Source organism: Amylolactobacillus amylotrophicus DSM 20534 (genome assembly GCF_001434555.1).
GTDB lineage: Bacteria > Bacillota > Bacilli > Lactobacillales > Lactobacillaceae > Amylolactobacillus > Amylolactobacillus amylophilus.
Genome location: NZ_AZCV01000002.1, coordinates 80,697 through 138,367 on the forward strand (window position 1 = coordinate 80,697; position 57,671 = coordinate 138,367).

Below are 57,671 nucleotides of genomic sequence, written 5' to 3' on the forward strand. Positions count from 1 at the left end.
CGCGCTTCTTCTAGGGTCATCTGCTGCCAGAAGTCTACCCCTGTTTCCTGCTTGATGGCATCAACCATGTGTAGCCTTCTAAATGGCTTGCCTAAATCAATCTCGTGGTCCGCGTAGGGGAAAATCTCCTGGTCAAAGACGTTCTGGGCCACATACAGGAAAATTCCTTCGGTTTCATCCATCACATCTTTGAAATCAAAGTAAGCAGCATAGGATTCGAGCATGGTGAACTCGGGATTGTGCTTGGTATCGATTCCTTCATTTCTAAAGACACGGCCAATCTCGTACACGCGCTCCATCCCACCGACGATCAACCTCTTCAGGTGCAGTTCTAAGGCGATGCGCAAGTAAAGACTCATGTCGAGCGCATTATGATGGGTAATAAACGGTTTCGCAGCCGCACCACCAGCTTGGGTGTGTAAGACCGGTGTTTCCACTTCCGTGAACCCCACCCCATCAAGATAGCGTCTGATTGCGCTAATAATCTTGCTGCGTAATTGGAATCTTTCAAAGCTATCGTCGTTCGCAATTAAATCTAGGTAGCGTTGCCGATAAATTTGCTCCACATTGCTCAAACCGTGGTATTTATCGGGTAGTGGGCGCAATGCTTTGGTCAAGAAAGTCAGATGAGTAGCCTTCACCGTGAGTTCACCAGTATCGGTCTTCATCACTTCACCCTCGATGCCGAGAAAATCACCCAGGTCAGCTTTTTTGAAAATCTGGTAGTTCTCCTCACCAACCGCATCTTTTCTAACGTAAATTTGAATCCGTCCAGAACGGTCACGGATATCGGCAAAGCCGACTTTTCCCTTGCCACGTTTAGTCATCATTCGCCCAGCAATAGTTGCCGTTGGAATAGACTCCAGGAGGGTATCCTTCTCATCCTGGTCGTATTTCTCGTGCAAGTCACGAGCTAAATCCGTCCGCTCAAATCGTTGCCCAAACGGGTCGATACCCTGCTCCCGCAAGTCAGCCATCTTCTCGCGCCGAACGCGAAGCTGATCATTCATCTCGGGTTCCTTGTTTTGTTGTGCCACTTACATTGCCTCCTGTGTCGTTGCTCGTTGAGCTCTTTGTTGTTCCTGTGCCTCGTATTTTTCAACGAATTGGTCCAAAAGATCGTAGACCTCTTTTTGTGTCCATATCTCATTTATTTTAGCACGAGTACGGGTCGAACGGGGAACACCTTTTAAATAATATGCTGCCTGCCGCCGAAATTCCGGTACAGCAATTTTCTCACCCTTCAACTCAACCAACGCCGTGAGCTGTTCCTTCGCCGTTGCCACCTTTTCCCGCGGTGTCTGTTCTGGCAAAAGCTCACCGGTCTCTAGGTAGTGTTCCATATCCTTAATAATCCACGGATTTCCCAGTGCTGCACGGCCAACCATGACCGCCGTACTACCGACCTCATCGAGCATTCTCTTCGCGTCCTGTGGTGTCACGACGTCGCCGTTACCGATGAATGGAATGGTTAGGGCATCGTTGACCTGTTTCAAAATATTCCAGTCAGCCTTACCGGTATACATCTGTTTTCTAGTACGACCATGCATTGCGAGTGCGCTTGCACCAGCACGCTCAGCAGCGAGTGCGTTTGAAACGGCATAGATGTGCTCTTCATCCCAACCGGTACGCATCTTCACGGTCACGGGCTTATTCACCACATCAACTACGGCCGAGACCATCTCGTAAATTTTATTCGGGTCAAGTAGCCAGCGGGCACCGGCATCCGTCTTAACTACCTTCGGTACAGGACAGCCCATGTTAATATCGATAATATCAGCTTGGGTATTCTGGTCGATAAATTTAGCGGCCTGAACAAGCGTCTCTTTTGACCCGCCGAAGACTTGAATACTCATTGGGTGTTCAACTGGATCGACGTACAACATGTCCAGTGTTTTAGCATTGTTATGTATAATTCCACGATCGGAAATCATCTCACAGACAACCATGCCAGCGCCAAATTCCTTACAGATTACCCGAAAGGCAGAGTTACTAATTCCAGCCATTGGCGCAACTACAACCTGGTTTTTAATCTCTACATCCCTAATTTTCCACATACTGTTCTCCTCAATTCACTCGCACTATTCTAACAGTTTAGAAATATTCCTACAAGCCAGCCTATTTAGCTGAGAGCATTTGCTGTAGTTCGGCTTCACTAAACTCATAATGATTACCACAGAACTTGCAGCTAGCTTCCGCTCCATGATCCTCGTTAACCATTTCCAACAAATCCTTTCGAGCAAGCGTCGCGATTATTTTACCAAACTTTTCTTTGCTGCAATCACATTCAAAAGCAACAGGACTAGTCTCCAAAAGTTTGCAATCATCGCCGAGAATTTGTGCCAATAGCTGTTCTGGTGTTACACCAGCAAGAAATTGTTCTGATAGTGGGCGTAAATTTTTAATCCGTTGCTCCACCGTCGTAATCTGGGCTTCCGTGGCACCGGGCAAAGCCTGAAGAATAAAGCCACCCGCTGCACCAATCGACTCATTCGGATTAACAAACACAGCCAAGCCAACCGAGGAAGGTATCTGTTCAGATTGGGCAAGATAATAGGTTAGGTCCTCGGCAATCTCACCGGAAATTAAGGCAGATTGACCCGTAAAAGGTTCCTTTAATCCTAAATCTTTGGTGACTGCTAACAGTCCCTGACCAACAGCGCGGCCGACGTCAATTTTACCCGCCTTCGTGGTTGGCAAAGCAACATGCGCATTCTGAATATAGCCCTTCACTGTGTAGTCGGCCTTGCCCGTGGCAACAATCCCACCAACCGGTCCGTCTCCTTGAATCCGCACGGTCAATTCTTCATCATCCGTCAGTTCAGCCGCTGCAAGCAAAATCGTACCGGTCAACGTCCGGCCAAGCGCCGCGGAAGAAGCACTCCAGGTATCATGCCGTGAATGTGCATCCTCGACTAAGTTAGTCGTCCTAAGAGCAATCGCCCGGAAATTCTTCGTGCCATCAATCCCTTTAACTAGATAATCTGTCTTCTCGTCCATTTATTCCTCCACAAAAAATAGAGCCAACAGGCTCTATCTTGTTAACAATGATTAATTGTCTTTATTTGCGTCATCTTTGTCAACTGTTTTATCTTCTTCACTTGACTCTGAAAAATCTCCGCCTGTATTTGCTACATTAGTTGGCGCGGTTTGCTCATTGATGGCGTTCGTGTCATCCTCAGCAACTTTAGCATGATCTTTCTTCTCGGCAGCCTTCTTAGCTTCCTCGTAAGTCGATGCTTTTTCGCTTGGATATTCTTCACTGCCATCATCAGGCATGGAACCGGTATTGAACAATGAAAGAATTTGATCTTCATTCAGAGTTTCATACTTCAACAATGCCTCAGCAATTACCTTATGTTGTTCACGATGAGCTTCAATAATCTGTCTTGCTTGTTCGTGTCCTTCGTTAATAATTCGGCGAATTTCACTATCAATTGCAGCGGCGGTGGATTCACTGTAGGCAGGTGACTGACCATAGCCAGCTCCCACAAACGGTTGACCCTCTTGCTCCAATTGAACAGTACCGAGCTTCTCGGTCATCCCATATTGGGTCACCATGCCCCGGGCAATCTGTGTCGCCTGCTCGAAGTCATTTGAAGCACCGGTAGAAATCACGTTGAAGATAATCTCTTCAGCAGTGCGCCCACCCATCAAACCAACGATTTGTTCCATCAATTCCTTCTTAGTTAAGAGGAACTGGTCGTCCTTAGGTAATGTGATGGCATAACCACCTGCTCGTCCACGCGGAACGATAGTTACCTTCCGGACGGTACGGGAGTCGTTCAACACTAAACCGATAATGGCATGTCCAGCTTCGTGGAAGGCCACCATTTCGCGTTCTTTCTTAGAAATAACCCGGTCCTTCTTGGCTGGCCCGGCGATAACTCGGTCCTCCGCCTCATCAATATCCTCGGCATTAATCACATTTTTGTTGCGCCGTGCTGCGACAAGTGCAGCCTCATTCAACACATTCTCTAAATCGGCACCGACGAAACCTGGCGTTTGCCGCGCGATCATCTTCAAATCAACATCATCACCCAAAGGCTTGTTCTTAGAATGCACCTTCAAGATAGCCTCACGGCCCTTAACATCTGGCCGACCAACGAGAATCTTCCGGTCGAAACGGCCCGGACGAAGCAGCGCTGGATCAAGCACGTCAGAACGGTTAGTAGCCGCCATCACGATCACGCCCTCGTTACCGGTAAATCCGTCCATCTCAACCAGCAATTGGTTCAATGTTTGCTCACGTTCATCGTGGCCACCACCCATGCCGGCACCACGTTGACGCCCTACGGCATCGATTTCATCAATGAAGATGATTGCCGGCGCGTTTTTCTTCGCATTCTCAAATAAATCACGTACACGAGACGCACCAACACCGACAAACATCTCGACGAAGTCAGAACCGGAGATTGAGTAGAACGGTACACCAGCCTCACCGGCAACAGCTTTGGCCAGCAAAGTTTTACCAGTACCGGGAGGTCCCTCAAGCAGGACGCCAGCCGGAATCCGTGCGCCTAGAGCTAAGAATCTTCTCGGATCCTTCAAAAACTCGACGACTTCAACCAATTCTTGCTTCTCTTCCTCTGCACCCGCAACGTCCGAGAATCTTACCTTATTCTTCTTCGAATCTTGTGGCTTAGCTTTTGACTTGCCGAAGCTCATTACACCACGGCCGCCTCCACCGCCACCTTGACCACTCTGGCTCATCATCATCCAGAGCATCACAATGAAGAGGACGGTTGGTACAAGCATCACGATGGTTGAGATCCATGCACCTGATTGAGATTCACCCTGACTATTAATCTCGGTGCCACTCTTTTGGGCAAGATCCGAAACCTCTTTAACGGTCGAATCGTTACTCAATATTGTGGTAGTGAATCCAGTTACCTTACCCGATTGGCTGCCACCGAAGAAATCAAAGCTTGTGCTTGCTTTCTTCTTTGGTGTCTGCGCTTTTTTGTAATTACCAGAGACTGTATAAGCACCGTTTGACGGCTGAATATTAAATTCGGCAATCTTCTTTGATTTTAAATCTTTTACAAATTCCGTATATTTGATTGTTTCACTTGAACCGCTCGAATTACCTGAGCCGAGTGCCCAGTTAATACCAGCAAGTAGAATTACAAACACCACAATATAGAACAGACCATTTCCTAACAGTCGATTCTTATTATTTTTCATAGATAACCTCCGGAAATCCTCTTCGAATTACTAAAAAATGATACCACAAATACTAATAATCCACTAATTATTTATTTTTCTTTAGAGTTTTTTAATACCTGATAAATTGCATAGTGACAACTATTTTTTGGAATCACCTGATTGGTGTAGGCACAGTCTATCCATAAATAATCACGTGTCTCTTCATCGGTTAGCCCCCAGAAGTAATTGCGCACACTCGCTGGAATGCCCTGCGGCGCAAAACGCTTTTTGACTAGCTGATGTGCACCGTCACTGAGCCGCACCTTATCGCCAGGCTGCACTTGCCTAATGCCAAAGGTCTTGGTCTCACCGGCATAAAACGTGCCCAGCAGGATATGGTTTGGCAAAGCGGCCTTGTTCTTTGTAACAACGAAGACGTCACCGCCCACAACAAACTGCTTGTCGACTGCAATGTGCTTCGGTAAAGTCTGCAATAGCAGCTCCAACTGAGCGGCATCAACAAGAAAATAATGCTGTCTTGTAACAACCAGTTTAACTTGTTGTTTCAGTTCTAATACTTGACCTCCGTCAATTTTTGCCAGACGGGCCAATCTTTTTGCATCAACCTTCACACTTTTCTGGAGGTAACGGGCAATTAGCTTCTCGTACACGAGTGCCTGTTGGGCAGTTTCAAGGTCAGATAGTGCATCCCTTGGACCGACAAATAGCCCACGATGCCACTTGCCAAGTAGTTCCGGCTGCGGAATCCGTTTGACCAGGCTACTAGCAAGACCATCTAGTTGCGCCACCTGCTCCTGCATGAACAGCGCATTCTGCAAAATCTGCGAATTTTCTCCTTTAAGTAACGGCACCAGGTGGTGTCTAACCCGATTACGCATTGTGAAGTCTCTCTGATTAGTTTCATCCACGATGAAGGGAATCCGATTTACCTGACAGTAATCGAGTAACTCCTTCTTAGAGAAACCCATGAGTGGTCTGACAACGATCCGTTCTTGTTGCCTAACTACCGCCCTCGGACTAGTCATCTCGCGCAAATCACCCGAGCGAATCAACTTCATCAGAATATTCTCTAGCAGATCATCGGCATGATGCGCAGTAGCGATGAAACTGGCATTATACTTACGCATAAGCTCGGTAAAAAAAGAATAGCGAAATTCTCGCGCAGAAGCCTCTAGTCCCTTTGGCGGATGTTCTGCAATCGGCCACTGCTTATTCAAAACAGTAATATCTCTTGCAACGCAGTATTCTCGAAGCAACCGATATTCCGCCGCACTATCGGGCCGCAACTGGTGATCGACGTGCGCCACAATCAGTTTCATGTCATATTGGCGACTAAGCTGATAGAAGCCCGCCAGGAGTGACATTGAGTCTGGACCGGCAGAAACAGCTAAGATCACCGTCTGATTACTAAACGCTAGCTGTTGCTCTTTCAGAATTTTTTTGATTGAATTGCTAATTTTATCCACAAGTTTGTCCACTGATAAAAAAAAGGCCTAACGGCCATTGTTCTGTTCTTCTAACTGCTTAATCGTCTGATTTGCCTCGTCCAGCGTCTGACTTAGTATTGCTTCAAATTCTTCTGGCGCAGTCAAAGAGAAGATGTTAGTTGTATCCACTAACGCAGGATCATCTAAGCGAGATAGCGATAAACCAATTCGGTTGTTTTCATTACTCAATACAACCACGCGAACCTCGTCACCTATTTGATAACGTTCGTGGTCATTTGGCCAGTCGGTAAAGTCACTTCGGTGAACAAGACCAGAGTGGCCACGATCAATGGTCACGAAGATACCTAATGCGGTTATGTTGTTAATCCGCCCATAAAAACGCGAGCCCACACTAATATTAGCTAAATTAGCCACTGCTTTTTGCGCCATGTTACTCGCCATTCTGCGTTGAAAGTTCAAAGTCCCTTGTTGGCAAGTTATAGATTGTCTCACCGGGTTTTGAGTAATAATATTTGTAGCGAATCAGTTTCCCGACGTAAGTCTCATCCTTTAACTGCTTCACTTGGCCCTTTAGGACTTTGTTCGTCTGCTCAGCCTTTTGATATTGAACCTTGCTGGCACTGACCTGAGAATTAATCTTGCTGGTCCGCAGGCTCACCATTGCAATCTGAACAACGAACACCAAGATAAGCACGCTAAAGATGCCGATAATCCGGTTACGTCTTACACGGTGCACCTCACGCTCACGACGGGCCGCCTTCTTCTTTAAAATTTCATACTGTTGAGCCTCAGTTACTTGGTTGAAGATCCGGGGCCCGCTTGGGTTCTGTTGTGTATTCACAATAAACACCCCTTCGTGTCTACTAATTCTGACCCTCTGAATTGCAATATTTCTAGTCAGATACTGTTATTTTGAGTATAGCAAGCGCTACCTCAATTGTCTAGCAGCGATTTAGTCCATCACCTCGTATAAAGTGTTGGCCTCATCCTTCTTCGTCGTGTCCAGGATGTTAATGATCTTCACCTTCACATCCCTCGTGCCATAGTGAATCTCCAGCACATCGTTCACGGCAACGTTCGTCGAAGATTTTGCCACTTTATCATTGACGGTGATGCGCCCTTGATCGGCCATTTCCTTGGCGATTGATCTGCGTTTGATCAGGCGCGATACCTTTAAAAATTTATCGATTCTCATTCTTTACTCCAATCACTTCTTCAGTTTGGTTGAGGAAGGTTTCTAACTCTGCAAAAATCTGGCGTTCTTTATTCTGATCTGTTATTAATAACACTTCTAGCTCACCACGTTCATTTAAGTGAACCTTCACTCTTAGCTTAACATCATTAAGAGCTTTGAAGATGTTCTCTCCTTGCAATTCTTTGCTAATCTTCTGCGTGAAAACCACGTTGATGCCGATTTTGTTCTGCCTAATATTATGTACTTGTGCAAAATCAGCAGCGAGCTTGATGCGGGCGACCAAGAGCAAATGCTCAACGGCACTTGGATAATCACCGAAACGATCGATTAGCTCATCTTCAATTTGCTCTAACTCTTCGTTCGTCGTTACTTGTTTAATCTTCTTGTAGAACTCAATCTTTTGTCTTTGGTCATCGATATAATTATCAGGAATATACGCCTCGAGGTCAAATTCTACCTCTGCATTCGTCTTTTTAGCAGTCTTCTTCCCTTGCCTATTCTTGATCGCCTCATCAAGCATCTGAGCGTATAAATCATAACCCACAGAATCGATGAATCCGTGCTGCTGTTTACCTAAAAGATTCCCAGCGCCCCGAATAGAAAGGTCACGCATCGCGATTTTGAAACCAGAGCCCAGCTCTGTGAAGTCCTTGATCGCCGTCAGCCGCTTCTCTCCCACCTCGGTCAGCACCTTATTCTGCTTGTATAGGAAGTACGCATAGGCAATACGGCTTGATCGTCCAACACGCCCGCGGAGCTGATAAAGCTGTGATAACCCATAATGATCCGCATCCTCGACAATCAAGGTGTTGACGTTTCTCATGTCAACACCGGTCTCAATGATCGTTGTGGTCACAAGCACATCGAAGTCCTGATTCAAGAAGCGATACAGGATATCCTCCAATTGACGCTCGTTCATTCTCCCATGAATATACTCAATCCGCGCCTCTGGCACGAGCTGTTCTAGGTTAAAAACCACATTTTCGATATCATCGATTCTGTTGTGCAGGTAGAATACTTGGCCCTGACGCGCCATCTCCCGTAAGATAGTCTCCCGCACAATGCTTGGAATCTGTTCCGTCACGTATGTTTGAATTGGATACCGGTTACTTGGTGGCGTCTCAATCACCGATAAATCGCGCACACCGACCATCGACATGTGCAAGGTTCTAGGAATTGGGGTCGCGGTCAGCGTCAAGACGTCGACCTGTGCCTTAAGTTCTTTCAGCCGTTCCTTGTGTTTAACGCCGAAGCGCTGCTCCTCATCGACAATCAATAATCCTAAGTCCTTGAATTTAACGTCCTTAGACAGGATTCGGTGGGTCCCGACAACGACGTCAATAAGTCCTCGCTCGAGCTTATAGATAGTCTCCTTCACCTGGGCCTTACTCTGAAAACGCGAAAGAATCGCGATATTAACCGGGAAATCCCTGAAGCGTTCCTGCATCGTCTCATAATGTTGTTGAGCCAAAATAGTTGTTGGCACCAGAAATGCCGTTTGTTTACCATCCTGTGCCGCCTTAAATGCTGCTCTCAGTGCCACTTCCGTTTTACCAAAACCCACATCACCGACTAACAGCCGGTCCATCGGTCTGGGTCGCTCCATATCGGCCTTAATTTCCGCTATACTACGCAACTGGTCCGGCGTCTCTGGGTAGGGGAAACTCTCCTCGAACTGACGCTGCATCTCATTATCCTGCGAGAAGGCAAAGCCCCGCTCGCTCTCCCGCTTAGCATACAAGTCAACCAAATCATCGGCAATATCCTCAATTTTAGTGGCTACACTGCGTTTGGTCTTTGCCCACTCGGAGCCCCCAAGTTTGTTAATCTTTGGGAGCTTCCCCTCACTTGCTGTATACTTTTGCACCAATGCGAGTTGTTCTGCGGGGACGAAAAGTTGATCATGCTTCTGGTAGGTGATCGTGATATAGTCCCGCTTGTTCCCATCAACGGTCAGGGTCTTAATCCCCTCAAAGCGTCCGATACCGTGGTTGACGTGAACGACGAAATCACCGGGCTTTAATTCCGTATAGTTCCGAATTCTTTGCGCATTTTCGAGCGTGGGCATCCGCTTCTGTTTCTTCTGGCGCTGGTTGAACAGCTCTCGTTCCGTCAGGTAAACCAGGTTGACATCCGGCAGGCTGAACCCGTTCATAAACGAACCTACAGCAATCTGTACTTCACCCGGTGTTACCTCGTTCTTCTTTTGTTGCTGGCGGACGTCCACACCAAACTCCACGAGCGTCTGATTAATTGCCAGCGCCCGTTTATTTGAATCTGCCTGCAACACAACAGTCTGTTTTTGCTTTTGGTACTTAGTAATCTCCGCCTTAATCAGTGGCATTTGTGAGAAAAATTGCTCTACCTGACGCGTTTCTAAATTAAGCATCTGATCAAGTTTCAGACTACCCATGCCCTTTTGAAACAACGAAAGGTAAATCTTCGACTGCTTACTTGCTTTCACCACCGCACCGAATTCAAATTGATTCTGTAACCGTGGCGCTAACCGCAAGCCCTTCACCTCATCATCGATGAACGTCTGGTTCTCCGTATCCGACTCCTTGACGTCTTTCAACAAATTGTTCCAGTCATCGAAAATCACCAGGCCATCCTGGCTCAAATAATCAAGGATGCTGGCAGGTCTAGGTAACAGAAACTGGAGCAGTAATTGGGCGTGCTCCGGCAACTGCTTCTCCCTCAACGCTGCAAGTGTTGGAGCATAGTTTTGCAATAATTCATCTAATTCACTGACGTCTAGCTTGCCCTGATTCTGCTTGATAGCACCCTCAATTTGGTCTGCTACTTCGGGCAGTCGTTGCCGATCGTAGACACGGTCAAGTGCTGGCAAAACAGTGAAGTTGTCTAGACTCTGGTCGCTTCTCTGGGTAGCTAAATCAAACTCTTTAATAGAATCTAACTCATCGCCGAAGAACTCCAACCGCAGTGGTTTCTCTCTGTTTAGTGGATAAATATCAAGGATATCACCGCGGATTGCGAACTCGCCCGGCCGGGCCACCAACTTATCTTTCGTGAAACCGGCGTACACAAACCATTCGTTAAGTTGCTGGATATCATATTCCCGCCCCAATTGGAAGTCGATTTTGTTGGTCAGAAAATCCTGTGGCTGACTAAGCTGATATTGCAGTGCCTGTGCCGTAGTCACGACTACACCGCTTCTCTTACTGCCCAGAAAATCTAAGGCGAGGATACGTTCTGCTAACTCATCTGGTGAAGAAAAGGCCCCTTGGGTCGCCAGCAATGGGTCAACCGGGAAGGTGTAACTTTCGTTATCCTGTAGTATTCCAGCTAATTGCTCTGTCAGTTCCTGCGCTCTGGCCTCACTTTCAGCCACGTAGATAATTGGTTGTTTAATTTGGTACAACAACAATTCCAGCACCAAGGAAACAGCATTGGGATTTACGCCTGTCAGTAGTGAACGTCCTTTGGTCGGGACCGCCTCAATAAATTTCTTCAACTCACGATTCTGTAGGACTAAATCTAGCAGCTGCATCTGGTTTCTACCTCGTATTTCATCGTGGCGACTACCACGTCTATTGCCAAAACTAATTATACTTGTTCATCAACTCCTGCACACTCACGCCGGCGATAAAGTCGTCCAGCGCACCCTGCGCAACCGAATATGAGTGCTGCATCAGAGCTGCATCATCCTTTTCAAAGGGCGTTAGTACCCAGTCGATTACCTTCTCCCGCTTTGGGTGTTGAATCCCGATTTTTAAGCGCAAAAAGTCTTGGGTACCAAGGTGAGCAATCACGCTCTTGATACCATTATGGCCACCGGCAGAGCCGCTCTCACGAATACGCAGTTTGGCTAATGGCAAATCCATGTCGTCTTGAATAATCAGGATATCAGCTGGCGCAATCTTGAAGAAGCGCGCGTACTCTCCCACTGCCTGTCCGGATTCATTCATATAAGTTAGGGGCTTTAATAAGATGACGTGCTCGCCGTTAATTCTGGTTTTCACATACAAACCATTAAATTTCTCGTTCAAGAGACTAACATTTTTCGCATCCGCATACTGATCAAGTGTCATGAAGCCGACATTGTGTTTCGTATTCGCATACTTAGCGCCTGGATTCCCCAGGCCAACAATTAATTTCATTACTCTGCACTCCTTTTGTCGTTTGAAAATTATAGCACATTGGCAGCCATTGATTTAAGCCACTACACCCTATTAGTGAAAAATTTAACCAAATTCTTTTTCTATATATGTTATACTTTTACTTGGAAAAAGATTCCAATTATCTATTGAAGGGACGTATATTCATGTCAAGAAACGAAGAACCACAAAAAGTTATGCTCGTCGGTGACGGTGCTGTTGGATCAAGTTTTGCATTTGCAATGGTTCAACAAGGTGTTGCCCAAGAGTTCGGTATCATCGATGTTGCAAAGGACAAGACCAAAGGTGATGCAATCGACTTAGCCGATGCCATTCCTTGGACTGCACCAAAGAACATTTACTCAGCAGAATACTCAGACTGTAAAGATGCTGACGTCGTAGTCATCACAGCTGGTGCACCACAAAAGCCAGGTGAAACTAGACTTGATCTAGTAAACAAGAACCTTAAGATTTTGAGTTCAATCGTTGAACCAATCGTTGAATCAGGTTTCGAAGGAATCTTCGTTGTTGCTGCTAACCCAGTTGACATCCTGACTCATGTAACTTGGAAGCTTTCTGGTTTCCCTAAGGATCGCGTAATCGGTTCTGGTACTTCACTTGATTCTGCTCGTCTTAAAAAGCGGATTGGTGAAATGGAAAATGTTGACCCACGTTCGGTCCACGCATATATGCTTGGCGAACACGGTGACACTGAATTCCCAGCTTGGTCACACGCAAACGTTGGTGGTGTAAAGGTTACTGATTGGATCAAAGCACACCCAGAAGTTGGCGAGAACAAGACTGAAGAAATCCACAAGCAAGTTGCTGATGCTGCATACGAAATTATCAACCTTAAGGGTGCTACTTTCTATGGTATCGGTGCTGCACTTGCAAGAATCGTCAAGGCTATCTTGAACGACGAACATGCTGTGCTACCACTTTCAGTTCATTTGGAAGGCCAATATGGCTTGAACGACATCCATATCGGTACACCTGCAGTTATCGGACGTAAAGGTTTGGAACAAATTATCGAAATGCCATTGAACGAAGAAGAGCAAGCTTCAATGACTGCTTCAGCTAAACAGTTGAAGGAAGTTATGGACAAAGCTCTTGTTGAAACTGGTATCAAGACTCGTCAATAATCTGCCTTTTAGAGAAGTGCCAAACGGCACTTTTTTTTTGCGCTAATTCAACTCCCGGTGTTCCGTGCCCTCTACTCAAAAAATATTTCATACATTAATTTATTTTTAATGTAAAGTATGATATCATCTGAGAGTAAACAACCTAATTGGAGGATAACATGTTAATAAAATCACTCGTTCAAAAAAAGGATTATTTAACGACAGTTTCTGAGAACGTAACTTTAGCTGAGGCGTTAAAAGTTCTGGAAGACTCTGGCTTCCGCTGTATTCCTATCCTGGATGACACAGGAAAGATTTTCCGCGGTAATATCTATAAGATGCATATTTACCGCCATAAGTCACAAGGCGGCGACATGAACATCCCAGTGACCTATCTCCTAAAGAATGCCACGAAGACCATACAGGTTAACTCACCGTTCTTCCAGGTATTCTTCAACATCAAAGACTTACCTTATATTGCTGTACTTGATGATGAGAGCGGCTTCTACGGTATCCTGACGCATGCCCGACTGCTCGATATGCTGTCTGAAGCGTGGAATGTCAAGGTCGGTAGTTACGTGTTGACCACCCTTTCTGGAGACGGGCAAGGCGACCTCTCGAAGATGGCCAAGATTATCTCGAAGTACACGTCCATTGCAGGATGTTTGACCTTGGATGCAAAGCGGGACGAGTTCGTGCGCCGAACGCTCTTCACTTTGCCGGCTGGCGTCTCACGTGAGCTCTTAGATACTGTCGTAACCAAGCTTGAGAAAAAAGGATTCATTGTCTCAGAGATTGAAGACCTCCAATCCGGCCAAGCAATTAGGTCAGACGATCAACCATATGCTTAATCAGTCTTTTTCCAGAATGAAAAATCTGTTCTCCGTAAAGTTGGAGAACAGATTTTTATTTTTTTATTAATAATGACCAAGGGTACCGAGTCGCTGTGCCCTATTAGATGCAACCTGATAGCAGATAATTCCACCAGTAAACCATACGAGGGCATTTACGACACTGAATAGTAGTTGCCACCTATTTGGATAGAACATTGATTGGCTGCGAGTAATGTTCGTCAACCAGACATAAATTGGCGTGATTGGCATGATGTTACCCACAATCTGGGACAAGATGTTTCCATCTGAAAATGGGTACATAATCAGGAATATAAAACCAAACTGAATAATCGTGAATAACTGTGTGACCTTTTTGAACAAAATTGCAAGACTCGCGACGAGTAGGCCAACACCCATTGCTACTATCAATGCCAATACAATTGGCAGAATAATCAGTTCAAATCTAACATGCAAAGAGATGCCCATCACAAGCATTAATAAAGTCATAACAATCAAAATAAAAAGTAGTGAGAAAATTATATTGACAACGCTACGGATCAAGAATAGCTGTGTGGGATTGTATTTTGATAAGTAAAGTTGCTCTAACGTTCCAGCTTCGGATTCATCAACAACACTAAAGCCACTATCACCAATTGAATTGAGAATCAACATCCACAAAATGTAACTGATAACCAGGTCGCTTAAGCGTGTTCCCATCAAAGGAATTCCACTCAGAAAACTGCCACCTTTTACTAAAGCGATGAAACCACCTGCTGCAATGAAAATCTGCGCAATTGCCTCAGTTGGGTATCTTTTGTACGAGAGAAGAATCCGACTAAATTCAGCAACAAAAATACGTCTCATTCAGCCACCCCCTGCTGATTAATCAGCTTCCTAAATAGAACCTCAAGATCTATCGTCTGCTTATTTACAGCGGTAATTGGTGAACTAGCTAATACCTGTAATAAATTCGGTAATTTTTGCGGTGCATTAAGCGCTACTTGATACTCCATTCGGCCAACCTTTTCCACTACACCTGTTTGAGAAATTAAATCTATCAGATTATCTGTAATCTCCTTGCTAAAACTAAGTGAGTAGATATCCTGATCAAAGCTAGAAATAACAGATGGCGCAAGTTGGTCAAAAATAATTTGTCCTTGCCTGATCATAATGATTCTACTGGCAAGGTTTTGAGCGACAGACATTTGATGCGTAGTCAATAATACGCTCATATTTTCCGACTGTACTAGATTGCTAATGACTTCTTGTATTTTATCGCTCGCGTTGACATCCAAGCCAAGTGTTGGTTCATCCAAAAAAAGAATCTTTGGATGATGAAGCAAAGCACAACAAATTGAAACTATTTGTTGCATTCCTCGACTTAGCTCACGTACTGGTATATCTTTCTTATCACCAATACCAAACATATCTAAATAGGAGAGACCGTTTAAAATAGCATCCTTATTGGAAATTCCACGAATACCTCCCCAGTAAATAAAATTTTCCTTCGGTGACATTCGCCAATAGAGATTGCGACTCCCTTCAAGAACAGCTCCAATGTTTTCAAGTAAGTAGTGGTGTCTATTATCAAGCTTTTCGCCAAAAACTTCTATCTCACCTGACGTTGGGATGATCAAATTAAGTATCATCTTAATAGTTGTAGTCTTACCAGCACCGTTAGGACCGAGAAATGCCAACACCTCACCAGGATTCAACTCAAATGAGATATCGTGAACAGCTTCAAAGCCTTGATACATCTTTTTTAAATTAGTCACTTTGAGCATAGCCACCACCACAGTTCAGTTCGTTGTTTAAATCTACTTATAGTCATATTAAGCTTTTAAAAGTAAATGTCAACGAGTTTAGAAAATTAAATTAATTTAAATTCACTGATACAAAAAAACTCCTAGTTTCAGTTTTATAGACGCTAATAGACGTCCATAAAACTGTTCTAAGAGTATTTTACTTTTCATCAACTAATTCTCATAAATACGTGGTAATCGGTCTTGCAAGAGGCAAGCAATCTCGTAATGAATCGTCTCCGCATAATCCGCGACAGCTCGGAGCGAATTTGGTGCAGTAGAATCAGCCGCAATCAGTTCAACTTCAGTTCCCACCGGCATTTCGTATGGTAACCTGACCATGAACTGGTCCATGCAGACCCGACCAACAATCTCACACCACTCATCTAGAACTCTGACTTTGAATCCCTGCATCCGGCGTTGCCAGCCGTCGGCATAGCCAAGCGGCAGTGTTCCAATCCATTCATCCTCTTGCGAATTGTAGGTTGAGCCGTAGCTGACACCCATTCCCGGGTGATTCTGCTTGACGAACACGAGCTCACTCCGCAGACTGAGCGCCGGTTGTAATTCATATGGTAATGGTAAATCCGTCACACCCTTCGTGCTCGAAGGGTTTAGCCCGTACATTCCGATACCAAAGCGAATTAGGTCGCTGTGACATGCTGCATGAAAGAGGCTCGTGGCCGAATTGGCAACGTGGGTATACTTTGGTCTCACTGTTAGTAAATCATGCAGGTGATTGAAACGTTTGACTTGATAGTTGAAGTAAGTTTCATCTGCTGAATCAGCTGATGCGAAATGGGTGTAAATTCCCTCTACTTCAAATAAATCCTGATTCTTTAACAGAAACTCGTTAGCTGCGCTGAACTCATCATCCTCAATGAAGCCAATACGCCCCATTCCGGAGTCAATTGCCAGGTGGATTCGCAACTTCTTATTCACCAAATTAGGTTCATTTGCAGCTAATAAGCCTTGCTTCGCTTCCTGTAACCACGAAAGGCTCCCGACTGTCAGCGAAATGTCGTTCACTAAAGCCTCTAGAGCCAAGCTTGATGCAGTGATTCCGAGCACCAGAATCGGTAGTTTAATATCATGCTTGCGTAACTCCAGAGCCTCATCTAGCACAGCCACACAGAAACCGGTTGCTCCATTGGCTGCTGCAACACGTGCAACGGGGACTGCGCCATGTCCATAACCATTAGCCTTCACCACCGCAAACATTTGCGTTCCCTTGGGTAGATGGTCAACCGTGCTGCGAACATTTGCGGCAATTGCGCCTAAGTTGACGTGCACCGCTGTCTTACGTTTCATTGCTTGTACCAAATTTTCTAATCCTCCAACAATACTATCGTGTATGCTTCAGTTCTACTGTGGGTAATCGTCGTCAAAATTCGGCCATGGAAAATTCTGGCACTGGTAATCGGCTTACCCTGCTGATTATTGATTGTCTGGATGTCTTGAAAGGCCACGCCCTTTCCGATGCCGGTACCTAAAGCCTTCGCAAATGACTCCTTCACCGAGAACCGCCCCGCTAGAAAGCGCACTTGTCCCGTCTCCTCTAGCGTCTCGTATACGGCTAGTTCGGCAGGTGTCAGTACTTTACGAGCAAAGCCATCATTCTGCAGCACATGTTCCTTGAATCTGTCTAATTCAGCTACGTCATTACCAATTCCAATAATCATCTCGTCACCCTCAATATTACTAACAATAGCATACCAAAAAAAGCCCCAAAATGGGCTTTTGAATGTCTACTTCTTTTTAATGACGAATTCATGCCGCGCGCCACCCTTATTGTCTGAGCGACGACGGTCTGAAGAGTTACCGCGACTGTTGTTGTCATTACGACCGCCATTGCGACGATCATTCTGAGTATTAGATTGGCGCCGACGACGGTCGTTACGGTCCCCGCCACGTTTAAAGTTCCGGTTGCCACGGTTACCACCGCCACCATTACCACGTCTGAATGGTAGTGGGCGTTCTGAGGTCAACTTAACCGGCACGCTAGAGCTATCCTTGGCAATTTCCTTCAGGAATGCTGAGACAAGATCAACGGCTTCGTATTGTTCAAGCAACTTCTCGGCCGCATCATTATACTTGTCGAGCTCACCGTCAGTAATCATCTTATCGATTTGGGTTGTAGCAGCGGTCAATTGACCCTTGAAGGCCTCTGAATCTGAAGGTGGACGTAAAGGAGTCATCTTCTTATTGGTTAGACTCTCAATAGTTGAGAGGTAGCCCATTTCGTTTGGTGTAACGAAAGTAACTGACATACCTGAGTTACCGGCCCGCCCAGTCCGACCAATCCGGTGAACGTAACTCTCGGGGTCCTGTGGAATATCAAAGTTATACACATGTGAGACGCCAGAAACGTCCAGACCACGTGCAGCCACATCGGTTGCCACCAGAATATCCAGCTTACCTGCTTTAAATTGCTTCAAGACGGACATTCTCTTCTGTTGGGAGAGATCACCGTGAATACCCTCGGCATTGTAGCCACGTGCTTGTAAACCGCGTGTGACTTCGTCGACACGGCGCTTGGTCCGACCAAAGACAATGGCCAAATCAGGATCTTGCACATCGATTAATCTTGTCATGACATCGAACTTCTCAAATTCTTTGGCCCGCACGAAGTATTGATCGATTAAGTCAGCAGTCAGTTCCTTTGTCTTAATCTTAACGACAACGGGATCCTGCATGAATTTCTCACCAATTCGCTGAATTGGCTTAGGCATCGTAGCCGAGAAGAGTAATGTTTGATGTTCGTTTGGCACGTTCTTTAAAATACTTTCAATGTCTTCGACGAAGCCCATGTCGAGCATTTCATCAGCCTCATCAAGTACCACTGTGTGGACCTCATTTAGCTTAACAGTGCCCCGCTTGATGTGGTCTAATAAACGGCCTGGTGTACCAACCAGGATAGCTGGAACTTGTTTTAATGCACGTATTTGGCGCGAAATATCTGCACCACCATAGACGACCTGAACCTTTGCTTTCTCGTCACGGCCAAGTCTGAATAATTCTTCTTGTGTTTGAATTGCTAACTCTCTGGTTGGGGAGATAACAAGTGCTTGAACGGATCTTGCATTCTTATCAAGCTTTTGCAACATTGGTAGGCCAAATGCCGCTGTCTTACCAGTACCGGTTTGTGCCTGGCCAATCACGTCTTTACCCTCTAAGACCAGTGGAATGGTCTCGGACTGGATTGGAGTTGCTTCCTCAAATCCTGCGCGTTTAATTGCTTTTAAAATGGGCTCGCTTAAGCCTAGTTGGTCAAATTTCAAAAAAATCCTCCTATAATATCGCAGCAAGCACACGATCTAAATTCATGCTGTGGCTGCCCTTTAACAATACAATATCATCCGTATGAATTGTATCTTTCAACTGATTGATCAGCTGTGCTTGCTGATCGATATGGAACAAATGCAATTTCTCTGGCGCAAACTTCTCTTTGAGCTTGGCAGCCAGATTCTCCATTAATGTGCCGTACAGAAAGACTTCGTCTATCTCTGCCGGATTGATATCGGCAGCTAACTGCGCATGAAACGCCGGTCCCCGCTCACCGAGTTCTAGCATATCTGCTAAAACGATGATCCGCTGACCGTTTTTGCGCCGCGGCACAGCAGCAAAAGAGTTAAGAACTGCAGCGGCCGCGGTGGGGTTTGAGTTGTAGATATCATCGAGGATATCCTCACCCGCATCGCCCTTACGCCACTCCATTCGGTTCTCTGTCGCCTTAAACTTCTGTAGCGCACGATTAATGGTTGCCAATTGTACATGATAATGTTCACCGACTAGGATGGCCGCCAATGCGTTAGAGACGTTATGGCCGCCGATTAGCGGGATACTGAATTTATCATCTGAAGCGTTGGTTATAAATGACGCATGATATTTATATGAGTGAATATCGCTACCAACAATGTCGTTGTCTTCATTAAAGCCAAAAGTAAGTTTCTCTTGGCTCAGGGACGCTGCTAAATTTCGCAATAGCGGCTCATCGCCGTTATAGACCAGTAAGCCGTCCTCTTTCAAATGACTGGTAATCTCCATCTTAGCCTGCGCGATTCTGTCGCGGGTTCCAAAGAACTCGATATGTGCCTCACCAATCATCGTGATCACGGCCACATCAGGTTCAACCAGCTCACTCAAAAGCGCTAATTGGCCCGGCCGATCCATGCCCATCTCGACGACGAGCACTTCCGTGTTCATCTTCATCTGCAGAATGGTAAACGGTACGCCAATTTCATTATTGAAATTACCTTGAGTTGCATGAACGTTGAACTCTTGTAGAAGCACAGCGGCGATCATATCTTTAGTAGTGGTCTTGCCGTTACTACCGGTAACAGCCACAACCTTCGGATTCACCTTATTCAGATAGTACTTTGCTAGCAACTGCATGGCGGATAGTGTATCATCAACCTCGAGCACCGGAAACTTCACCTGTGGTAACTCGTGGTCATTCTGCCACAAGGTTGCACAGGCACCACTTGCTCTAGCCGCATCCAGGAAATCATGCCCATCTCGTTCACCAATTAAGGGAACGAATAGCGCATGCTCTGTTATCTGACGACTGTCGAATTGCACTTCCGTGATTTCAACATCTTTATACTTCTCGTTGTTGAACTTCGAACCGATTGCGCGAGCAATCTCTGAAAGCATCATTTTCATTTCAAAACTCCTGCACTAAAAATTGCACATGTACCATTATACTTTTTTTAACAAAGAAATAAAAGCTTTGAAATCGGGCCACTTGTAAAACAGCGCTGTCAAGCGTAAAATATTATCTTATCTGATAAAAAGGGGAGACAACAATGAAACGTTTATCATTTAACATCGGCAACAAGAAATTACCCGTTTGGAAGCAAAACCTGCACGTGCTCTGGTTCGGGAACTTCGTCGCCGGTTTAGGCTTTAGCCTCATCACCCCTTTTATGAGTTTATTCATTGATACATTGGGAAAATTTTCAAGAACTGAACTAAATCTCTGGAGTGGGGTCACTTTCTCCTCCACTTTTTTAATTACTGCTATTGTATCACCAATTTGGGGTAAATTGGCCGATCAGCACGGACGTAAGATCATGATGCTCCGGGCAAGCCTTGGGATGGCCATCATTATCGCCTTGATGAGCTTCGTCACAAATGTCTACCAGCTGATCGCCTTAAGGACCCTCCAGGGTGTCTTCTCCGGCTTCATTTCTAATTCAAATGCGTTGCTAGCCACGAGTGCACCAAAGGAGAAGTCCGGCCAGGCCCTTGGAACCCTAACCACGGGAACTGTGACTGGAACGCTGCTTGGCCCACTGTTTGGTGGCGTGATTGCCGAGGCGTTCGGTTACCGCGTGCCCTTTCTCATCACCGGTTCACTCCTTTTTATCGCCTTTCTCCTCACCGTCTTCTTCGTACACGAGGAGTTTACGCCGGTGGCAAAGAAGGACATGGTCAATGCCAGCTCGCTCTACAAAAACCTCAAGTATCCACACCTGATTATGGGAATGTTCATTACCACACTCATCGTGCAAGCTTCCAATAACTCGGTCAACCCGATTCTAAGCCTGTATGTGCGACAACTGATGAATAACGGTGACGGCGTGGCGCTCGTTAGTGGGATTGTCTCGTCACTACCGGGAATTGCTACCCTCCTTGCGGCCCCACGATTTGGCGCCTGGGGCGACCGTATCGGCACACATAAAATCCTGTTGGGTGGCCTAATATTTGGGGTGATAGTCTTTATCCCCCAAGCATTTGTGACCAATGTTTATCAGCTTGGCTTCCTCAGGCTCCTAGTGGGGATTTCGGATGCCGCCATGTTACCGCAGATTCAAACCCTGCTGGCCAAGTATTCTCCGTATGAGGCCACGGGTCGTATCTTCAGTTATAACCAGTCGTTCCAAGCGGCCGGCAACGTTGTCGGACCAATGCTTGGCTCTGGCGTCTCCGGTATATTCGGCTATAGCGCCGTATTCATCTCGACCAGTCTGCTGGTCGCCGCCAACTTTATCCTTGCATTCTTCAACACCCGCGAGATTCGGGATGAAGATAAATAGACTAATCCAGCAGCCAAAATAAAGAGCCGACCCACAATTGTGGGTCGGCTCTTTTTGAATACCAAACTTAATTAGTTTTCTTTGTTTTCTTCCTTCATGCCATACTTCTTGTTGAAACGGTCGATTCGGCCGTCGGCTTGAGCAAACTTTTGCTTACCAGTATAGAATGGGTGTGAATCTGATGAGATTTCGACACGAATCAATGGGTATGTCTCGCCTTCGAATTCAACAGTTTCGTTAGAAGTCTTAGTTGAACCAGAAACAAACTTGAAGCCTGTTGATGAGTCCATGAAGACTACTTTATGATAATCTGGATGAATATTTTCTTTCATAATTTTTCTCCTTTTGCCCTATTTCGTCTGCCGAAATAGAGATTATATTACGACTGATTTATGATAGCAAATTTAGCTCCCAATTGCAACGGCCTAAATCACATACCCTTTTTGGCCAAGTAGTCGTGATAACCCTCCTGCTCAGCTTCATTCGCATAAATGAAGTGACCAGGCTTAATCTCCACAAACTTCGGCTTATCCGTCTCGTAGTGGTGCATTGCGGGATCATAAACGATCAGTTCCTTCTTCTTGGCTAAGACCGGATCAGGCACAGGGACTGCAGAGAGCAATGCCCTAGTGTACGGATGAAGCGGATTAAGGAATAATTCCTCCGTCTCAGCCACCTCGAGGATTCGGCCCGCTCTGATCACGGCAATGCGGTCAGAAATGAAACGAACAACTGACAAGTCATGGGCGATGAAGAGGTAGGTCAGGTCTTCTTCTCTTTGGAACTTCTTCAGCAAGTTTAAGACTTGCGCACGAATCGAAACGTCTAACGCAGAGATTGGCTCGTCGGCCACAATTAGATCTGGCTCCATCACTAATGCACGGGCAATCCCGATTCTTTGCCTTTGACCACCGGAGAATTCATGTGGGTAACGGTACAGATGCTCAGGCAGTAAACCAACTTCCTCGATCATCTTGGTGACCTTCTCTAACCGGTCCTCCTCGGAGTCGAAGAGGTGAAAGTTGTACAGTCCTTCTGAGATGATGTAATTGATTGTGGCACGTTCGTTTAGCGAGGCCTGCGGATCTTGGAAAATCATCTGGATTCTGCGCGTCACGTCCTTGCGTTCGTTAGCTGACAGCTTCTTGTTGATTTTTTTATTCTCAAAAATAATGTCGCCATTACTTGTTGGGTTAATCCCGAGAATGGCCCGGCCGATCGTCGTCTTACCAGAACCTGATTCACCAACCAGTGAGAATGTTTCTCCTTTGAAAATTTCTAGATTAACATCATCAACGGCCACAAATTTTGATTTGCCATCACCAAAGGTAATTTGTAAATCCTTCAGAGAGAGTAAAACTTCTTTATCTTGGTTCAATGATATCTCCCCCTTCTGTAATCACCTTGTCACCAGAATTTTCACTGTACTCAAGCGCCAGCAGTTTCTCATGCAGATTATTAATAATCTCCGGTTTTTCGATTTTTGGTGCACGTTCGTCAAGCAACCAAGTCTTTGCATAATGCGTATCCGTAACCTTGAACATTGGCGGTTCTTTCTTGAAATCCACGGCCAAGGCCACAGGATTACGCGGTGCAAAAGCATCACCCTCAATATCTTTGTATAGAGATGGTGGGGTGCCGGGGATGGAGAATAATTCTCCACCACGATGGGCCAATTGAGGTAGTGAGGACAGCAGGCTCCATGTATAAGGATGCTTTGGATCGTAGAAGATTTCTTCCGCGGTACCTACCTCAATAATCTCACCAGAATACATTACGGCAATTCGGTCGGCAATTGATGCCACAACACCCAAATCATGCGTGATGAAAATAGTGGTAAATTTGTATTCAGCCTGTAATTCCTTAATCAAATCCAATATTTGTGCTTGGATTGTTACATCAAGTGCCGTCGTCGGCTCATCACAGATCAGAATATCTGGCCGACAAGCAAGAGCGATGGCAATAACAATTCTTTGACGCATACCGCCAGAGTACTCGAAGGGGTACTCATTATAGCGCTTAGCGGCGTCCGGAATCCCGGTCCGAGCCATCAAATCGATGGCAATTTCTTTCGCCTCTTTTTTACTCTTACCTTGATGCTTAATGACAACCTCGGCAATTTGTGAACCGATTGTTTTGATTGGGTCTAGTGATGTCATTGGGTCTTGGAAAATCGTGGTGATTTTGTTACCACGAATTCCCTCCCACTGCTTATCAGTCTTCAAACCACTGAGGATTTGTCCACGGTAGTCAATCGTACCACCAGTAATTCGTCCGTTTGATTCGAGCATACCGGTAAAAGTCTTTGTTAGTACAGACTTACCTGATCCCGATTCACCAACGATTGCTAGTGTTTCTTCTTCTTTTAATTCTAGTGATACATTTCTGATCGCCTTTAACTCACGTCCACGTACGCGAAAGCCAACAGAAAGATTGTCCACTGTTAAAACATTTTCAACCATCCGTTCTCCTCCTACATATGTGTCCTTGGGTCACTAGCGTCAGCCAGATTTTGCCCAACAAGATAAAGTGAAATTGTAATTAATGACAATACTATAACAGGAAGCCAGAAGAGATATGGGTAACTAGACATGTATGGCGAGTAATCAGAGATTAGACGTCCAAGTGAAGGCACGTCTTGACCCAGACCAACACCTAGAAATGACAAGAATACTTCCGTTCCAATAAATGCAGGCAAAAGCGATGAAACATTGGTCACAATGACTGACGTCAGGTACGGCAGAATATTTCTCGTGATCATTCTCCATGTCGACGTACCTAATGTTCTGGAAGCAATATTATACTCTTGATCTCGGCGAATCATTACTTGCACACGGATAAAGTACGCGGTGCCCAACCACGTCGTTAGTGTCATTGCGAGAATCAGGTTCCAAAAACCGGCACCTAAAGTGTATGAAAGTACCATGACGATTAAGAGCATTGGAATGTTTGAGAACACGTTGTAAATTTCCAACATGATGCGATCCATTGCCTTCGAGCTACCCCAAAAGGAACCGATCACAACACCAATTACCGTCGTAATGATAGTTGAGATAACTGAAATAGAAATTGAGGTTTTCGCTCCAGCCCAGATGGCATCAAACAATGACTTACCATCTTGGTCGGTTCCGAACCAATACTTAGCATCTGGCCAGTTATAACGAGCATCCAAATTATTGATATTGTCAACGTTCATCAAATCGTAGCCACTAAACAGCGGTTGAATAAACGACATCAGCAAGATAACAACAATTAAGATAAGCATGGCTACGGTAATCTTATTACTAAAGAAACTCCTAGCCACGGATTTCCAGTATGAATACTTGGGCGTATCAATTACTTCTGAGCTTTTGTCATCGAGTTTTACAAGGGTAAAATCATCAGCGGTAATCTCAGTATTTTCTTTTTCTGACACGATTATTTACCTCCTGAACTTGAGAGTTTAATTCTTGGATCAACGATTGTCATCAAAATATCACCAAATAAGATTGAGAAAATAGAAATTGTAGTGAACACAAAGACCAAGGCGATGACAATAGTATTATTATTTGCGGTAATCGCATCAGGTAACATCTTACCCATACCTGGCATTGCGAAGATTGTCTCGGTCATCGTTGCCCCACCAATCAAACCAATAATTTGACCAGGTATACCTTGTACAATTGGAATTGATGCATTCTTAAAGATATGCTTCTTATAAATTTCACTATCATTCAATCCCTTAGCCTTGGCAAACTTCACATAGTCAGAAGATTGTTGGTCAATCATATAACGTCTAAACCAAACGACCAAACTAGGAACAGACATTAAACCGAGCACAACAATTGGGCCAATCCACGAACCGAGGGCGCTTGCACCAAGTGTTGGGAAAGTTTCTGGTATGCCGAACAAACTATTGACAACAAAGCGGACTGCGTAGATGAAGGCCAATCCGGGAATTGCAATTAGGACCGTCACAATACCTGTTCCTAATTTGTCAATCCATTTACCTTTATAGCGCGCCATCCAAATTGCCATCGGAATGGCCACTACATATTGGATAATCAAGGCAAAGATTCCCGCTTTAAAGGAAGTTCCAATCATTGAAGGATCAGAATATGACTTATCCGTATATGTGTAGTTGTCACCGTAACGATCGGCGGCAACACCGTCCTGTTTATCTTTTGGTTGATACTGTCTTGAATAGATATCATCGGCCGTATTAAATGTTGTACCGTCATCTAACTTCAGTTGCTCACTCTGCGTTTGACCTTGTCTCTGACCAATAACCTCGGTTACTTTACGGCCTGAGAAAGTTGGGTAGGAGACACCAAGATTCAGGTGGAAGAAGTTCTGGTGGATGTAAGGGAAAGAGTCATTGAAGTAAATTTGATACTTGTACTTAGTTCCCGAACCAACCAGCGCCCAGCCAACCATTGGGTCTTTTTCAATCTTCAAGTAACGTTTCATATTCGGATTATTCTTGTCCTGCACATTCCATGGGTGATCAAACTCGAACATGTGGCCATAGAATCTGCCCAGTCGTTCAAGCAATGGCAGGTCTCTAGTAGCATAGAAGTTTTTGCTTTGCTTATACGTTTTTATCTTAAAGCCTGCCTTCTTGGCCCACTGCTGAAGCTTTTGCTTATCACTTTTTGAATTTGCGCTATCAACCTTCACGCCATCTTTTTGTGCGCGAGAAACCAAATGCTTAGTATCAAGATATTCGAGATAGTTCATCTTCGCATAAGCGTTATTTTCGTAATCAGCTAATCTATCAGGTTCTGCCTTGAGTTTGGTAATCATGACATCTTGCTTAAAAATCTTATCGCGGGGGATCATTTGAAAGATTACAACATACGTTAATGTCGTCACCAAGAAAATACTGACCAGAGACCGAATTACACGAAAGAAGATATACTTTTTCATATTTTATATTCCTTTCAAAATGTTAAATATGTGCATCATCAAGAAAAAGGGGCCACTTAAAAAGCTAGCCCCCTAATCTCTATCTATTTAGACTTGCACTATTTTGATTCTTCTTTTTTAGCAATTTCTTCACGTTTCTGCAGCCATGCTTTTCTTGACTTCACGAATTCCTTGTTCGTCACAGGCTTGTCTTGGAGTCTCAGGTTCTTATACGATCCAGAACTGTAACCACCTGAGTAAGCAAATGCACCTTGGTGAGGTACCAACTTAGTTACACTTGGTGAACCACCAGTTGATTGAATTGGTAATTGTAGACCTGCATCGAGTAACCATGCTTCGGCCTTTGCATAGGCTTCGTAACGAGCATTGTTATCGTCAGTGATTGCATTTGCCTTCTTCAATAAGTCGGCATATTCGTCAAGACCAACTGCCTTCTTGGCTGCTGCAGAGATGTCTTGACCTTCACCAGTTGCTTCAAGACCAAGAGTAGTCAATTGTGAACCGTTTGCTGGGTTGTAGATTTCTAGGTATGATGAAGGATCGTCATAGTCAGGACCCCAGCCAGTAGCAGTACTGATATCAAAGTCAGATGCTGAACCAGTAGTTGCATAGTACGTTACATTCTGGTATTCGTCATCGTTAGTTAACTGTAGGTCAACAACAACGTTGTCTTTACCAAGTACGCTCTCAACTGATTTCTTCAGTGACTTAGATTGATTTACAAGTGTTGCTGAAGTCTCAGATTGAGGAAGGTCTAGGTGAACTGGGAAAGCAACGCCATCGGCTTCCAATTCTTCTTTAGCTTTCTTGAATAATTCCTTGGCTTGTTGCTTGTTGTATGTCCCGTCTTGGGCATCAGCAAGGTTTACGTTACTGTATAAATCTGAATTCAATTTCTTCAATTGATTCTCGACTTCAGTACCATAATCATGACCGTTAACGTTAACGAAGCTAGGTACAGTTAATGAGTTTCTGAGAATCTTGTTTGAACCGTCTTTACCAACAGATTGTGCTGCATAGGCATTCTTGTCAATTGACTTTTGAACAGCTAAACGGAAGTTCTTGTTCAGGATTGCCTTCTTAGTATCTTCCTTAGCTTTGTCAGTCTTCTTCGAAGTTAAGTTATAGGCGCCACGGTTCAAGTTGAATGTCATGTTAAATGTCATAGAAGTTTGCATACTGTAGATGATGTTCTTGCCACTGTCTTTCTTGATCTTGTCGTAACCAGGTAGGTTAGGGAAGACACGGGCATTTGAGTATTCACCAGCTTCAAACTTCTTGTAAAGCTCATCTGGGTTCTTACCATCGTAGAATGTGAACTTAACATCCTTGATGTAAACGTGCTTCTTATCCCAGTAATTTGGGTTAGCAGTATATTCAAGAACTGATTTAGCAGTGAAGTTCTTCAGCAAGTATGGACCACTGTAAAGGATGCTATCTGCAGTTGCCTTACCATAATCCTTACCCTTTTGCTTCAAGAACTTCTCGTTAACTGGGAAAAGAATTCCGTAAGTAGTCTTTGAGTTCCAGAATGATTCTGGTTGGTTCAAAGTATACTGAACTGTCTTCTTATCAACAGCCTTAACACCAACGTCATCAAAGTTCTTGGTCTTACCAGAAACGTAGTCATCAAGACCCTTGATACTTCCTTGAACAACATACATCTGCTCTGACTTAGAGTCAGCAGCGTGCTTCAAGCCGGTAACGAAGTCTTGAGCGGTAATCTTGCCGTAGACGTTACCTTCACTGTCTGTCCAGTCTGCATCACGCAATTTGTATGTGTAAGTGAGACCATCGTCACTTACCTTCCATGACTTAGCCAATGAACCAACTAATTCACCATACTTATCGTTTTCGAGCAAGCCATTTTCGAAGTTAATCGTGTGGTCATTGTTCGTTGCACGCATGGTTACATTGTAGTCAAATGAGTCTGGATCAGTTGAATACACGTAAGCATATTTGGTGCTTGCAGTTTTGCTAGAATCTGAACTGCTCTTATCAGAGCTGCTGTTTCCGCAGGCAGCTAGTAAAGCGACAGAAGCAAATGTGACAGCAAGTGCCGCAAATTTCTTATACTTCATATTTTTAAATCCCCCAACTAAATTATTTCTCTCAGAAAACCAACTGTTAGATTTTTGAAATTATTCTTAGTTTAAGGTTAGTTTAAGCTTGTGTCAATACTATTCTTAAAATAAATGGAATTGCGTTCACAATACCGCTCTACCGCGGTATTTTTCGTCCAATATAAAAACAAAAAATCAAAAATCACTAGGATTTTTGCTTTTCTTCTGGTAAAAATTAAATTTTGTTTCTCATATATCTTTGTCTACTGAATTCTAGGCGTCCACAATCTCTACATCAGCGCCTAATTGCCTTAGCTTCAACTCAACTCTGTCATAGCCACGGAGAATGTTATCGGCATTTTCAATCACTGTTTCACCTTCTGCCATAAGGCCAGTAATCATCAAAGCTGCCCCAGCTCTAATCTCATCTGCGGAAACTTTGGCTCCCTTTAGATGACTACTTGGGTGAATCAGAATAATATCATCTTCCACATGAAGATCTGCACCCATTCGCTGTAATTCCGGAATGTGCCGCACACGCTTCGGATAGATGGTGTCAATTATTACACCCTCACCTTGTTTGGCCGAGAGCAGCAATGGTGTAATCGGCTGTTGTAGATCAGTCGCAAAGCCCGGATAAGGCATCGTCTTAATCTGAATCATCTGAAGATCACCTGCCGGATAAACGTAAATCGAATCCTCATTGACCTCCATTCCGACGCCCATTTCCTCAACTTTCGCCAAGAATGAATCCAAATGTTCTTCGATAATGTTACAGACACGGATTCCCTCACCTACACAGGCGGCAAGTGAGATGTATGTCCCTGCCTCAATCCTATCTGGGATAATCGTATGCGCATTTCTAGCTTGCAATACGGGCACACCATCAATCCTGATGGTATCAGTGCCCGCGCCACGAATGCGCGCCCCCATATTATTTAAGAATGTGGACAGATCGATTATTTCCGGCTCCCTGGCAGCATTCTCAATTACCGTCCGACCGGAGGCAGTCACAGCAGCTAAAATTATGTTAATTGTCGCTCCGACTGAGACCATCTCCAGATAAATATTAGCGCCGTGCAGTCCCTCCTCCGGTGCAGTAATGACGATTTCATCATTTTCATTACGCACCTTCGCACCGAGCATTTGAAACCCCTTAATGTGCTGGTCAATGGGACGGGGGCCGATATCATCTCCGCCCGGAAATCCGACAACAGCTCGGCCGAAACGACCGAGTAAAGCCCCCATGAAATAGTAGGAAGCACGTAAGCTTTTGATTTTACCGGCAGGAAGAGGATGCATTTCAATATTCGAGGGATCCACCTTCAGCGTAGTTTCGACAAACTCACTCGTGACGTTCATCTCAGCCAAGAGATCCATCAGGTTATCCACATCCTGAATTCTCGGCACAGAATCAAGCGTGACAGGAGTACGAGAGAGTATTGACGCAGGAATGAGGGCAACGGTGCTATTCTTCGCACCGCCAATCCAAACGTCGCCCTTTAAGGGCTTTCCACCATGGATGATCATTTTTTTCATTGAGGGAAAGATCCTTTTCCAATTAAAAGTTGCATTGACTAGAATGCATATCAATAACATGTTAAAAGAATTGCAGTAAAAACACAAGCTGCAGACACAACTGTAATAAAAAAGGACCGGTCAGGTCCCTCTTATTATTTTGTAAAGTCACTTTCAGGTAGATCACTTGCCGCACCAATAAACGCCTTGAACAAACCTTCTGGACGCATTGGCCGTGAAAGAAATTCTGGGTGATATTGCGCTGCGATAAAGAACTTGTTCGTAGGTAATTCGATAATTTCGACTAACCGGTTATCAGGTGAAGTCCCTGAGAAAACCATGCCCTTCTCTTCAAATTGCGCACGATACTTGTTATTAAACTCGTAGCGGTGACGGTGACGTTCTTGAATGACACTTTGATTGTCATAGGCAGCAGCTGTCTTAGTACCTTGCTTCAACGTTGCAGGATACAAGCCTAAACGGAGAGTACCACCGATATTTTCCATATCCTTTTGGTCAGCCATCAGGTCAATCACGTTGTTCTTCACGTTCTCATCAACTTCGGTTGTGTTGGCATCTTTCAGTCCGACCACGTTTCTAGCAAACTCTACGGAAGCCATTTGCATCCCTAAGCAGACACCGAGAAATGGAATATCATTCTCACGCACATACTTGATCGATTCAATCATGCCTTCAAGTCCACGATCGCCAAAGCCTCCGGGAACGATTAGACCATCCAAATCACCCAATTTTTCTTGCACGTTTTCTGCCGTGATTTCCTCAGCTTTAACCTTCTTAATTTCAATCGCTGAATTGTAAGCATAGCCAGCATGTTTCAGAGCCTCTGTCACAGAAATGTAGGCATCTTGTAACTCGACGTACTTACCTACCAACGTGATTTTGGTTGTGTGTTTTAGGTTATGAACCCGTTCAGTAAGGTTCGTCCAGTCCTTCAGATCGGCAGCTGGGACATCTAAGCCGAGGAAGTCGACCACAACCTGATCCATCTTCTGTTTCTCCAAATTCAACGGTACATCGTACAGATGCTTAGCATCGACGGATTCAATCACGGCATCCAGTGGCACGTCAGTTAATGAAGCAATCTTATCCTTCATGCCCTGCTCAATTGGCTTCTCGGTTCTTAGAACCAACATATTTGGTTGAATACCGATTCCCCGTAATTCTTTCACACTATGTTGTGTTGGCTTGGTTTTCATCTCACCAGCAGCACGCAAGTACGGCACTAGCGTAGTGTGAATATACATCACGTTTTCAGCGCCAACATCTGCCTTCATTTGACGAAGTGCCTCGAGGAATGGCAGTGATTCGATGTCACCAACGGTTCCACCGATCTCTGTCAAAATCACGTCTGAATCGGTCGTCGTTGCAGCACGCATAATTTTCTCTTTAATCATGTTCGTGATGTGTGGAATGACCTGTACTGTTGCGCCATTGTAATCTCCGCGCCGTTCTCTTTGTAAAACTTCGGAGTAAATTTTACCTGTGGTGACGTTAGAATACTTGTTGAGATTCACATCCACAAATCTCTCATAATGACCCAAGTCAAGGTCGGTCTCAGTACCATCATCAGTCACGAAGACCTCACCATGTTGATAAGGGCTCATCGTGCCTGGATCAATATTGATGTAGGGATCGAACTTCTGCATCGTCACCTTAAGGCCACGATTCTTCAATAAACGAGCTAGGGATGCTGAGACAATTCCCTTACCAAGTGATGAAACAACACCGCCAGTAATAAAGATATATTTAGTCATTGTTTACTCCTTTTTGATTAATGGTAATTCTACTAAAGGAAGGCAAATCCCTTAAAACAAAAAAAGTTCCCTAATTACTTAGGGAACTACGCGCCTGTAAGGTGCCCAAAAAGTATAATACAGTCCTAGAACGAAATCGTCAAGGATTTATTCTTCATCTTCGTCATCGGTGTCTGAATCAATCCCCAAATCAGGATCGTCATCATCCTCGCCTAAATCAGCGAGCTGACCTTCGATACCATCAGGTAACTCGTCTTCGTCTTCATCGTCGTCGACATCATCTTTTGCAACTTTCTCGAAGTCGTCATCATCCTCTTCGTCATCGTCATCAACTGTGAGGTCATCGTCTTCTGGATCGTCCGCATCATAGTCAATGATGTCATCATCAACGTCCGCCAAGAATGCATTAACCTTTTTATTCTTCTTGCGTGGTGTTTCTTCTTCATCCTCAGGATGATTAACTTCTTCATCAACGGATTCATATGAGTACCATGACCGCAGTCCCCAAACATTATCCCCTAGGGAAATGAAACTTCCATCGATATTTAAGTCAGTATAAAATTGTGGTAAACGGTCACGAATTTCTTCGTCTTTAGTGTTTAAGAAATTCTGAATTGCATTCACTAGGTCAACGAAGGCCATTCTTTCATGGCGTTCTTCCAAGATAGCATGAGCAACTTCAATTAATGATAGTTCTTCAATTTTTTGATTCTTAAATTCCTCTAATCCCACAAGTGCACATCCCTTCCACAGTCTGTCTCCAATAATACTATTTTATTTGGTAAAAATCAATTCAAAGAAATAGTTTCCCACCAAGTTTACACCAGTGTATAAATCGTACTCAATGACAATCTTTTCCGACTGCACATCGGGCTGGCTTCTTTTGATAGACTTGGTCTGTGTAGCAATCTCCATTGTCTGACCATCGACGACATACTCAGTACTTACCCTTTGGCCAACGGCAAAATGGAGCTTTGAATAGTTGGCCGGGGCGACACCACGTTTTAATTCAACCTTATTCCCCATCGTCTCGATGCGTACCGGAATCGTCCCCGACTCACGGTAGTTAAGGATAAATTTGCCATCTAGTTCCTCCAGTTGCCCGCGCTCCGAAAACTCAAAGCTTTCCGTTTCTGGTCCCTGTGTAATCGTCGTTTTCACTCTCACCTGAACTAATTGCATTTAATTACCTCTCAATTAAGTATTTTCCGACTGGTTTGTTATAATTTAAGCATATGGAAAAGGAGGTCGAACGTGTTATTTGAAGATAGTAAAGACTTCCTGGTGCTCAACCAGTATTTTGCAAAGAACGAGGCGTTAGATGCTATCGCGACCTCTAATGTCTTACTCTACCTGGCTGGGAGGCTCAAACGTCCCATCCTCCAATTCTGGACTCTTAATGATACAGTAATTTTAGGGCATATGGATACAAAACTCAAATCACTTGGTCGCGGACTCGCCGTCATTGAGCAGAATCACTTCAATTATGTAGTGCGCAACGCCGGCGGCCTGGGCGTCGTTAGCGACGCCGGCATCCTAAACGCCTCATTATACTTTCCACAACAAACGGGCGTCTCCATCAACGCTGCCTATGAGGCGACAACGAAACTGACGGCGGGGGCGCTCAGTTCGTTTGATGTTCAGGTAGAGCAGAGAGAAGTCAGTACGTCCTACTGTCCTGGTACCTACGATCTGAGCATTGGCGGGCTCAAGTTCTCCGGCCAAGCGCAGCGGCGTGCAAAGGACAACATCGGCATCATGCTCTATTATAGCGTGGTTGGTAATCAACAAGCACGCGGGCAGATGATGCACGACTTCTATGAACAAGCAAATAGACCTGCACACCCCAAGCTGATTTTTCCAAGCGTCGATCCTAACGCGATGACTAATCTAGCGGACTGCATTTCGTTAGCAAATCAAACAGCAAACGAACAGCTCAAGCAACTGATTTTGGCCCAGCTTTTACGCCAAGGCAACAAATACTCAGAGGTCACGCTGGAATCAATCATCGATAATCAATTCATTTACGACTTCGAGCAGAATCTGGCTGACTTAGCCAAACGAATGGAGGCTCTTCCACATGCATAATACGGCATACAACTTGGTCAAATTACCAAAAGAAAAGGTTTTTCGTGATCCAGTCCACAACTATATTCACGTTCAGTATCAGGTGATTCTTGACCTGATTGATACACACGAGTTCCAGCGACTGCGCCGCATCAAGCAGCTCGGAACGACCAGTTATACTTTCCACGGTGCAGAGCATTCTCGCTTTGAGCACTGCCTGGGCGTATATGAAATTACGCGCAAAATTTGCGATAAATTCGATCGTAATTTCAAAAAACAAACGCCAGGTGATGGTCTTTGGGACGAATCAGAACGCATCGTTGCCCTCTGTGCAGCCCTGTTGCACGACGTAGGTCATGGACCCTATTCCCACACTTTTGAGCGGCTCTTTAACACAAACCACGAGGCCATTACTCAGCAGATTATTACGGATGAGACCACAGAGATTAACCGGGTGCTCCGCACTGTCGCCCCAGACTTTCCTTTGAAGGTAGCCAGCGTGATTGGCAAAACTTACCCGAATCCCCAGGTCGTCCAGATGATTTCTAGTCAAGCAGATGCCGACCGCATGGATTATCTGTTGCGTGACGCGTACTTTACCGGTACACAATACGGTAGTTTCGATCTCACCAGAATTCTCCGCGTCATTCGCCCTTACGCAGGTGGCATCGCGTTTGACCGTGGCGGCATGCACGCAGTCGAAGACTACATCGTTTCCCGCTTTCAGATGTACCAGCAGATTTATTTCCATCCGGTGTCCCGCTCAATGGAAGTCATATTGGACCACCTCTTGAAGCGCGCCCAAGATATCTACCATGATGGTCAACTTGAGGTAGTCGATCAACTCGCCCCATTTCTGGCACACAACTGGACCTTAGCCGACTACCTGAGCCTCGATGACGGTGTGTTAAACACCAACTTCGGTATCTGGCGGCACCATCCGGACCCAATCCTCAGCGATCTTGCGACCCGGTTCCTCGACCGCCGCCCGTTCAAGTCGGTTGAATTCAACGACGAGACCGTCACATTACTACCTAAAATGCGGGAATTAATTAGTCAGGTAGGCTTCGACCCGGAATACTACACCGCCATCAACGATAGTTTCGACCTACCATATGACTCATACGACCCCCACGCAGAAAATCCGAAGACGCAGATTGAGATCATGCAGGATGATGGCACGCTGGTTGAGTTATCAGAGTTTAGCCCGTTAGTTCGCTCAATCATGGGTGAACAAAGTGGTGATGCTCGTTTCTTCTTCCCAAAGACGATGCTTGTTAAACAACACCAGACCCAGATTTTCGAACCAATTTACCAAGAGTTTCAACAACATATCAAGAATAATCAACTAATTAAGTTGGCCAACGACTAACAGACAGACACAAGAAGAAAGGTAGGAACAGAACAATCAAAATGATACATGAATTTAAAGAGTTTATTAATCGAGGCAATGTGCTGGATATGGCCGTCGGTGTGCTGATTGGTGGTGCACTTTCAACGCTGGTTAAATCCCTCACCAGCAATCTTTTGAACCCACTAATCAGTATTTTCTTAGGATCAATCGACCTCTCCGCCATCAAATTTCGCATCGGCAGTGCGTTATTCACAGTTGGTAACTTTCTGAACGACGTGATTAGCTTCATCATTATCGCGTTCATCGTATTCTTAATCGTGAAGTTCTTCAATCACTTCAGGAAAGAAAAGAAGGATGCTGGCAGCATCTCACCAACTGAGCAGTACCTGAAGGAGATTCGGGATTTGTTGCAACAAAGTAAGACCGATACACCAGAAAAATAAGCATTCATTGCTCCAGACAAAAAAACCAGTTCTGCACGTCGTTTCACGAGACCCGATGTGTCGAACTGGTTTTTATTATTTATTAGTTAGATTCCGTATTGGCAAGGGTCTGTTGGTAGAATTCCTCTATCTTCTTACCCATCTGTTTCAGGCGCTTACGGCGCACCCAACCGAGAATGAAGCCAGTCAATTTGTTGTTCAAATCAACGGTAGCACTACTTCCACTAACGTGCTCCACGTAAGATAGCTCTGACTTCTTCTCACCCAGGGGCTTGATTCGATAACTAACCTTATGCGCATTCTTACCAGAGTGCATCTCATATGCGTAGAGTTCGTCATCCTTGAAGTCGGTCACCTCGAGCTTACCATACTGCCCGTTAGCAAATTTCTTGTCGAACGAGAAATCTTTTAATTGTGAACGCGAAAGTACAGTACCTGTCTGCTGCTTAATATCCTCAATCACCGATTCTGTAATTTTGTTAAAAAAGTACTTTGCAGGTACATTTGCTACAACTTTAGCCCTCATCAATCAACTCTCCTATTCTAATTCTGCGCCATTTGTCGAAATGACGTGTTGGAACCAAGCGAAGGAATCCTTCTTGTAACGATCTAAGGTTCCTTCACCTTTGTCATTCTTGTCTACATAGATTAAACCATACCGCTTATCCATTTGACCAGTACTTGCGGAAACAATGTCAATTACTCCCCATGGAGTATAGCCCATCAGCTTGATATCATCACGCAAGACACCATCACGCATGGCCGTAATGTGGTCGCGCAGATAGTCGACACGATAGTCATCGTGCACAGTCCCATCCTCGAATTTATCGATGGCACCCAAACCATTTTCCACAATAAATTGGGGAATCTGGTAACGATCCTGAATCCAGTTCATCGAGTAGCGGAGTCCAAGTGGATCAACCTGCCAACCCCATTCCGAAGCTTCCAGGAACGGATTCTGAATTAAGTATTCGCTCTCACGGTAACTGAAATCAGCATCCTCTTGGTCCTTAGCCTTGACGGTGAATGACATGTAGTAGCTCCAACCAACATAATCAACTTTGCCGGTCTTTAGAGCTTCTAAATCTTCTGCCGTGATATCTAGGTTAAAGTCCTTATTTTCGAAATAACGAGCTAGCCATGCAGGATATTCACCACGAACATGCACATCACTGAAGTAGTAACGGGTCTGCATTGCCCGCTCCGCCTTCATGATATCAGTTGGCTTAGAGGTTGCCGGATAGATTGGGCACATCGCTATCATGCAACCAACTTGCATTGCAGGGTTAATTTCATGCGCAATTTTGACAGCTAGGGCACTGGCGACGAGTTCGTAGTGCGCAGCTTGGTACATCGTCTTCTCAGCATCCTCCCCGGGCTTCACAGTAATACCCGAGTTAGTGAACAGTGTGAAGGGCCGATCGTAGTTAGTCTGGTTGTTAATCTCATTAAAGGTCATCCAATACTTAACCTTATTCTTGTACCGGTTAAAGACAGCAGTGGCGAAATTGACGAAGAAGTCAATCACCTTACGGTTCCGCCAGCCACCATACTCAGTTACCAGATGATATGGCATCTCGAAGTGCGAGAGAGTAACCACGGGTTCAATCCCGTATTTGAGGCACTCATCGAACAGATCATCATAGAATTTCAAACCCGCCTCATTTGGCTCTGCTTCATCGCCATTAGGAAAGATTCTCGTCCAAGCAATGGAGGTTCTAAAACACTTCAAGCCTAATTCTGCAAACAACTTGATGTCTGCTTGATAACGGTGATAGAAGTCAATTGCCTCGTGGTTTGGATAAACTTTCCCAGGGAGTACACCCTCCGTAATTTCACGTTCCGCAGTACTTGAACCTTGAGTCATCACATCGGCTACACTAGCTCCCTTGCCGCCCTCTTGCCAGCCACTTTCTTACTAATTGAGAAAAAGATCTAGAATTTTTAAGGGAGTGTCAAAAATATTGTGTAAACGCAAATTTATGAATATATTGATTTTCTGAGGATATTTTCTGCTATTCTCGTTGTGATGACTCACTCATTAGCGCCGTTTGCCGTTCAAAATATTTTCTACGCCAGGTTACTCAATAGGTTTGCTAGCGTTGCTGTTCCAATCTTTTTTATTCTCAGTGGTTATTCAGTAATTTACACAGTCAAGAGACATCCTAATATCAGTTTCCTTGATATAGTAAAACATGACCTAAAAAGACTTTTTCTACCTTATATCACTTGGAGCCTACTATACTTTGCTTATCTCGTATTGAGTCATTCAGCTCGAGATTATAATATCAGGTACTTAATTACCCATATATTATATGGTAATATGTGGTACCATACCTATTTTTTGTTGATTATGATAATTCAATACCCAATTAGCATAATGTTTTACAAATTAATGCAAAAGTATAGTAAATTAATTTTCATGGTTCTCCTTATTTCACCAATCATCGTAAGCCTTGTTACAGGCATAATTCCTATTAACTTTATCAACCGTATATTGTGGTTAAGCCCATTACAATGGGGAATTTACTTTTATATTGGTATCTGGTTACATGAACATAATTATCTTGAACATCTAAGCACACCTATTGTTTTAACCAGCTACATAATACTTGCAATTACATTAACTGTTGCACTATTCATTGAACGATTACAGACCAATCAATTTGTAATATACCTTGAATACTATGATCCTTTACTTATGACTCTGGCCACATTGATTATCTTTTATAAACTAGGTACTTGGATCATAAAGATACTTCCACAGTTACATTCTCCAGTAAAATTTCTATCAAGCCTAACATATACTCTGTATCTTTCTCATCCAGTGATTCTAATTATTTTTAACAGAATACATTTCGAGCCGTTTAATGCACGCGGTACATTCACATTATTCGTTTATTTTCCAATTGTACTTATTTCCGCAGTTGTTTTAGCAACTATACTTAACAAGTCGGAATCCGTACTGCTAAATTTTCAAACCAAATATGCAACAGCAAAAAAGCATTGAATGATAGTCCAAAAGGACTAACTTCAATGCTTTTTGAATCAACTCTTTTATCTGCTCTTAAATCTTGTTTCAAACAATGGACTAACAGGTTTATTCTCATAAATCCGTTTGATGGCATCCCCGATTAATTGACCAACCGATACGACGGTCATCTTATCAATCCGTTTTTCTTCTGGAATGTTAATTGAATCAGTAATAATTAACTTCTTAATTGCGGAATTCTCAATTCGTTCGATGGCCGGGCCAGACAGAACCGGATGCGTACAACTTGCATAGACTTCTGTTGCACCCTCATCAATCAGCGCTTGTGCGGCTAAAGTAATTGTCCCCGCCGTGTCAATCATGTCATCAATCAGGATGGCACGCTTACCTTTGACACTACCGATAATATTCATGACCTCGGCCACATTTGCCTTAGGCCTTCTCTTATCAACAATCGCAATTGGGGCCTTCAAGAACTCAGCCAACTTACGTGCTCTCGTCACACCACCGTGATCAGGTGAAACAACCACAGCATCCCCTTCTAAGTGATTAGATAAGAAGTAATCAGCCAAAAGTGGGGCACCCATCAGATGATCAACCGGAATATCGAAGAAACCTTGAATTTGTGCTGCATGCAGATCAAGTGCAAGCACACGGGTTGCCCCAGCACGGCTAATCATATTCGCAACTAACTTCGCTGTAATTGGCTCTCTGGCACGAGATTTTCTGTCCTGTCTAGCGTAGCCATAATATGGGATCACCAAGTTGATTGTTTTAGCCGACGCGCGTTTCAATGCATCAATCATGATTAACATTTCCATCAGGTTGTCGTTTACAGGTGCGCTAGTAGACTGGACGATGAAGACATCGGCCCCTCTAATCGACTCGTCAATATTGATCTGAATCTCGCCGTCACTAAATTTCTTGACACTCGATTTCCCAAGCTCAACACCAACTTCTTGGGCAATTTTTTTGGCCAAAGGTTCATTTGAGTTCAGTGAAAAAATCTTCAAATTTGGATCTGCGTATTGTGTCATCTTTTCCTCCGCAATAAATACTTTTACCAAAGTAGTATTCTATCAAAAAAAAGGTCCGAAATAAACGCTCTCTAATCTTTTACTAATTCCAATTTTTATCATGTCCTAATGGTAAACGCTTCCAGAAATCAAGCTTGTTCTCTTGCCTACTGCGAGCAATCGCCATCGCGTGACGTGGCACGTCCTTCGTAATCGTTGAACCGGCTGCCACAAACGAATTCGGCTCCATCACTACGGGTGAAATAATATTTGAGTTACTACCGATGAAGGACTTATCCCCAATTGTCGAATGGAATTTCTGCACACCGTCATAATTGACGAAGACCACGCCACAACCGACGTTGACGTCCTTACCAATCGTGGCATCCCCCACGTAAGTCAGATGGCCAACCTTAGAACGCTCGCCAATCACTGCCTTTTTCACTTCAACGAAGTTCCCAATATGAGCACCAGACTTAATTTCTGATTCAGGTCTGAGGTGTGAGTTTGGTCCAATATCGGTGTGATCGTGCATGATGGATTCCTCAATGGTTGATGAAGTTACGACCACGTGATTACCAATCGTCGAATCAACAATTCGTGACCCGCTTTGGATCTGGCAATCTGAGCCAATCACAGTACGTCCTTTTAACACAACGCCACCCTCAATCACTGTATCGCTGCCAATTTGGACCGTACTATCAATGTACGTATTAGCTGGATCGACGAACGTCACACCGTTCATCATGTGTGCCCGATTAATTCGGGCCTGCATCAGTTGGTTGGCCCGCGCCAGTGCTACTCTGTCGTTGACTCCCATCGTTTCGTCGAAGTCAGCGGTTTGATATGCACCGATGCTCTCACCTTGGCCACGCAGAATTTCCATCACATCGGTCAAGTAGTACTCGCCCTGAGCATTATCATTCGTTACTTGGTGGAGGGCTTTGAAGAGTGCCTGATTATCGAATACGAACACGCCTGTGTTAATTTCCTGCACTGCCTGTTCTTGCTCGTCGGCATCTTTTTGCTCGACAATCTTCAATACATTACCGGCAGCATCACGGATGACACGTCCGTAACCGGTAGGGTCTGGCGCAACGGCAGTCAGTACGGTTGCCTTAGCATCAGACGCATCGTGAGCGGCAAATAATTGTTCAAACGTTGCTGCCGTCAGCAGTGGTGTATCACCATTGATGACTAGCGTGCTTCCCTGTTCCTGTTCAAGTAGCGCGCTTGCTTGTAAAACCGCGTGGCCAGTTCCTAGTTGTTCGGCCTGGCGAGCAAATGAAACTCGTTCGCCGAGCTTTTCTTCTACAGCCGCCGCCCCGTGACCAACAATGGCCACAATTTGCTTTGGCTCAACTGCTTCTGCCTGGTCGACTACGTGTTCAACCATGCTCTTCCCACATACTTCGTGGAGTACCTTATATAACTTTGATTTCATGCGAGTGCCTTTACCGGCCGCGAGAATGATGACATAACGATTATTCATGTGTACGATCCTTTTTAACCGCTATTGTGCGGGTTTTAGAAATTTTTTCATAGATTAAACGTGGATTCCTGAAGAAAAGGCTGACAAACAGGTGCAGGAGGTAGACGGCAACGATGGCCACCGAAACCCCCACAACTAAGAGCGTTTGGGGCAAATCCTTCTCACTAACTGTGCCCGTGTATGCCAGCCAATCCGCCGTCCAGAAGAAGATGAACGGAATAATGATTAACCATAACTGGGTCTGGCGCCAATTTCGTTTGAAATAATACCTGAGATAAACGCCAAAGGGGAGCGTCAAAAGTAGGTTAAACGCAGTCTGGATAAACGAAGCCGAGATCAAAGCGCCCTTATACGTCCCCGGATCCGTCAACACAAATGGTGAATATTTCATAAATTACCGCACAAATTCAAACGGGTGTAGATTCATGGTTAGCGTTGTCAGCGCCGCCACACTGGATTGACTCGGCAGTGGTAAGATTACCATGAAATAAACAGTCAATAGATAGAAGATAAAGGAATAAATCACTACTGCCCGCCAAGGAATGAACGACTAGTTTTTGCGGTACTGCACGGAGAAGATTGGGAGGAACAGCAAAAGTGCTACAAACGGGAAGGCAATTAAAGCTGACTTAACGACTGGCAGGTAGGTGCTCACCTAGAACACCTCCCAGTCCGTCTTCATTAAGAAATTGCCTGGATGGACCTTAATCATCTTCTGTTCCACGTTCACTTCCTCAATATCGATGAGTGACAGGTAATCTTTGATCACCTTCTGCTCAGTAGAACGAGTCTCACAAAGTACGGCCATACCAGCCACCTCACAGTCAAATTCCTTAACTAACTCAGTCATCCCGGTTAAAGTTCCGCCGCCCTTCATGAAGTCATCCACGATGAGCACGCGTGAATTTGGTTGCAGGCTTCTCTTTGCCAGTTCCATTTTCTCAATTCTCTTGGACGAGCTAGCTACATAATTAACACTAATAGTAGAACCTTCTGTAATCTTCGCCTTTCGTCTGACAATCACGAACGGCACGTTCAAAAATTCGCTCACGGCCGCAGCAAGGGGGATTCCCTTGGTCTCGACGGTCATTACCGCGTCAATCTCTTCAAAGGCAAAACTAGTAGCAATTAATTCACCAATCTGCCTTAAAGTCTGGGGATTGCCCAGGATATCAGACAGGTAAACAAAGCCGCCAGGAAGTATCCGGTGGCTATCATCAATTTTTTTGCTTAAATTAACTAAAACATTATTGGCAATCTTGCGGCCCACGAAAGGAATGTAGCGTACACCACCACTAGCACCAGCAACAGTTTCAAGGATTCCGTTCTTGTGCTTAGCGAGCGTGTGCTTCACGATTGCGAGATCCTCACTTATTGAGGATTTTGCAACATCGTATCGTTCGGCAAAAAAAGGTAGAGCAATCAATGTGTGCGGCCGAGCCATGAGATAGCTTGTCATATCGACCAATCTTTCAGAGCGTTTCAAGCGACTTCCTCCATTCGAATATTCATGTTTAAGAATACCGCAAAAAAAAGAAAATCACTAGTATTTTACGAAAAAATACTAGTGATTGTTCGTGATTTATTCAATTAAATTACTTCCTCGAACTCGAGTTGGATGGTCTTGGTCAAAAGATCCGTGTAGCTGTAGCTTACGCGTTCGAAGTTGTTCTCGTCTTGATCTAGTTCAACAACGAAAACCGCAGGGAAAGTCTTTCGTAGTGTTCCTTTACGCCGGGTCACTTTCTTTCTTCCCGCTTGGGCGACGACAGTCAAGCTCTGACCAAGATGGTCGTCAAGTTGGTGCTTAATCGATGCTATTGTTATAGGCATTTGCTTCACACTCCTTGTGAAACAATTATAACAGGTTTTCCACCGCAATGCAAATTATCCACAGGGAGTACTATCATTGCCTGTGGATATATTTTACTCATTATTTGGTCAAAATTTAACCAAAAATTATTTTGCGTCTACCAATTCTGTCAACTTCAAGTAGTCAGCTATACTTAACTGTTCTGCCCGCCGATTCTCAGCAATAGCGGCAGCTCGCAATAATTCGTGTAAATCATCAATCGTCTGCAGCTCCTGACCAACCAGATGTTTCAAATTGTTATAAATGGTTTTGCGTCTTTGAGCAAAACTCACCTTAACGATTTTGTTAAACAAATCCTTGTTCGGTAGCCTAATTGGCTGTGCCTTACGCACAATTTGCACCACAGCCGAATCAACTTTTGGTGCGGGAGTAAAGGAACTTGGCGGTACATTCAGTGCGATGTGCGATTCCATGTCCAGCTGGACTGCGATCGACAGCGGGCCGAAGTCCTTCTTCCCCGGCTGCGCCTCGATGCGGTCAGCTACTTCTTTTTGCATCATGACTGTGAGTGATTCCAGCGGAATTCCACTCTCCAGAAAGCGGAAAATAATGGGTGTTGTGATGTAGTAGGGCAGGTTAGCCACAACCTTGACCGGCTTAGTCGGATCGAAATAGCCCTCAAAGTCCTTATTAAAATCCGTTTGCAGAACATCTTGATGCAGAATTTTGATTTGAGCGTCTGCGGGTAACTCATTCGTTAGCACTTCAATCAACTTACCGTCGATCTCATAGGCCAGCAACTTTGCACCCTGCGCGAGAATTTGCTCCGTCAAGGCGCCAATTCCCGGGCCGACCTCAATTACCTGGTCCCCGGGCGCGATTTCAGCCGTGGTCACAATACTGTTAATCACAGCCGGATTGGTCAGAAAGTTCTGACCTAAACTTTTCTTGGCCTGCAAGTGATAGTGATGCAGAATCTCGCTCGTTCTGATTGGATCAGCAATCGGTAGTCTCTTCATCGTCTCTCCCATTTCTCTAGTACAGTCAGCAATTCAGCCTTAGTAATTCCAAAAGTCACCAGTCGCCGCTCAAATTGTTTCGCGTTCGCATAACCAATTTCCAACTGTTGACCCACAAAATCACGCTTCTGACGGGCAGTTGCACCCACAATTAGCCCTAGATCGAGTAGTAGATTGTGGTTAATTTGCTCTGTCGCCGCTAATTCACTTGTCGTCTGCTCGTGTAGATTGTTTAGCGCATGCGCCAAAGTCACCCCACTGGCGTGTTCTACTCCAAGACTACCGTGGCTCTTGCTGGGCACTGCATCGGCCCGCTTCAGGAAAGCCTGTTTAGCGGTAGGTACGACCGCTGTTACCTTGCGGCGAATTCGCTCACCATTGAAATCGGGATCCGTCAAGATCACCACAGGGCGTGTCTCCGCCACCTTCTTGATTTGAAGCAAAGTCTCCGCAGAGATCTCTGAACCATTGGTTTCAATCGTCTCTATGCCAGGGAAAAACAGTTTGAGCCGCTTCGTGTCGTCACGTCCCTCGACAATGACTACTTCAGCGAATTTATCTGAGTTAGTTTTCTTTGATTCCATACAGCTCCATCGTATTCCGATATGTCGCAGCAGCGACTTCTTCCACGCTCAATCCCTTTAAGGTAGCTATCTGCTCCACCACATAACGCGTATATGCTGGCTCGTTCTGCTTACCCCGGTAAGGTGTAGGAGTGAGGTAAGGCGCGTCGGTCTCGACCAAGACGCGATCTAGCGGTACAACGCGCGCAGACTCATGCACCTCATGAGCGTTCTTGAATGTTACCACACCACTGAAAGAGACCTGTAATCCGAGATTCAAGAACTTTTCAAGCCACACTTTGTCGCCGTTAAAGTTATGAATCACGCCACCGTATTCCAACGCTTGACTATCCTTTAAGATGTCGTACGTGTCACTCATTGCATCCCTTGTATGAATATTTACGGGTAATTTCAGCTCATGCGCCAGCTCTATTTGTGCTTGAAAAACCGCACGTTGGGTTGGCCTAGGCGAATCATCCCAGTGGTAGTCCAGACCAATCTCACCCAGCGCCACCACTTTCTCTCGTTGCAGCTGACTCACCAGAATATCTTGTTCAGTTTCATCAAATAATTTACTATCATCCGGATGAAAACCCACGATGGCGTACATGTTGGCGAATTGCTCGCTCAGGCGAATCGCACGTTCGTTTAACTCGCGGTTAGATCCCACATTGGCAATCTTTACTACACCAAGCTCTTGTGCATGATCAACGTAATCCTGTTCATGTGTCCGAAAAGGCACGTCATTTAGGTGCGTGTGTGCATCGAAAATTTTCATTAGCCTAATAACGCCCCGTTTGCGTGTTCTGGTCCCACAATTGCCAATTTGACCGTCTCACCCATCTCGCTGGATAAAAGCATACCTTGGCTAAGCTGTCCAAGCATCTTTCTCGGCTTCAGATTCGTAATTGCCACTATCTTCTGGCCGACTAATTCCTGTTCCGCTGGATAATACTGCTGCATCCCGGAAAGGATCTGGCGCGGCGTACCCTCGCCGAAATCGAGTGTAAACTTTAATAACTTATTAGATTTAGGAACCTTTTGGACGGCTAGAACTTCACCAACTTGAAGCTTCAACTTGTCGAAATCATCAATGGTGACGAACTCCGTTTCTTCTATGGCCGCCGTGGTGTTTTGGCCCGCACTGTCCTTCTTCTCAGACCGACTCTCCTTTTTTGGTTTTGCCTTAGCCATCTGATCCTTGATGTACTGGACTTCAATCTCGTTATCGAGTCGGGGGAAAATTGGGGTTGGCGTCTCGGAGACTTTATTACCCCAGTCGTAGCCACCAAAAGCACGCTTAGTCATGGTCGAATTATCGATGTCCAACCCAAGTTGCTGGAACATTTCCACTGGAGCTTTCGTCATGATGGGCTTAATCAGGAGCGCAATTAACCGTAAACTCTCTGCCAAGTTGGTCATCACGGCCTGGAGACGGGTGGCCTTGGCCTCGTCCTTTGCTAAGATCCATGGAGTCGTCTCGTCGATGTATTTATTTGCACGACTGATAAACTGCCACACGGCATCTAATGCCTTTGAGAAGTAGAATTTATTCATATTCTCGCTGTAGGACTTGATCGTGTCAGCTGCCATCTGCTTGAGTGCGGTGTCAAACTCATCGAAGTCGCCCTGAACGGGCGCGACCACACCGTCATGGTACTTGTTAATCATCGAAACTGTTCTGTTCAATAAATTACCAAGATCGTTTGCCAAGTCGAAGTTCACCCGTTCAACAAAGTCCTCCGGAGTGAAAATCCCGTCGTTACCAAATGGAATGGCGCGCATCAAGTAATAACGCAGCGAGTCTAGTCCATAACGTTCAACAATCATCTCTGGGTATACAGCGTTGCCCTTAGACTTCGACATCTTACCGTTCTTCATCAATATCCAACCGTGACCGAACACTTGCTTAGGCAGTGGTAAATCAAGCGCCATCAGCATAATTGGCCAGTAAATTGTGTGGAAACGGATAATTTCCTTACCCACCAATTGGACATCTGCAGGCCAGAATTTCTTGAAAAGGGCGTCGTCTGGACCGCCGTATCCGAGTGCCGTAATATAGTTTGAAAGAGCGTCAATCCAGACATAGACTTTGTGCTTCGGATCACTTGGCACAGGAATTCCCCAGTCGACAGTCGTCCGCGTCACTGAAAGATCTTCTAGTCCTGGCTTAATGAAGTTATTGATCATCTCATTCTTACGCGATTCAGGCTGGATGAATTCAGGGTGATCTTCATAGTATTGCAGGAGGCGATCAGCATACTTACTCATCTTGAAGAAGTAGCTCGGCTCCTTAACTAGCTCGACCTCATGGCCGCTTGGCGCCTTACCGCCTGTGACATTTCCTGCCTCATCTCGGTACACTTCTGCTAGTTGCGACTCGGTGAAGAATTCCTCGTCCGATACCGAGTACCAACCAGAGTACTCACCCAGGTAGATGTCCCCCTTGGCCAGTAGTTTTTCAAAAATCTGCTGCACAGCCTTAACATGATCGGCATCTGTTGTGCGAATGAATTTATCGTAGCTGATGTCGAGCATTCGCCAAAGATCCTTATAGCTCGCCGCCATTTGATCCACATAGTCCTGCGGTTTTAGGCCTTCCTTCTCGGCGGTCTCCTCAATCTTTAGGCCATGCTCATCAGTTCCGGTTAGGAAGAATGTGTCATACCCAAGCTGTCTTTTATAGCGCGCCAGAACATCGGCAGCAACCGTCGTATAGGCGTTACCAATCGTCAATTTACCAGACGGATAGTAGATAGGGGTCGTAATATAAAAAGTTTTGTCAGTCATTAATATTTGCCTCTCAATAAAAATCTAATCTAGTATATCATAGCATTTAACGTCTTCAATTTGACCAGCATTTTAAGAAAAATATTGTACTATTGCGTGCTGATTAAGCGTAAAATTAAAGGTATAGTAGCATCCGCTTTCAAAGGAGGTAGCAATGGAAATTAGCACACCATTAGAGAATGGCTATTTACCACCAGAGTATAGCAAGCAGGCTTCGGCCGAGAATTTATTGGCGCAAACACCGGTGCTCTCCCCACCCCTATCTATCAGTGGGGTACCACAAACAGCCAAAAGTCTGGCACTCATTATGCTGGATCATGACGCCATCCCCGTGAGTGGCTTCACTTGGATTCACTGGGTGACTTTAATCACCGACCCTCAGCAAATTGAGTTAACGGCTGGCGTAAGCCAAGAGAATCCACCCTACCTAATTCAAGGCAAGAACAGTAACGCTGGCGGATTAGTCAACATGCAGAACAAGGCGGTCACGGAGCGTTACACGGGACCGCAACCGCCAAATGTGGACCATGAGTACCAATTCGAATTGGTTGCTCTAGACAACGTGCCGACCGTAAAGCCGGGATTTTGGCTCAACGAACTTTACCACCAGATGCATGGACACGAGTTAGCCCACAGTACGTTCAAGTTTCTTGGCAAGAAATAACAGCCTGTCGGATAACAGAAACGACAGAAAAGCATAAGCGAAAAGAGGAAATGAATATGCGTTATACAGAATTAGGTACGAGTAATTTAAGAGTTTCGGAGATTGCACTGGGATTGATGCGAATCTCGAACAAGACAACTGAAGAAGTAGTCGAACTACTAGAAACAGCCGTAGACCTGGGCATTAACTTCTTCGATCTGGCAGACATTTATGCTGGCGGGGTCTCAGAGCAGAAATTTGGTGAGGCGCTGAAAGCTTCTAGCATCGACCGCGACAAGATTCTTGTTCAGACCAAGACCGGGATTGTCCAAAGAACTGATGGTCAAAATGGAATGTTTGACTTCTCTAAGGAACATATCCTGAAGACAGTTGATGAATCATTGCAAAGAATGCAACTTGATTATGTGGACACACTATTATTACACAGGCCGGATGCGCTAATGGAGCCCGCAGAGATTGCGGAGACATTTAATCAGCTCCGTCAAGAAGGCAAGGTACGGTATTTCGGTATCAGCAACATGAATCGGTATCAGACCGAATACCTGCAAAGCTTTCTTAATACCTATTTGGTCACTAACCAACTCCAATTTGGCTTAGGTCACACAGGCATGGTCGACTTTGGCCTCTTCACCAACATGGACGTCCCAGAGGGTCACGATCACGACTCAGGCCTGTACCCTTACATCCAACAAACTGGGATGACACTTCAGGCATGGTCACCATACCAGTTCGGCAACTTCTCGGGTGTCTTCATCGACAATCCGAAGTTTCCGGAACTGAATGCCGAGATGGAAAAAGTCGCCCAGAATCACGGCGTAACGAAGAACGCGGTCGCCAGCGCATGGATCCTTCGGTTACCTGCCAGCACTCAGGTTATTGCGGGAACAACGAAGCCGAGCCGGTTGAAAGAAATCGCCGCAGGAACGGATTTCGAATTGAGCAAAGGTGAATGGTACAACCTCTACCAGGCAAGCGGACATAAATTACCATAGACAATCAAAATCTGATAACTAAAAAAGTCAAGTATATTAGGCTTTATCTACAATTTTAGTTTGTTTCAGCACAAAAAATATGTACACTCAAATAATCCTTGGGGCTTGTCAAAAAAAATACAAGATGCTAGGCTTAAAAGTGATTAATGACAACGTTTTGTGGAAATGTCATAATCGTATCTTTGATTGATTAAAACCAAATGGTGTATTGTGGACAAGAGGCGGTCCATTGCACCAATCGAGATCTTCTTCATTCCTTTGGATGTTGAAGATCTTTTTTTATTTAAGTACCAGTGGTGTAATATGGAACAATAATTTAAATGAAAGAGGTATATGAGATGATTTTAGAAGAATTTGACCCTAATCGACAGGCTATCATTAATCCACAAGACTTATACAAACCGATTGAAGGATTTCCCAAAGTAGTCATATCGTGCTTTTCAAGAGTAACTTTTGCGCGCCTACTTGAGAATTACGAACATGACGAAATTACAAGAACATCTATGGCTAACTTTGAAGTCATTGTCTATGGGATTACTATTGGAGACCAACAGATTGCTGTCTTTAATGCGCCAGTTGGGGCTGCTTCCTGTGTGGGAATTATAGAGGATTTGATTCAATTTGGGATGGAAAAACTCGTTCTCTTTGGGACTTGTGGGGTTTTGAACCAAGATATTGAGGCGACCTCCATCATCATTCCAACATCCGCCCTTCGAGACGAGGGGACTAGTTATCACTATCTTCCAGCAAGTAATGAAGTGGAAGTGAACAAGGGAATCCTTCCTCTCTTCCAATCTTTTCTGGATAGTCACAAGATTTCGTATCAAAAAGGAAAAGTTTGGACGACCGATGCTCCCTATCGGGAAACCATCGGCAAGATGAAGCGTCGAAAGGAATCAGGGGCTATCTGCGTCGATATGGAGTGCTCTGCCGTGGCGGCATTAGCAGCCTTTAGGGGCTTTGAACTCTGCCATTTCTTCTACGCGGCGGACCACCTCTCGGAAGAAAAATGGGATATCAGAACCTTATCTAGTCATTCGGACTTAGATAGTAAGGACCGAATCGCAGACTTGGCAATCCAATTTGCACTCTTTTGGGAAAAGGCTGACTAAATAAACCAAACTTTAATGTATTGATACCAATCGCCTCTAATAATATTAATACTTAATGTTATTATGCAGTTAAATCAACTATTTATATGAAACTTTTAGTGTTATCAAAATCAAATTGAGATTTATCTTCAGTTACCAAAAAGTTACTAAAATTTGAAAAATGAGTCTATTTTGAAAGATTCAAAAGTCCTAAAACCCTATTAAATCAAGGTTATAAGATTTAAAAAATGTATTCATAGAACTCAAAATCCAGAGCGGCTTGTGATACCGATCCCACAATGTGTTCAGCGCAATCCGCAGGACGTCGGGGTCAGTTGCCCAGCCCCAATCGTTAGTCTTCAAATACGGATTCTTAACGCCGGACATGAAGTTGCCACCGCTCTTCCCGGTTTCATAGTGCGTTGTGACAACGTTTGAAGCGTAGCAAGAGAAACTCAGGAAGTCAGCAGAATAATTCTTAAGTAGCTCATAATCCTCTGGTGTATCGTCGAGCTTGATCCCTTCACGTTCATAAAGCTTCAGGCGGTAATCAGGATACCGGCCGCCCGTCTGGACATCCGTGTAGAATAGGCTTCTCTGTGCTGATGTCATGGCCAAAAGTTGGTCTTTAGGATCGGGCGTAGAGTTGTGAATAGGCCAACATCTGACCGACCTTGTTTGCCGGATCGATTTCGTGAGCCAACTTAACATCCTTTGCACTCGCAACAAACTGGTTGTGCGCAGCCTGTGCCTTGTTCTGAGGTGTGCCATCAATCAAACCGCCACCCATGTAGGGTGCAAATTCCATGATGTTAATTTCGTTGAATGTTAACCAATATTTCACCTTGTCCTGATAGCGTGTAAAAACCGTTTTACAATAATTGATGTAGAAATCAATCAACTTCCGGCTCGCCCAGCCATTATAGTTAATCGCTAGCGCCAACGGGGTTTCATAGTGCGATAGGGTAACGAGTGGTTCGATACCATACTTGTGGCATTCGTCAAAGACACGGTCATAGAACTGCAATCCCGCCTCATTTGGCTACTGGTCATCACCATTAGTAAAAATTCTGGACCAGTTAATACTCAGGCGGAAAACCTTGAAGCCCATCTCGCCCATCAGCTTGATATCTTCCTCATAGTCGTGGTAGAAATCGGCTCTTCGTCAACTGTTGTTGGTGAATCCATATTTCGAGTTCTAATCACTTCGTGATTAGGGCTCTTTTTGTTTTGATTTTGAAAACGTATAGTACTCGAGTTCTAAACCTCCAGAAGCTGCGATAGCCAAAACTGGCTCGTTTGATCGCCTTGATTTTATTATTAGAACCTTCCAAAGGACCATTTGAATAGTGTGTGGTAAAGGTGTTACGAATCTCATCATGATGGCTTTCAAGTGTTTTAATCGTGTTCTTCATTTCTTCAGAATACGTTTTGTTATTCCAAAATGCCGCATTGTAGTTATGCCAATCTTGATGTTGGACAGCTGACCGGACGCTGTTTAAGACTTGATAAGTTTGTTCTAGTTCTGAATCCAACGATAACAGCTGATGGACAACATCGGTGGCAGCCATCCAGTAAGGAAAATTAGTCCACTTTTTGAATTGTTCAAAGTTAAGCTGTTCAGTTGGTACTAACAACAGCTTCCAGTAGCGCTTAAGGGCGTGAAATTCGCGAGAAGACGGGGTAAACTTCTTCATCACCTTGATTCTGGTTTTGTTAAACGCCCGATTTAGGGCGTTGATAATATGAAACTTGTCCATGACCACCATGGCATTGGGGAACACGGTCTGCACAAGCTTGGGGTAGGTATAATTCATATCAGTCACAATAATTTTGACGTTTTCTCGGTCAGCTTGATCGAAGCGGTAAAAATACTTCTCTAGTTTATTGATGGTTCGATAAGGGAGTAAGTCGATTAATTCATGGGTTTCGCCATTCATGAACTCAAAGCTCATGGCACCAGTAGCGCTCTTGGTACTCTTCACCTCATCCATTAAGATGATCTCTGGTAAATAGTGCCAATTGGTTTGAAAGTCTCGTTCAGCGCGCATTAACTGGCGGCCCACAAATGAATCTGATGCCGATACTTCATTGGCAATGTGCTTCAAAGAGACCGGTTCACCGAGCTTCTCTAGGCATTCTTTGCGGCTGGTGTTTGAAATTGTACAGTGTTTCGGAACTGCCACTGTTTGTGCAAGAAAGTTGCCGTGACATTCTTTACAGTGGAAATAGCGGCGCTTTAAGGCTAAGATGACGGTGTTGCTCAGAACCTTCGAGAATCTGATAGTGGTATTGCGCCAGCCGTAGTTAATAATCTTTTGATCATTGATAATCCCGCACTTGGGACAAGCCTTCGGCGTGTAATCCAAGTGGCCAGTTAAGCGAATAACCCCGTCTTCTCCAGTTTCACCGTCAGTAATTTTTAGGTTCTCGTCAGCTATTCCTAATAATAATTTTGTAGTATCATGACACATAGGGCATTTCCTTCTTTCTGAAAAATCTTCGTGGTGGTTGACTTGGATGAACGGACAGGAAATGTCCGCTTTTTTATTCTAGCCATAAATAAAAAATCTGTCATCAGTAATAGATGAAAATCTATTACCAACAACAGATATTGTAGAACCTAGAAATCCGTGCCCTCATGGCTTGGGTAATACTCTCCGTCAAGTACGGCAGGCACTGTTCCCTCGGGCACAACCCGTGTTCCCTTACCAAACATCAAGAAGTCACTGCTTCCAGTTTCGCCTGTGGTTGGATTATTCCAGGTAATAGCACGTGGCCGGTCGACAGCCCCACCTTTCATCACGTCGGCAGTACTCAGTCCCTTACCATCTACGTCATAGGCACCCTCGTATTGGTTGGCAGCAGTTGCGCCACCCCATAAAAATTCTTTCTTAAATGCCATAATATTTCCTTTTTCCAAATCAAGTTACTTTTACTATAAAACGAAAGCGTTTTCTGCAATAAGTACAAAATAAAAAAGCTGACGCATCAGCTTTTTTCTAGCACATTATTGCGTGAATCCTATTGATTGTTCTTGACCACAATCTTGTCACGCTCACGTAGTTGTTTCATCGTCGTCAGGTACGATGGGATGAGGACCATGAGCGAGCCAAACCAGGCCAAGGGATTGGCTAAACAGGCTCCAAGGAATTCGAAGTTAGCCACCAGAACCAGGCCAGCAAACGCCCGCATCATTAGCTCGAATACACCAGCAATCGTTGGAATCATGCTTTTACCAAGTCCCTGCAGGGTATACCTGAGAACGAACAAGGTGGACAACAGCCAATACATGCTGCTAACAACGTAGAAGTATTGCTGGGCTAGAGTAGTAACCGCCGGTTGGTCGTTGCCGACAAAGAAGTTCACTAGTGGCCGGCCAAAGATGATAATTAAGCCACCCAGAACAATACTAATCCCAATGGATAAGAGTAAAATTTGTTTCACGCCCTTGATGATGCGCCCGTACTTTCTGGCGCCAAAGTTTTGTGCCACAAACGTCGCCATGGCAATGCCAAACGACATTACTGGCAGGGTTGCAACCTGATCGATTTTACCAGCAGCGGTGTAAGCTGCGATTGATTGTGGTCCCAGTGTATTCAACATTAACTGCAGAATGACACTACCAATGGCAATAATTGACGACTGGAACCCCATCGGCAGACCCAACCGCAGGTGGTCGATAAAATCTTGCTTAGAAATCTTGAAGTCTTCGCGCCGTAATTGGAGATATGGGACAGACTTTCTGATATACAGGATACATAGAATCATCGAAATTCCCTGCGATGAAACAGTCGCAATCCCGGCAGCCACAGTGCCAATATGCAGAACCGCAATTAGGACAATATCAATTGCCACGTTAATCACGACGGCTACGACTAGAAAAATCAATGGTGTGCGACTGTCGCCGAGTGCCATAAGGACATTAGCGAGCAAGTTATACCCGATGGCTACTGAGAAGCCAGCAAAGATTACAATCAGGAAGTCGTATGCCTGATCAATAATCTCTGGTGGTGTCTGCATCAATTGTAGAATCTCACGACAGAACACAACGCTCAGAGTCGTCATCACAATGGAAATTGCCAGGCTGATTACGATGCTCGTCGCAAAGCTTTTCCGGACACCCTTATAATCACGAGCGCCAAAGAGCTGTGCGGTCTTGATTGAGAGACCACTAGTGGCACCTTGTGCAAAGCCGATGATCAGAAATGTCAGGCTATTCGTCGAACCAACGGCTGCCAATGCGTTCACGCCGAGGAAGCGGCCGACTATTAGTGTGTCGGATAAAGTATAGAATTGCTGAAATAGGTTTCCAATTAGGAGTGGAATTGAGAAAATTGCAATAATTTTTAATGGGTTGCCGCGGGTTAAGTCTTTCATTAATGTTCTCCAGAAAAGTAAATTAATGACTATTTTAGTCTTTTTACTTGGTCAGTAAAAGTTCAAATCGGTTAATCCACGAATTATTAACGAAGATTGATCAAAATGCGTAGCAATTTGAGGCAAGCTAGTTGAGATGAGTGGATTGATTGGTGGAACACAGTTACAAGTTGTGACACCAATCGGTTAGTCCACGGATTATCAACGAAGATTGACCAAAATGCGTAGCAATTTGAGGCAAGCTAGTTGAGATGAGTGGATTGATTGGTGGAACACAGTTACAAGTTGTGACACAGCACGGTCAGCTTCTGAGTACTAGTTGATATATCTGATAGCTACAAAGTAGCTGTTAGATATGAGACTAGACGCAAGAAGTTGTGCTGTGGAACACAGTTACAAGTTGTGATAATCAACGTTCAACTCTTGAGTACTAGTAAAGCCTGACAAAGATTCACGGAGTGAAGCTAGGAAGGAAAGCTAGACGGAGAGAGTTGTTGATTGGAACACAGTTACAAGTTGTGATAATCAACGTTCAACTCTTGAGTACTAGTAAAGCCTGACAAAGATTCACGGAGTGAAGCTAGGAAGGAAAGCTAGACGGAGAGAGTTGTTGATTGGAACACAGTTACAGGTTGTGGCACAGCACGACTTGCAACAATCCACTAAATTGACGCTCCACCGCCACCGGATGAACCGCCTCCGCCCGAGAATCCTCCGCCACCACCGAAGCCGCCACCGCCCCAGTGATCATTATCATCATTTGAACCACCTGAGCCCAAGAAAATCAGCCACCATGGAATAGAAGACCCGTCAACACCACCCGGGCCCTTGGGGCCGCCTTTGCCGCCTCTTCCCCTGTACGAAGCGAAAAGCACGATGCCTGTAAACACAAGCAAACCGATGACAACTCCGATAGACTCCCCACTATTATCCGCTTCTTGAACTCGTTCAAGCTCCTCATCAGAAAGTGAGTTCTTATCTAGCTTGTAGCCGTACTCTTTGTCAATCAACGTCACAACAGCATTAAAGGTTTGCTGCAAGCCTTTATTCACCTTCGCCTTATCTGACGACTTTAGTAAATCAGCGTTATTACGCAAAATCGCACCAGCCTGCGAGTCAGTTACGGCTCCTTCTAAGCCATAACCAACCTCAATCCTGACGTTTCTCTCACCGTCATTTACCGCGTAGAGAATCAGCAGGCCGTTATCAGAAGATTTCTGACCAATATTCCACTTATCGAACAGCTCACTAGCATACTCGTCGATTGATTCCCCATCAGTCGACTTCACCACCGCCATAATTACCTGTGGCTTTTTGCCGGTATTCTCATAGGATTCGTTCTTGTTGAACACCAGCTGCTTGGTCTCATCATTCAGCAATAAAACTTGGTCGTAATAATATGTGCTGGGACTCGCCGGTAATTTCGCCGCCTCAACGGAATGCGAAAAGAAGCCACCCACAAATAGAGTAGCTCCTACAAATAGCAGTAATGCCAATATTTTACTTTTAATTAAACCAGTCTGCTTCATCAGCGTCTGCTACTTCCCACTTACTAAATTAATTGCCAAAGTCAACCGTTGGTGTCTTCTCGGCAGCATCAACCGCCTCAAAGTAAGGTTTCTTCCCCAGCCCCATCATGTTAGCGAAAATGTTCTTCGGGAAAGACACAACAGAACGATTATATGACTGCACTGCGAGGTTATATCTTCTTCTCTCGGTCGTAATCCGATTCTCCGTTCCTTCTAACTGAGTCATCAAGGTCTGCACGTTCTCATTTGAAGTCAAGCTCGGATAATTTTCTTGAATCACGTTCACCAACGTACCGACGGATTGGTCAAGATTGCCATTAGCTTCCATCTTCTCCTTATCCGTTGAGGCACTTCCGTAAGCCTTTCTGGCCTCCGCAATATCACCGAAAATCTTCTGTTCCTGCTTCATGCTACCCTTGACCGAATTAACCAGGTTCGGTACCAGGTCGTAGCGCCGTTGCATCTGGTTCTCGACCTGACCCCACTGCGCCTCTACGTCTTGGTTCTGCTTGGCCAGACCATTGTACATGCCGACGAAAATCGCAATGAGAATTACGACAACTCCACCGACAATCCACCAAGGATTGATTTTTGTTCTCTTCTTAGTTTCCATGAATGCACCTCTTCAATTGTTACTTAAATTTTATCATATCTGTTGAGGGATTACTGGTTTTCAGGATTTTTAACGAATTCTTTAGCTCTGGTAAATCATGCTTCGTAGACAGTTGCCCCAAGCGTATTTTTAAAGTGGTCAAGGGCCCACTCGTGACCTACCTGATTGAAGCTCGCCACACCATTTTGCGGGATGGCAATCTGATAACCCAGGTTATAGGCATCGAAAGCGGTATGGAGCACGCAGATGTCTGTCACCACGCCGACCAAGGTTAGCTCGGTAATCTTTCTTTCACGTAAACGTATATCCAAATCCGTCCCAGAAAAAGCGGAGTAGTGGCGTTTATCCATCCAGTAGATTGCATCCCGATTCTCGTCATAGAAGTTCTGTAGCGAACCATATAGCTGACGCCCGCTAGTCCCTACCAGATTATGCGGTGGGAACAACTTCATCTCGGGGTGATATGTATCCTTGACATCGTGCATGTCAACCGCCATCACCACAAAGTCCCCGTTAGCGACAAATTGTTGATTCAGCTCAACAATCTTTTGTTCAAGTGCCTGAGCGGGTTTGCCAGCGGTCAATTTACCATCATCCGCCACAAAATCATAGGTATAATCGATGTTAATCAATGCCTTCATTATTGTTCTCCTCTTGTGAGTTCTTGCAGTAATTCTCTCAGATAAGTGGGGTCCAGCGCAACCTTTTCGACCGGCAATTTCACATGTTCAATTAATTCAAGTGCCAAGGGGTTCGCGTGGTAATCATAGACGTAATTAATCTTCCGCACACCAGCCTGGATGAGCGCCTTCGTGCAATTGTAGCACGGGAAGTGAGTTACATAGATCTCAGCATCTTTTGC

The 57,671-nt window shown here is 44.8% G+C and carries 54 protein-coding genes and 2 pseudogenes (1 of these 56 only partly in view); 10 read left to right on the top strand and 46 right to left on the bottom strand.

Annotated features, from left to right (window positions below):
• The 10 genes from FC62_RS07960 to pth form a co-directional block, all read right to left on the bottom strand.
• The coding region (locus FC62_RS07960; protein WP_083477851.1) for a lysine--tRNA ligase at positions 1 to 1,010 on the bottom strand (1,010 nt) is incomplete at its 3' end.
• A gap of 27 nt (positions 1,011 to 1,037) precedes the next feature.
• A complete protein-coding gene (gene dusB / locus FC62_RS03300) occupies positions 1,038 to 2,057 on the bottom strand; it encodes a tRNA dihydrouridine synthase DusB (RefSeq protein ID WP_054745324.1) in 1,020 nt (339 codons plus the stop codon).
• A 61-nt stretch (positions 2,058 to 2,118) separates the two neighbouring features.
• Positions 2,119 to 3,000 (bottom strand): Hsp33 family molecular chaperone HslO, encoded by an 882-nt coding sequence (gene hslO / locus FC62_RS03305; RefSeq protein ID WP_054745323.1) that lies wholly within the window; start codon positions 2,998 to 3,000, stop codon positions 2,119 to 2,121.
• A 51-nt stretch (positions 3,001 to 3,051) separates the two neighbouring features.
• A complete protein-coding gene (ftsH, locus tag FC62_RS03310) occupies positions 3,052 to 5,187 on the bottom strand; it encodes an ATP-dependent zinc metalloprotease FtsH (protein WP_056946635.1) in 2,136 nt (711 codons plus the stop codon).
• Between the two features lie 71 nt (positions 5,188 to 5,258).
• A complete protein-coding gene (tilS, locus tag FC62_RS03315; protein ID WP_056946638.1) occupies positions 5,259 to 6,635 on the bottom strand; it encodes a tRNA lysidine(34) synthetase TilS in 1,377 nt (458 codons plus the stop codon).
• 27 nt (positions 6,636 to 6,662) lie between these two features.
• Positions 6,663 to 7,046, bottom strand: a complete 384-nt coding sequence (locus FC62_RS03320; protein WP_054745319.1) for a S1 RNA-binding domain-containing protein — start codon at positions 7,044 to 7,046, stop codon at positions 6,663 to 6,665.
• A gap of 1 nt (position 7,047) precedes the next feature.
• On the bottom strand, positions 7,048 to 7,458 hold the full coding sequence (locus tag FC62_RS03325; RefSeq protein WP_054745318.1) for an FtsB family cell division protein: 411 nt from the start codon (positions 7,456 to 7,458) through the stop codon (positions 7,048 to 7,050).
• 111 nt (positions 7,459 to 7,569) lie between these two features.
• Positions 7,570 to 7,812: an RNA-binding S4 domain-containing protein gene (locus FC62_RS03330; protein WP_054745317.1), complete on the bottom strand. Its 243-nt coding sequence runs from the start codon at positions 7,810 to 7,812 to the stop codon at positions 7,570 to 7,572.
• Positions 7,799 to 11,323, bottom strand: coding sequence for a transcription-repair coupling factor (gene mfd, locus FC62_RS03335; RefSeq protein WP_056946642.1), 3,525 nt, complete (start codon positions 11,321 to 11,323; stop codon positions 7,799 to 7,801). The genes FC62_RS03330 and mfd overlap by 14 nt, the downstream gene beginning before the upstream one ends.
• Before the next feature lie 52 nt (positions 11,324 to 11,375).
• Positions 11,376 to 11,933 (bottom strand): aminoacyl-tRNA hydrolase, encoded by a 558-nt coding sequence (gene pth / locus FC62_RS03340; RefSeq protein WP_054746337.1) that lies wholly within the window; start codon positions 11,931 to 11,933, stop codon positions 11,376 to 11,378.
• Between the two features lie 164 nt (positions 11,934 to 12,097).
• On the opposite strand from pth, the gene FC62_RS03345 reads away from it, so the two are divergent.
• Both FC62_RS03345 and cbpA read left to right on the top strand, forming a co-directional pair.
• Entirely contained in the window at positions 12,098 to 13,072 is a 975-nt protein-coding gene (locus FC62_RS03345; protein WP_054746336.1) for an L-lactate dehydrogenase, read from the top strand.
• 158 nt (positions 13,073 to 13,230) lie between these two features.
• A complete protein-coding gene (gene cbpA, locus FC62_RS03350) occupies positions 13,231 to 13,902 on the top strand; it encodes a cyclic di-AMP binding protein CbpA (RefSeq protein ID WP_056946645.1) in 672 nt (223 codons plus the stop codon).
• Between the two features lie 66 nt (positions 13,903 to 13,968).
• Here the strand turns inward: cbpA and FC62_RS03355 are convergent, their stop codons facing one another.
• The 6 genes from FC62_RS03355 to FC62_RS03380 all read right to left on the bottom strand — a co-directional run bounded on the left by FC62_RS03355 (position 13,969) and on the right by FC62_RS03380 (position 20,351).
• The gene (locus FC62_RS03355; RefSeq protein ID WP_054746335.1) at positions 13,969 to 14,748 is read right to left on the bottom strand and encodes an ABC transporter permease; all 780 of its coding nucleotides are present in this window, start codon (positions 14,746 to 14,748) and stop codon (positions 13,969 to 13,971) included.
• Positions 14,745 to 15,668, bottom strand: a complete 924-nt coding sequence (locus FC62_RS03360; RefSeq protein ID WP_056946648.1) for an ABC transporter ATP-binding protein — start codon at positions 15,666 to 15,668, stop codon at positions 14,745 to 14,747. The genes FC62_RS03355 and FC62_RS03360 overlap by 4 nt, the downstream gene beginning before the upstream one ends.
• 192 nt (positions 15,669 to 15,860) lie before the next feature.
• Positions 15,861 to 17,009 carry an alanine racemase gene (gene alr / locus FC62_RS03365; RefSeq protein WP_054746332.1) on the bottom strand — a complete coding sequence of 383 codons (1,149 nt, stop codon included), beginning with the start codon at positions 17,007 to 17,009 and terminating at the stop codon, positions 15,861 to 15,863.
• A 5-nt stretch (positions 17,010 to 17,014) separates the two neighbouring features.
• Positions 17,015 to 17,368: a holo-ACP synthase gene (gene acpS, locus FC62_RS03370; protein WP_054746341.1), complete on the bottom strand. Its 354-nt coding sequence runs from the start codon at positions 17,366 to 17,368 to the stop codon at positions 17,015 to 17,017.
• Positions 17,369 to 17,434: 66 nt separating this feature from the next.
• Complete coding sequence (cshA, locus tag FC62_RS03375; protein WP_056946651.1) at positions 17,435 to 18,967, bottom strand: degradosome RNA helicase CshA; 1,533 nt, start codon at positions 18,965 to 18,967, stop codon at positions 17,435 to 17,437.
• Positions 18,968 to 18,977: 10 nt separating this feature from the next.
• Positions 18,978 to 20,351, bottom strand: a complete 1,374-nt coding sequence (locus tag FC62_RS03380) for a UDP-N-acetylmuramoyl-tripeptide--D-alanyl-D-alanine ligase (protein WP_054746331.1) — start codon at positions 20,349 to 20,351, stop codon at positions 18,978 to 18,980.
• Positions 20,352 to 20,494: 143 nt separating this feature from the next.
• On the opposite strand from FC62_RS03380, the gene FC62_RS03385 reads away from it, so the two are divergent.
• Entirely contained in the window at positions 20,495 to 21,727 is a 1,233-nt protein-coding gene (locus FC62_RS03385) for a multidrug efflux MFS transporter (RefSeq protein WP_056946654.1), read from the top strand.
• 71 nt (positions 21,728 to 21,798) lie between these two features.
• Here the strand turns inward: FC62_RS03385 and FC62_RS03390 are convergent, their stop codons facing one another.
• The 10 genes from FC62_RS03390 to FC62_RS03435 form a co-directional block, all read right to left on the bottom strand.
• Positions 21,799 to 22,059 (bottom strand): type B 50S ribosomal protein L31, encoded by a 261-nt coding sequence (locus FC62_RS03390; protein ID WP_054746330.1) that lies wholly within the window; start codon positions 22,057 to 22,059, stop codon positions 21,799 to 21,801.
• Between the two features lie 98 nt (positions 22,060 to 22,157).
• The gene (locus tag FC62_RS03395; RefSeq protein ID WP_056946657.1) at positions 22,158 to 23,105 is read right to left on the bottom strand and encodes an ATP-binding cassette domain-containing protein; all 948 of its coding nucleotides are present in this window, start codon (positions 23,103 to 23,105) and stop codon (positions 22,158 to 22,160) included.
• Complete coding sequence (locus tag FC62_RS03400; RefSeq protein ID WP_056946659.1) at positions 23,092 to 24,189, bottom strand: ABC transporter ATP-binding protein; 1,098 nt, start codon at positions 24,187 to 24,189, stop codon at positions 23,092 to 23,094. The genes FC62_RS03395 and FC62_RS03400 overlap by 14 nt, the downstream gene beginning before the upstream one ends.
• A gap of 11 nt (positions 24,190 to 24,200) precedes the next feature.
• Positions 24,201 to 25,142 (bottom strand): oligopeptide ABC transporter permease OppC, encoded by a 942-nt coding sequence (gene oppC, locus FC62_RS03405; RefSeq protein WP_054746329.1) that lies wholly within the window; start codon positions 25,140 to 25,142, stop codon positions 24,201 to 24,203.
• A gap of 2 nt (positions 25,143 to 25,144) precedes the next feature.
• The gene (locus tag FC62_RS03410; protein WP_056946662.1) at positions 25,145 to 26,635 is read right to left on the bottom strand and encodes an ABC transporter permease; all 1,491 of its coding nucleotides are present in this window, start codon (positions 26,633 to 26,635) and stop codon (positions 25,145 to 25,147) included.
• A gap of 98 nt (positions 26,636 to 26,733) precedes the next feature.
• The gene (locus FC62_RS03415) at positions 26,734 to 28,716 is read right to left on the bottom strand and encodes a peptide ABC transporter substrate-binding protein (RefSeq protein ID WP_056946664.1); all 1,983 of its coding nucleotides are present in this window, start codon (positions 28,714 to 28,716) and stop codon (positions 26,734 to 26,736) included.
• Between the two features lie 255 nt (positions 28,717 to 28,971).
• Entirely contained in the window at positions 28,972 to 30,237 is a 1,266-nt protein-coding gene (locus FC62_RS03420; protein ID WP_056946667.1) for a UDP-N-acetylglucosamine 1-carboxyvinyltransferase, read from the bottom strand.
• 134 nt (positions 30,238 to 30,371) lie between these two features.
• Entirely contained in the window at positions 30,372 to 31,991 is a 1,620-nt protein-coding gene (locus FC62_RS03425; RefSeq protein ID WP_056946670.1) for a CTP synthase, read from the bottom strand.
• Positions 31,992 to 32,138: 147 nt separating this feature from the next.
• Positions 32,139 to 32,723 carry a DNA-directed RNA polymerase subunit delta gene (rpoE, locus tag FC62_RS03430; protein WP_056946673.1) on the bottom strand — a complete coding sequence of 195 codons (585 nt, stop codon included), beginning with the start codon at positions 32,721 to 32,723 and terminating at the stop codon, positions 32,139 to 32,141.
• 42 nt (positions 32,724 to 32,765) lie between these two features.
• A complete protein-coding gene (locus FC62_RS03435) occupies positions 32,766 to 33,173 on the bottom strand; it encodes a YwiB family protein (protein ID WP_054746325.1) in 408 nt (135 codons plus the stop codon).
• A 72-nt stretch (positions 33,174 to 33,245) separates the two neighbouring features.
• On the opposite strand from FC62_RS03435, the gene FC62_RS03440 reads away from it, so the two are divergent.
• From FC62_RS03440 to mscL, 3 genes are read left to right on the top strand one after another with little or no spacing between them, the layout of a single operon-like run.
• The gene (locus tag FC62_RS03440; protein WP_082611577.1) at positions 33,246 to 34,079 is read left to right on the top strand and encodes a lipoyl protein ligase domain-containing protein; all 834 of its coding nucleotides are present in this window, start codon (positions 33,246 to 33,248) and stop codon (positions 34,077 to 34,079) included.
• A complete protein-coding gene (locus tag FC62_RS03445; RefSeq protein ID WP_056946676.1) occupies positions 34,072 to 35,430 on the top strand; it encodes an HD domain-containing protein in 1,359 nt (452 codons plus the stop codon). The genes FC62_RS03440 and FC62_RS03445 overlap by 8 nt, the downstream gene beginning before the upstream one ends.
• A gap of 41 nt (positions 35,431 to 35,471) precedes the next feature.
• Positions 35,472 to 35,855 (top strand): large conductance mechanosensitive channel protein MscL, encoded by a 384-nt coding sequence (gene mscL / locus FC62_RS03450; protein ID WP_054746324.1) that lies wholly within the window; start codon positions 35,472 to 35,474, stop codon positions 35,853 to 35,855.
• Between the two features lie 82 nt (positions 35,856 to 35,937).
• Here the strand turns inward: mscL and FC62_RS03455 are convergent, their stop codons facing one another.
• On the bottom strand, positions 35,938 to 36,381 hold the full coding sequence (locus tag FC62_RS03455; RefSeq protein WP_056946679.1) for a DUF3284 domain-containing protein: 444 nt from the start codon (positions 36,379 to 36,381) through the stop codon (positions 35,938 to 35,940).
• Between the two features lie 12 nt (positions 36,382 to 36,393).
• Positions 36,394 to 37,770: pseudogene (locus FC62_RS03460) on the bottom strand (6-phospho-beta-glucosidase); the annotation flags it as partial.
• A 75-nt stretch (positions 37,771 to 37,845) separates the two neighbouring features.
• On the opposite strand from FC62_RS03460, the gene FC62_RS08505 reads away from it, so the two are divergent.
• Complete coding sequence (locus tag FC62_RS08505) at positions 37,846 to 38,865, top strand: acyltransferase (protein WP_418189841.1); 1,020 nt, start codon at positions 37,846 to 37,848, stop codon at positions 38,863 to 38,865.
• Between the two features lie 47 nt (positions 38,866 to 38,912).
• Here FC62_RS08505 and FC62_RS03470 read toward each other — a convergent pair whose 3' ends face one another.
• The 10 genes from FC62_RS03470 to metG all read right to left on the bottom strand — a co-directional run bounded on the left by FC62_RS03470 (position 38,913) and on the right by metG (position 47,540).
• On the bottom strand, positions 38,913 to 39,884 hold the full coding sequence (locus FC62_RS03470; RefSeq protein ID WP_056946685.1) for a ribose-phosphate diphosphokinase: 972 nt from the start codon (positions 39,882 to 39,884) through the stop codon (positions 38,913 to 38,915).
• 82 nt (positions 39,885 to 39,966) lie between these two features.
• Positions 39,967 to 41,355 carry a bifunctional UDP-N-acetylglucosamine diphosphorylase/glucosamine-1-phosphate N-acetyltransferase GlmU gene (glmU, locus tag FC62_RS03475; RefSeq protein ID WP_054746322.1) on the bottom strand — a complete coding sequence of 463 codons (1,389 nt, stop codon included), beginning with the start codon at positions 41,353 to 41,355 and terminating at the stop codon, positions 39,967 to 39,969.
• Positions 41,348 to 41,746, bottom strand: a complete 399-nt coding sequence (locus FC62_RS03480) for a hypothetical protein (protein WP_056946688.1) — start codon at positions 41,744 to 41,746, stop codon at positions 41,348 to 41,350. The genes glmU and FC62_RS03480 overlap by 8 nt, the downstream gene beginning before the upstream one ends.
• Positions 41,747 to 41,749: 3 nt before the next feature.
• Positions 41,750 to 41,881 (bottom strand): hypothetical protein, encoded by a 132-nt coding sequence (locus FC62_RS08445; RefSeq protein ID WP_269082614.1) that lies wholly within the window; start codon positions 41,879 to 41,881, stop codon positions 41,750 to 41,752.
• Positions 41,882 to 42,010: 129 nt separating this feature from the next.
• The gene (purR, locus tag FC62_RS03485; RefSeq protein WP_056946691.1) at positions 42,011 to 42,841 is read right to left on the bottom strand and encodes a pur operon repressor; all 831 of its coding nucleotides are present in this window, start codon (positions 42,839 to 42,841) and stop codon (positions 42,011 to 42,013) included.
• A gap of 104 nt (positions 42,842 to 42,945) precedes the next feature.
• Positions 42,946 to 43,188 carry a Veg family protein gene (locus FC62_RS03490; protein ID WP_054746320.1) on the bottom strand — a complete coding sequence of 81 codons (243 nt, stop codon included), beginning with the start codon at positions 43,186 to 43,188 and terminating at the stop codon, positions 42,946 to 42,948.
• Between the two features lie 126 nt (positions 43,189 to 43,314).
• Positions 43,315 to 44,187 (bottom strand): 16S rRNA (adenine(1518)-N(6)/adenine(1519)-N(6))-dimethyltransferase RsmA, encoded by an 873-nt coding sequence (rsmA, locus tag FC62_RS03495; RefSeq protein ID WP_054746319.1) that lies wholly within the window; start codon positions 44,185 to 44,187, stop codon positions 43,315 to 43,317.
• Entirely contained in the window at positions 44,184 to 44,771 is a 588-nt protein-coding gene (rnmV, locus tag FC62_RS03500) for a ribonuclease M5 (RefSeq protein WP_056946694.1), read from the bottom strand. Before rnmV ends, rsmA begins: the two co-directional genes overlap by 4 nt.
• Positions 44,752 to 45,528, bottom strand: coding sequence for a TatD family hydrolase (locus FC62_RS03505; RefSeq protein WP_056946697.1), 777 nt, complete (start codon positions 45,526 to 45,528; stop codon positions 44,752 to 44,754). The genes rnmV and FC62_RS03505 overlap by 20 nt, the downstream gene beginning before the upstream one ends.
• Positions 45,528 to 47,540, bottom strand: coding sequence for a methionine--tRNA ligase (gene metG, locus FC62_RS03510; protein ID WP_056946700.1), 2,013 nt, complete (start codon positions 47,538 to 47,540; stop codon positions 45,528 to 45,530). Before metG ends, FC62_RS03505 begins: the two co-directional genes overlap by 1 nt.
• A 154-nt stretch (positions 47,541 to 47,694) precedes the next feature.
• Between metG and FC62_RS03515 the strand changes: the two genes are divergently transcribed.
• From FC62_RS03515 to FC62_RS03525, 3 genes are all read left to right on the top strand, one after another.
• Complete coding sequence (locus FC62_RS03515; RefSeq protein ID WP_054746317.1) at positions 47,695 to 48,204, top strand: YbhB/YbcL family Raf kinase inhibitor-like protein; 510 nt, start codon at positions 47,695 to 47,697, stop codon at positions 48,202 to 48,204.
• 56 nt (positions 48,205 to 48,260) lie between these two features.
• Positions 48,261 to 49,196, top strand: a complete 936-nt coding sequence (locus FC62_RS03520) for an aldo/keto reductase (protein WP_054746316.1) — start codon at positions 48,261 to 48,263, stop codon at positions 49,194 to 49,196.
• Positions 49,197 to 49,534: 338 nt separating this feature from the next.
• On the top strand, positions 49,535 to 50,308 hold the full coding sequence (locus FC62_RS03525; protein ID WP_054746315.1) for a nucleoside phosphorylase: 774 nt from the start codon (positions 49,535 to 49,537) through the stop codon (positions 50,306 to 50,308).
• A 237-nt stretch (positions 50,309 to 50,545) separates the two neighbouring features.
• Here FC62_RS03525 and FC62_RS03530 read toward each other — a convergent pair.
• The 8 genes and pseudogenes from FC62_RS03530 to FC62_RS03565 all read right to left on the bottom strand — a co-directional run.
• Positions 50,546 to 51,443, bottom strand: a pseudogene (locus FC62_RS03530) (glycoside hydrolase family 1 protein); the annotation flags it as partial.
• A gap of 46 nt (positions 51,444 to 51,489) precedes the next feature.
• Positions 51,490 to 52,761, bottom strand: coding sequence for an ISL3 family transposase (locus FC62_RS03535; RefSeq protein ID WP_054746314.1), 1,272 nt, complete (start codon positions 52,759 to 52,761; stop codon positions 51,490 to 51,492).
• Positions 52,762 to 52,910: 149 nt separating this feature from the next.
• Complete coding sequence (locus FC62_RS08470; protein WP_056946703.1) at positions 52,911 to 53,192, bottom strand: family 1 glycosylhydrolase; 282 nt, start codon at positions 53,190 to 53,192, stop codon at positions 52,911 to 52,913.
• A gap of 119 nt (positions 53,193 to 53,311) precedes the next feature.
• Entirely contained in the window at positions 53,312 to 54,667 is a 1,356-nt protein-coding gene (locus FC62_RS03545; protein ID WP_054746312.1) for an MATE family efflux transporter, read from the bottom strand.
• A 662-nt stretch (positions 54,668 to 55,329) separates the two neighbouring features.
• Positions 55,330 to 56,196: a TPM domain-containing protein gene (locus tag FC62_RS08450; RefSeq protein WP_056946705.1), complete on the bottom strand. Its 867-nt coding sequence runs from the start codon at positions 56,194 to 56,196 to the stop codon at positions 55,330 to 55,332.
• 28 nt (positions 56,197 to 56,224) lie between these two features.
• Positions 56,225 to 56,809: a LemA family protein gene (locus tag FC62_RS03555; protein ID WP_056946708.1), complete on the bottom strand. Its 585-nt coding sequence runs from the start codon at positions 56,807 to 56,809 to the stop codon at positions 56,225 to 56,227.
• Between the two features lie 95 nt (positions 56,810 to 56,904).
• On the bottom strand, positions 56,905 to 57,450 hold the full coding sequence (locus FC62_RS03560; protein ID WP_054746242.1) for a cysteine hydrolase family protein: 546 nt from the start codon (positions 57,448 to 57,450) through the stop codon (positions 56,905 to 56,907).
• On the bottom strand, positions 57,450 to 57,671 hold the 3' end of the coding sequence (locus FC62_RS03565) for a deaminase (RefSeq protein WP_054746243.1). It continues 261 nt past the right edge of the window; 222 of the gene's 483 nt are visible here — the last part of the coding sequence; the start codon falls outside the window, past its right edge; it ends in the stop codon at positions 57,450 to 57,452. The genes FC62_RS03560 and FC62_RS03565 overlap by 1 nt, the downstream gene beginning before the upstream one ends.

Excerpts from the sequence above, each read along its gene's own strand:
- dusB (WP_054745324.1), bottom strand. The coding sequence starts at position 2,057 with ATGTGGAAAATTAGGGATGTAGAGATTAAAAACCAGGTTGTAGTTGCG.
- hslO (WP_054745323.1), bottom strand. The coding sequence starts at position 3,000 with ATGGACGAGAAGACAGATTATCTAGTTAAAGGGATTGATGGCACGAAG.
- ftsH (WP_056946635.1), bottom strand. The coding sequence starts at position 5,187 with ATGAAAAATAATAAGAATCGACTGTTAGGAAATGGTCTGTTCTATATT.
- FC62_RS03320 (WP_054745319.1), bottom strand. The coding sequence starts at position 7,046 with ATGGCGCAAAAAGCAGTGGCTAATTTAGCTAATATTAGTGTGGGCTCG.
- FC62_RS03330 (WP_054745317.1), bottom strand. The coding sequence starts at position 7,812 with ATGAGAATCGATAAATTTTTAAAGGTATCGCGCCTGATCAAACGCAGA.
- mfd (WP_056946642.1), bottom strand. The coding sequence starts at position 11,323 with ATGCAGCTGCTAGATTTAGTCCTACAGAATCGTGAGTTGAAGAAATTT.
- pth (WP_054746337.1), bottom strand. The coding sequence starts at position 11,933 with ATGAAATTAATTGTTGGCCTGGGGAATCCAGGCGCTAAGTATGCGAAT.
- FC62_RS03345 (WP_054746336.1), top strand. The coding sequence starts at position 12,098 with ATGTCAAGAAACGAAGAACCACAAAAAGTTATGCTCGTCGGTGACGGT.
- cbpA (WP_056946645.1), top strand. The coding sequence starts at position 13,231 with ATGTTAATAAAATCACTCGTTCAAAAAAAGGATTATTTAACGACAGTT.
- FC62_RS03355 (WP_054746335.1), bottom strand. The coding sequence starts at position 14,748 with ATGAGACGTATTTTTGTTGCTGAATTTAGTCGGATTCTTCTCTCGTAC.
- FC62_RS03360 (WP_056946648.1), bottom strand. The coding sequence starts at position 15,668 with ATGCTCAAAGTGACTAATTTAAAAAAGATGTATCAAGGCTTTGAAGCT.
- acpS (WP_054746341.1), bottom strand. The coding sequence starts at position 17,368 with ATGATTATTGGAATTGGTAATGACGTAGCTGAATTAGACAGATTCAAG.
- FC62_RS03380 (WP_054746331.1), bottom strand. The coding sequence starts at position 20,351 with ATGAAAATGATGCTTTCAGAGATTGCTCGCGCAATCGGTTCGAAGTTC.
- FC62_RS03385 (WP_056946654.1), top strand. The coding sequence starts at position 20,495 with ATGAAACGTTTATCATTTAACATCGGCAACAAGAAATTACCCGTTTGG.
- FC62_RS03390 (WP_054746330.1), bottom strand. The coding sequence starts at position 22,059 with ATGAAAGAAAATATTCATCCAGATTATCATAAAGTAGTCTTCATGGAC.
- FC62_RS03400 (WP_056946659.1), bottom strand. The coding sequence starts at position 24,189 with ATGGTTGAAAATGTTTTAACAGTGGACAATCTTTCTGTTGGCTTTCGC.
- FC62_RS03410 (WP_056946662.1), bottom strand. The coding sequence starts at position 26,635 with ATGAAAAAGTATATCTTCTTTCGTGTAATTCGGTCTCTGGTCAGTATT.
- FC62_RS03415 (WP_056946664.1), bottom strand. The coding sequence starts at position 28,716 with ATGAAGTATAAGAAATTTGCGGCACTTGCTGTCACATTTGCTTCTGTC.
- FC62_RS03420 (WP_056946667.1), bottom strand. The coding sequence starts at position 30,237 with ATGAAAAAAATGATCATCCATGGTGGAAAGCCCTTAAAGGGCGACGTT.
- FC62_RS03425 (WP_056946670.1), bottom strand. The coding sequence starts at position 31,991 with ATGACTAAATATATCTTTATTACTGGCGGTGTTGTTTCATCACTTGGT.
- FC62_RS03435 (WP_054746325.1), bottom strand. The coding sequence starts at position 33,173 with ATGCAATTAGTTCAGGTGAGAGTGAAAACGACGATTACACAGGGACCA.
- FC62_RS03445 (WP_056946676.1), top strand. The coding sequence starts at position 34,072 with ATGCATAATACGGCATACAACTTGGTCAAATTACCAAAAGAAAAGGTT.
- mscL (WP_054746324.1), top strand. The coding sequence starts at position 35,472 with ATGATACATGAATTTAAAGAGTTTATTAATCGAGGCAATGTGCTGGAT.
- FC62_RS03455 (WP_056946679.1), bottom strand. The coding sequence starts at position 36,381 with ATGAGGGCTAAAGTTGTAGCAAATGTACCTGCAAAGTACTTTTTTAAC.
- FC62_RS03470 (WP_056946685.1), bottom strand. The coding sequence starts at position 39,884 with ATGACACAATACGCAGATCCAAATTTGAAGATTTTTTCACTGAACTCA.
- glmU (WP_054746322.1), bottom strand. The coding sequence starts at position 41,355 with ATGAATAATCGTTATGTCATCATTCTCGCGGCCGGTAAAGGCACTCGC.
- FC62_RS03480 (WP_056946688.1), bottom strand. The coding sequence starts at position 41,746 with ATGAAATATTCACCATTTGTGTTGACGGATCCGGGGACGTATAAGGGC.
- FC62_RS03490 (WP_054746320.1), bottom strand. The coding sequence starts at position 43,188 with ATGCCTATAACAATAGCATCGATTAAGCACCAACTTGACGACCATCTT.
- rsmA (WP_054746319.1), bottom strand. The coding sequence starts at position 44,187 with ATGAAGAGACTACCGATTGCTGATCCAATCAGAACGAGCGAGATTCTG.
- rnmV (WP_056946694.1), bottom strand. The coding sequence starts at position 44,771 with ATGGAATCAAAGAAAACTAACTCAGATAAATTCGCTGAAGTAGTCATT.
- FC62_RS03505 (WP_056946697.1), bottom strand. The coding sequence starts at position 45,528 with ATGAAAATTTTCGATGCACACACGCACCTAAATGACGTGCCTTTTCGG.
- metG (WP_056946700.1), bottom strand. The coding sequence starts at position 47,540 with ATGACTGACAAAACTTTTTATATTACGACCCCTATCTACTATCCGTCT.
- FC62_RS03515 (WP_054746317.1), top strand. The coding sequence starts at position 47,695 with ATGGAAATTAGCACACCATTAGAGAATGGCTATTTACCACCAGAGTAT.
- FC62_RS03520 (WP_054746316.1), top strand. The coding sequence starts at position 48,261 with ATGCGTTATACAGAATTAGGTACGAGTAATTTAAGAGTTTCGGAGATT.
- FC62_RS03525 (WP_054746315.1), top strand. The coding sequence starts at position 49,535 with ATGATTTTAGAAGAATTTGACCCTAATCGACAGGCTATCATTAATCCA.
- FC62_RS03535 (WP_054746314.1), bottom strand. The coding sequence starts at position 52,761 with ATGTGTCATGATACTACAAAATTATTATTAGGAATAGCTGACGAGAAC.
- FC62_RS08470 (WP_056946703.1), bottom strand. The coding sequence starts at position 53,192 with ATGGCATTTAAGAAAGAATTTTTATGGGGTGGCGCAACTGCTGCCAAC.
- FC62_RS03545 (WP_054746312.1), bottom strand. The coding sequence starts at position 54,667 with ATGAAAGACTTAACCCGCGGCAACCCATTAAAAATTATTGCAATTTTC.
- FC62_RS08450 (WP_056946705.1), bottom strand. The coding sequence starts at position 56,196 with ATGAAGCAGACTGGTTTAATTAAAAGTAAAATATTGGCATTACTGCTA.
- FC62_RS03555 (WP_056946708.1), bottom strand. The coding sequence starts at position 56,809 with ATGGAAACTAAGAAGAGAACAAAAATCAATCCTTGGTGGATTGTCGGT.
- FC62_RS03560 (WP_054746242.1), bottom strand. The coding sequence starts at position 57,450 with ATGAAGGCATTGATTAACATCGATTATACCTATGATTTTGTGGCGGAT.